Source organism: Bacillus sp. AFS041924 (genome assembly GCF_002577195.1).
Classification (GTDB): Bacteria; Bacillota; Bacilli; order Bacillales; family Bacillaceae_G; genus Gottfriedia.
On the sequence record NZ_NULG01000012.1, the window covers coordinates 1 to 57,671 of the forward strand.

Annotated in this window: 55 protein-coding genes and 1 other annotated feature (1 of these 56 running past the window's edge); of the genes, 12 read left to right on the forward strand and 43 right to left on the reverse strand. The window is 33.0% G+C overall.

What is annotated here, in order from left to right; translation table 11 throughout:
* Positions 1-320 precede the first annotated feature (320 nt).
* On the reverse strand, positions 321-1,412 hold the full coding sequence (locus COC46_RS04235; protein WP_369700014.1) for a M42 family metallopeptidase: 1,092 nt from the start codon (positions 1,410-1,412) through the stop codon (positions 321-323).
* A gap of 209 nt (positions 1,413-1,621) precedes the next feature.
* Here COC46_RS04235 and COC46_RS04240 point away from each other — a divergent pair, with 209 nt between their 5' ends.
* A complete protein-coding gene (locus COC46_RS04240) occupies positions 1,622-2,692 on the forward strand; it encodes a nitric oxide synthase oxygenase (protein ID WP_098808512.1) in 1,071 nt (356 codons plus the stop codon).
* A 124-nt stretch (positions 2,693-2,816) separates the two neighbouring features.
* The gene (locus tag COC46_RS04245; RefSeq protein WP_098808513.1) at positions 2,817-3,641 is read left to right on the forward strand and encodes an MBL fold metallo-hydrolase; all 825 of its coding nucleotides are present in this window, start codon (positions 2,817-2,819) and stop codon (positions 3,639-3,641) included.
* 48 nt (positions 3,642-3,689) lie between these two features.
* On the opposite strand, the gene rplT is transcribed toward COC46_RS04245, so the two are convergent.
* From rplT to COC46_RS04330, 17 genes are all read right to left on the reverse strand, one after another.
* Complete coding sequence (gene rplT / locus COC46_RS04250) at positions 3,690-4,046, reverse strand: 50S ribosomal protein L20 (RefSeq protein ID WP_025568430.1); 357 nt, start codon at positions 4,044-4,046, stop codon at positions 3,690-3,692.
* A 42-nt stretch (positions 4,047-4,088) separates the two neighbouring features.
* Positions 4,089-4,289 (reverse strand): 50S ribosomal protein L35, encoded by a 201-nt coding sequence (gene rpmI / locus COC46_RS04255; RefSeq protein ID WP_025568429.1) that lies wholly within the window; start codon positions 4,287-4,289, stop codon positions 4,089-4,091.
* Positions 4,290-4,312: 23 nt separating this feature from the next.
* Positions 4,313-4,816: a translation initiation factor IF-3 gene (infC, locus tag COC46_RS04260; RefSeq protein WP_069034593.1), complete on the reverse strand. Its 504-nt coding sequence runs from the start codon at positions 4,814-4,816 to the stop codon at positions 4,313-4,315.
* A 74-nt stretch (positions 4,817-4,890) separates the two neighbouring features.
* Positions 4,891-5,017, reverse strand: a sequence feature (ribosomal protein L20 leader region).
* A gap of 132 nt (positions 5,018-5,149) precedes the next feature.
* Positions 5,150-5,983: a sporulation protein YtxC gene (gene ytxC / locus COC46_RS04265; RefSeq protein ID WP_098808515.1), complete on the reverse strand. Its 834-nt coding sequence runs from the start codon at positions 5,981-5,983 to the stop codon at positions 5,150-5,152.
* A 111-nt stretch (positions 5,984-6,094) separates the two neighbouring features.
* Positions 6,095-7,030 (reverse strand): primosomal protein DnaI, encoded by a 936-nt coding sequence (gene dnaI, locus COC46_RS04270; protein ID WP_098808516.1) that lies wholly within the window; start codon positions 7,028-7,030, stop codon positions 6,095-6,097.
* 14 nt (positions 7,031-7,044) lie between these two features.
* Positions 7,045-8,487, reverse strand: a complete 1,443-nt coding sequence (locus tag COC46_RS04275; protein ID WP_098808517.1) for a replication initiation and membrane attachment family protein — start codon at positions 8,485-8,487, stop codon at positions 7,045-7,047.
* Between the two features lie 37 nt (positions 8,488-8,524).
* On the reverse strand, positions 8,525-8,995 hold the full coding sequence (nrdR, locus tag COC46_RS04280; protein WP_098808518.1) for a transcriptional regulator NrdR: 471 nt from the start codon (positions 8,993-8,995) through the stop codon (positions 8,525-8,527).
* 385 nt (positions 8,996-9,380) lie between these two features.
* Positions 9,381-9,767: an adenosylmethionine decarboxylase gene (gene speD / locus COC46_RS04285; protein ID WP_088068549.1), complete on the reverse strand. Its 387-nt coding sequence runs from the start codon at positions 9,765-9,767 to the stop codon at positions 9,381-9,383.
* 681 nt (positions 9,768-10,448) lie between these two features.
* Positions 10,449-11,468 carry a glyceraldehyde-3-phosphate dehydrogenase gene (locus tag COC46_RS04290; RefSeq protein ID WP_098808519.1) on the reverse strand — a complete coding sequence of 340 codons (1,020 nt, stop codon included), beginning with the start codon at positions 11,466-11,468 and terminating at the stop codon, positions 10,449-10,451.
* Positions 11,469-11,564: 96 nt separating this feature from the next.
* Positions 11,565-12,158, reverse strand: coding sequence for a dephospho-CoA kinase (gene coaE, locus COC46_RS04295; protein ID WP_098808520.1), 594 nt, complete (start codon positions 12,156-12,158; stop codon positions 11,565-11,567).
* A gap of 76 nt (positions 12,159-12,234) precedes the next feature.
* Positions 12,235-12,885, reverse strand: a complete 651-nt coding sequence (gene ytaF / locus COC46_RS04300; RefSeq protein ID WP_098808521.1) for a sporulation membrane protein YtaF — start codon at positions 12,883-12,885, stop codon at positions 12,235-12,237.
* Between the two features lie 58 nt (positions 12,886-12,943).
* Entirely contained in the window at positions 12,944-13,777 is an 834-nt protein-coding gene (gene mutM, locus COC46_RS04305; protein WP_098808522.1) for a DNA-formamidopyrimidine glycosylase, read from the reverse strand.
* A 19-nt stretch (positions 13,778-13,796) separates the two neighbouring features.
* Positions 13,797-16,421 (reverse strand): DNA polymerase I, encoded by a 2,625-nt coding sequence (gene polA / locus COC46_RS04310; RefSeq protein ID WP_098808523.1) that lies wholly within the window; start codon positions 16,419-16,421, stop codon positions 13,797-13,799.
* A gap of 232 nt (positions 16,422-16,653) precedes the next feature.
* On the reverse strand, positions 16,654-16,833 hold the full coding sequence (locus COC46_RS04315) for a DUF4177 domain-containing protein (RefSeq protein ID WP_098808524.1): 180 nt from the start codon (positions 16,831-16,833) through the stop codon (positions 16,654-16,656).
* Between the two features lie 380 nt (positions 16,834-17,213).
* Complete coding sequence (gene pnpS, locus COC46_RS04320) at positions 17,214-18,968, reverse strand: two-component system histidine kinase PnpS (protein ID WP_098808525.1); 1,755 nt, start codon at positions 18,966-18,968, stop codon at positions 17,214-17,216.
* Positions 18,961-19,677, reverse strand: coding sequence for a response regulator transcription factor (locus COC46_RS04325; protein WP_098808526.1), 717 nt, complete (start codon positions 19,675-19,677; stop codon positions 18,961-18,963). The genes pnpS and COC46_RS04325 overlap by 8 nt, the downstream gene beginning before the upstream one ends.
* A gap of 222 nt (positions 19,678-19,899) precedes the next feature.
* Positions 19,900-20,370 carry a MaoC/PaaZ C-terminal domain-containing protein gene (locus COC46_RS04330; RefSeq protein WP_098808527.1) on the reverse strand — a complete coding sequence of 157 codons (471 nt, stop codon included), beginning with the start codon at positions 20,368-20,370 and terminating at the stop codon, positions 19,900-19,902.
* A 311-nt stretch (positions 20,371-20,681) separates the two neighbouring features.
* On the opposite strand from COC46_RS04330, the gene COC46_RS04335 reads away from it, so the two are divergent.
* Positions 20,682-21,146 carry a phage tail protein gene (locus tag COC46_RS04335; protein ID WP_098808528.1) on the forward strand — a complete coding sequence of 155 codons (465 nt, stop codon included), beginning with the start codon at positions 20,682-20,684 and terminating at the stop codon, positions 21,144-21,146.
* Between the two features lie 113 nt (positions 21,147-21,259).
* On the opposite strand, the gene mdh is transcribed toward COC46_RS04335, so the two are convergent.
* From mdh to COC46_RS04355, 4 genes are all read right to left on the reverse strand, one after another.
* The gene (gene mdh / locus COC46_RS04340; protein ID WP_098808529.1) at positions 21,260-22,198 is read right to left on the reverse strand and encodes a malate dehydrogenase; all 939 of its coding nucleotides are present in this window, start codon (positions 22,196-22,198) and stop codon (positions 21,260-21,262) included.
* A 36-nt stretch (positions 22,199-22,234) separates the two neighbouring features.
* Positions 22,235-23,515, reverse strand: coding sequence for an NADP-dependent isocitrate dehydrogenase (icd, locus tag COC46_RS04345; RefSeq protein WP_098808530.1), 1,281 nt, complete (start codon positions 23,513-23,515; stop codon positions 22,235-22,237).
* Between the two features lie 136 nt (positions 23,516-23,651).
* Complete coding sequence (gene citZ, locus COC46_RS04350) at positions 23,652-24,770, reverse strand: citrate synthase (RefSeq protein WP_098808531.1); 1,119 nt, start codon at positions 24,768-24,770, stop codon at positions 23,652-23,654.
* Between the two features lie 177 nt (positions 24,771-24,947).
* Complete coding sequence (locus tag COC46_RS04355; protein ID WP_098808532.1) at positions 24,948-25,406, reverse strand: DUF441 domain-containing protein; 459 nt, start codon at positions 25,404-25,406, stop codon at positions 24,948-24,950.
* Positions 25,407-25,530: 124 nt separating this feature from the next.
* On the opposite strand from COC46_RS04355, the gene ytvI reads away from it, so the two are divergent.
* Positions 25,531-26,643, forward strand: a complete 1,113-nt coding sequence (ytvI, locus tag COC46_RS04360; protein ID WP_098808533.1) for a sporulation integral membrane protein YtvI — start codon at positions 25,531-25,533, stop codon at positions 26,641-26,643.
* Positions 26,644-26,905: 262 nt separating this feature from the next.
* Here the strand turns inward: ytvI and COC46_RS04365 are convergent, their stop codons facing one another.
* From COC46_RS04365 to dnaE, 7 genes are all read right to left on the reverse strand, one after another.
* Complete coding sequence (locus tag COC46_RS04365; protein WP_098808534.1) at positions 26,906-27,301, reverse strand: FxsA family protein; 396 nt, start codon at positions 27,299-27,301, stop codon at positions 26,906-26,908.
* Positions 27,302-27,400: 99 nt separating this feature from the next.
* Positions 27,401-29,155 carry a pyruvate kinase gene (gene pyk, locus COC46_RS04370; protein ID WP_098808535.1) on the reverse strand — a complete coding sequence of 585 codons (1,755 nt, stop codon included), beginning with the start codon at positions 29,153-29,155 and terminating at the stop codon, positions 27,401-27,403.
* A gap of 74 nt (positions 29,156-29,229) precedes the next feature.
* Positions 29,230-30,189, reverse strand: a complete 960-nt coding sequence (gene pfkA, locus COC46_RS04375) for a 6-phosphofructokinase (protein WP_098808536.1) — start codon at positions 30,187-30,189, stop codon at positions 29,230-29,232.
* A gap of 246 nt (positions 30,190-30,435) precedes the next feature.
* Entirely contained in the window at positions 30,436-31,386 is a 951-nt protein-coding gene (accA, locus tag COC46_RS04380) for an acetyl-CoA carboxylase carboxyl transferase subunit alpha (RefSeq protein ID WP_369700015.1), read from the reverse strand.
* Positions 31,387-31,391: 5 nt separating this feature from the next.
* Positions 31,392-32,192 (reverse strand): acetyl-CoA carboxylase, carboxyltransferase subunit beta, encoded by an 801-nt coding sequence (gene accD / locus COC46_RS04385; protein WP_098808574.1) that lies wholly within the window; start codon positions 32,190-32,192, stop codon positions 31,392-31,394.
* A 370-nt stretch (positions 32,193-32,562) separates the two neighbouring features.
* Entirely contained in the window at positions 32,563-33,765 is a 1,203-nt protein-coding gene (gene ystJ, locus COC46_RS04390) for an NADP-dependent malic enzyme (RefSeq protein ID WP_176545058.1), read from the reverse strand.
* A 166-nt stretch (positions 33,766-33,931) separates the two neighbouring features.
* Positions 33,932-37,276, reverse strand: coding sequence for a DNA polymerase III subunit alpha (gene dnaE / locus COC46_RS04395; RefSeq protein WP_098808539.1), 3,345 nt, complete (start codon positions 37,274-37,276; stop codon positions 33,932-33,934).
* Between the two features lie 279 nt (positions 37,277-37,555).
* Between dnaE and ytrH the strand changes: the two genes are divergently transcribed.
* Positions 37,556-37,891, forward strand: coding sequence for a sporulation membrane protein YtrH (gene ytrH / locus COC46_RS04400; protein WP_304362825.1), 336 nt, complete (start codon positions 37,556-37,558; stop codon positions 37,889-37,891).
* Positions 37,891-38,394 carry a sporulation membrane protein YtrI gene (gene ytrI / locus COC46_RS04405; RefSeq protein ID WP_098808540.1) on the forward strand — a complete coding sequence of 168 codons (504 nt, stop codon included), beginning with the start codon at positions 37,891-37,893 and terminating at the stop codon, positions 38,392-38,394. Before ytrH ends, ytrI begins: the two co-directional genes overlap by 1 nt.
* A 45-nt stretch (positions 38,395-38,439) precedes the next feature.
* On the opposite strand, the gene COC46_RS04410 is transcribed toward ytrI, so the two are convergent.
* Positions 38,440-39,378: a DHH family phosphoesterase gene (locus COC46_RS04410; RefSeq protein WP_098808541.1), complete on the reverse strand. Its 939-nt coding sequence runs from the start codon at positions 39,376-39,378 to the stop codon at positions 38,440-38,442.
* Positions 39,379-39,472: 94 nt separating this feature from the next.
* Here COC46_RS04410 and COC46_RS04415 point away from each other — a divergent pair, with 94 nt between their 5' ends.
* Positions 39,473-39,763, forward strand: a complete 291-nt coding sequence (locus tag COC46_RS04415; RefSeq protein WP_098808542.1) for a YtpI family protein — start codon at positions 39,473-39,475, stop codon at positions 39,761-39,763.
* A gap of 32 nt (positions 39,764-39,795) precedes the next feature.
* Positions 39,796-40,812: a hypothetical protein gene (locus COC46_RS04420; protein WP_098808543.1), complete on the forward strand. Its 1,017-nt coding sequence runs from the start codon at positions 39,796-39,798 to the stop codon at positions 40,810-40,812.
* 289 nt (positions 40,813-41,101) lie between these two features.
* Here the strand turns inward: COC46_RS04420 and COC46_RS04425 are convergent, their stop codons facing one another.
* Together COC46_RS04425 and COC46_RS04430 are read right to left on the reverse strand one after the other, a co-directional pair.
* On the reverse strand, positions 41,102-42,418 hold the full coding sequence (locus COC46_RS04425) for a DRTGG domain-containing protein (protein WP_098808544.1): 1,317 nt from the start codon (positions 42,416-42,418) through the stop codon (positions 41,102-41,104).
* 130 nt (positions 42,419-42,548) lie between these two features.
* Positions 42,549-43,235 carry a metal-dependent hydrolase gene (locus COC46_RS04430; RefSeq protein WP_098808545.1) on the reverse strand — a complete coding sequence of 229 codons (687 nt, stop codon included), beginning with the start codon at positions 43,233-43,235 and terminating at the stop codon, positions 42,549-42,551.
* Between the two features lie 189 nt (positions 43,236-43,424).
* On the opposite strand from COC46_RS04430, the gene COC46_RS04435 reads away from it, so the two are divergent.
* Both COC46_RS04435 and COC46_RS04440 read left to right on the forward strand, forming a co-directional pair.
* Entirely contained in the window at positions 43,425-44,519 is a 1,095-nt protein-coding gene (locus COC46_RS04435; RefSeq protein WP_098808546.1) for a M24 family metallopeptidase, read from the forward strand.
* On the forward strand, positions 44,519-45,043 hold the full coding sequence (locus tag COC46_RS04440; protein WP_098808547.1) for a GNAT family N-acetyltransferase: 525 nt from the start codon (positions 44,519-44,521) through the stop codon (positions 45,041-45,043). The genes COC46_RS04435 and COC46_RS04440 overlap by 1 nt, the downstream gene beginning before the upstream one ends.
* A 117-nt stretch (positions 45,044-45,160) precedes the next feature.
* On the opposite strand, the gene COC46_RS04445 is transcribed toward COC46_RS04440, so the two are convergent.
* The 3 genes from COC46_RS04445 to COC46_RS04455 all read right to left on the reverse strand — a co-directional run bounded on the left by COC46_RS04445 (position 45,161) and on the right by COC46_RS04455 (position 47,644).
* Positions 45,161-45,388: a hypothetical protein gene (locus COC46_RS04445; protein WP_255294808.1), complete on the reverse strand. Its 228-nt coding sequence runs from the start codon at positions 45,386-45,388 to the stop codon at positions 45,161-45,163.
* A 155-nt stretch (positions 45,389-45,543) separates the two neighbouring features.
* Positions 45,544-46,677 (reverse strand): alanine dehydrogenase, encoded by a 1,134-nt coding sequence (gene ald, locus COC46_RS04450; protein ID WP_098808548.1) that lies wholly within the window; start codon positions 46,675-46,677, stop codon positions 45,544-45,546.
* Between the two features lie 193 nt (positions 46,678-46,870).
* Positions 46,871-47,644 carry an SDR family oxidoreductase gene (locus COC46_RS04455; RefSeq protein ID WP_098808549.1) on the reverse strand — a complete coding sequence of 258 codons (774 nt, stop codon included), beginning with the start codon at positions 47,642-47,644 and terminating at the stop codon, positions 46,871-46,873.
* 368 nt (positions 47,645-48,012) lie between these two features.
* Between COC46_RS04455 and COC46_RS04460 the strand changes: the two genes are divergently transcribed.
* Positions 48,013-48,339: a hypothetical protein gene (locus tag COC46_RS04460; RefSeq protein ID WP_098808550.1), complete on the forward strand. Its 327-nt coding sequence runs from the start codon at positions 48,013-48,015 to the stop codon at positions 48,337-48,339.
* Between the two features lie 35 nt (positions 48,340-48,374).
* Here COC46_RS04460 and COC46_RS04465 read toward each other — a convergent pair whose 3' ends face one another.
* The 4 genes from COC46_RS04465 to COC46_RS04485 form a co-directional block, all read right to left on the reverse strand.
* Positions 48,375-49,229, reverse strand: coding sequence for an EcsC family protein (locus COC46_RS04465; protein ID WP_098808551.1), 855 nt, complete (start codon positions 49,227-49,229; stop codon positions 48,375-48,377).
* 105 nt (positions 49,230-49,334) lie between these two features.
* Positions 49,335-50,525 (reverse strand): acetate kinase, encoded by a 1,191-nt coding sequence (locus COC46_RS04470; RefSeq protein WP_098808552.1) that lies wholly within the window; start codon positions 50,523-50,525, stop codon positions 49,335-49,337.
* Between the two features lie 91 nt (positions 50,526-50,616).
* On the reverse strand, positions 50,617-51,609 hold the full coding sequence (locus tag COC46_RS04475; protein ID WP_098808553.1) for a class I SAM-dependent methyltransferase: 993 nt from the start codon (positions 51,607-51,609) through the stop codon (positions 50,617-50,619).
* A gap of 535 nt (positions 51,610-52,144) precedes the next feature.
* Positions 52,145-53,185 carry a phosphatidylglycerol lysyltransferase domain-containing protein gene (locus COC46_RS04485; protein ID WP_098808555.1) on the reverse strand — a complete coding sequence of 347 codons (1,041 nt, stop codon included), beginning with the start codon at positions 53,183-53,185 and terminating at the stop codon, positions 52,145-52,147.
* 166 nt (positions 53,186-53,351) lie between these two features.
* On the opposite strand from COC46_RS04485, the gene proC reads away from it, so the two are divergent.
* Complete coding sequence (proC, locus tag COC46_RS04490) at positions 53,352-54,158, forward strand: pyrroline-5-carboxylate reductase (RefSeq protein WP_098808556.1); 807 nt, start codon at positions 53,352-53,354, stop codon at positions 54,156-54,158.
* Positions 54,159-54,274: 116 nt separating this feature from the next.
* On the opposite strand, the gene tpx is transcribed toward proC, so the two are convergent.
* From tpx to COC46_RS04510, 4 genes are all read right to left on the reverse strand, one after another.
* On the reverse strand, positions 54,275-54,775 hold the full coding sequence (gene tpx, locus COC46_RS04495) for a thiol peroxidase (protein WP_098119251.1): 501 nt from the start codon (positions 54,773-54,775) through the stop codon (positions 54,275-54,277).
* Between the two features lie 91 nt (positions 54,776-54,866).
* Positions 54,867-55,310: a GerW family sporulation protein gene (gene ytfJ, locus COC46_RS04500; RefSeq protein ID WP_098808557.1), complete on the reverse strand. Its 444-nt coding sequence runs from the start codon at positions 55,308-55,310 to the stop codon at positions 54,867-54,869.
* 12 nt (positions 55,311-55,322) lie between these two features.
* Positions 55,323-55,952 (reverse strand): DUF2953 domain-containing protein, encoded by a 630-nt coding sequence (locus COC46_RS04505; RefSeq protein ID WP_176545055.1) that lies wholly within the window; start codon positions 55,950-55,952, stop codon positions 55,323-55,325.
* 227 nt (positions 55,953-56,179) lie between these two features.
* Positions 56,180-57,671: the 3' portion of an amidohydrolase gene (locus COC46_RS04510; RefSeq protein WP_176545056.1), read on the reverse strand. 86 nt of this gene lie beyond the right edge of the window; only the last 1,492 of its 1,578 coding nucleotides appear in the window; its start codon lies off the right edge, out of view — the gene reads right to left on this strand; it ends in the stop codon at positions 56,180-56,182.

The window sequence follows — 57,671 nt, forward strand, 5'->3', positions numbered from 1 at the left end:
AATTAATATTAGAGAATCGCTAATAAAAATAGAAAACAGCAATTAAAATCCCAAGAATCGCAAATAAGTTAAATAAATACCCATACCGGTTAAGGCATTAATACTTAAAAATTGATACTTTCAAATGGGAATGTAGCAAAATTGCTTTAATTTTATTTAAGCGGTTTAGATAATGGGGGAAAAGTCGCTATTTTTTACAGATATGATGTTAAAACCAGATTGTTAAGGAGCAACTTGATACTCCCTTTAGCCAATGCTCCACAAAGTGACAAAAAAAGGCGCCCACAAATCAGTTAACCTGACTTATGGGCAACCTATTCTTAGTTATATGTTAATCGCTCAACTGTATCCCGATCTAATCGTTTGATAACTTCTACGATTAATTTAACCGTATTTTCGTAGTCATCTCGATGCAGAATTCCAGCATGAGAATGAATATATCTTGTTGGAATTGTAATTGCTAATGCTGGTACACCTTTCATAGTAAGATGCATCGCACCAGCATCAGTTCCACCACCAGGCATTGCTTCATATTGATACTGAATTCCCATTTCATCTGCTACACCTGTAACAAATTCTCTTAAATCTTTATGAGATACCATTGATGCATCATATAAAACGATTTGTGGACCTTTACCTAATTTACCTTGAGCTTCTCTTTCAGATACTCCAGGCATATCTCCTGCAACACCAACATCTAATGCAAAACCAATATCTGGCTCAATTTTATATGTAGATGTTTTTGCACCACGAAGTCCTACTTCTTCTTGAACAGTTCCAACTCCAAATACAATATTAGGATGTGCTTGACCTTGTAATTGTTCTAAAACATCTATTGCAATGGCACAACCGATTCGATTATCCCATGCTTTTGCTAATAATAATTTTTCATTTTTCATCTTTTGAAATTCAAAATACGGAACTACTTGGTCACCAGGACGAACTCCAAATTCTAATGCTTCTTCTCTACTTGAAGCACCGATATCAATGAACATATCCTTAATATCTACAACTTTTCTTCTTGCTTCTGCACTCATAATATGTGGCGGCTTAGAACCAATAATTCCTGTAATATTACCTTCTTTTGTTGTAATGGTAACGCGTTGTGCAAGCATTACTTGTGACCACCAACCACCAATTGTTTGAAAACGTAAAAATCCTTTATCATCAATTTGTGTAACCATAAATCCAACTTCATCAAGATGTCCAGCAACTTCAATTCTTGGACCATTCGGATCACCGGTCTTAACTGCAATTAAGCTACCTAAATTATCTGTTACGACCTCATCAGCAAGTGGCGTAATATATTTTCTCATTACTTCACGTGGTTCATGTTCAAATCCAGCTACGCCGTTTGCATCCGTTAATTCTTTTAACATTTGTAACTTGGCATCTAAAGTAGACAAACTCATCCATCCTTTTTTAATTAAGATTATGTACATAGAATATTATACATTTTGGTATTCCATTTGACAAAATCTTTAGACTTTTCTTCAATTCACTCTTATCTTAATGAATAAAACATATAAATTTTATACTAATTTTCTCCCAATTATTTGTGGGGTATAATAATGAAGCTTACAAAGTGCTAATAAGAAAAATTTACCATTTGGAGATTAATATGATAACAACTTCTGCTTTATATAAAGAAGCAATTCAATTTATATCACAATGCTATAAAGAACTCGATCAATCCGATCAGTTAGAAAACCGTTTAAAAAGTATTGAACACGAGATTCAAGAAACTGGTTCTTACACTCATACATATGAAGAATTAGAGCATGGTGCAAAAATGGCGTGGCGTAACAGTAACCGCTGTATCGGTAGACTATTTTGGGATAAACTTCATGTTTTAGATGCTCGCCATATTAACGATGATAAAAGTATAGAGCATGCAATCTTGCATCATATAAAATATGCAACAAATTCGGGTAAAATTTTACCTACAATTACAATTTTTAAAGCGAATCTAGGAACAAACAATTCTCTAAATATCCATAATCACCAGCTATTACGTTATGCTGGCTATGAAACCGAAAATGGAATAATTGGCGACCCAAAATCGATCAAGTTTACAAAGGAATGTGAAAGGCTTGGTTGGAAGGGGGAGGGTACGAACTTCGATATTTTACCCATTGTTTATTCCTTAAATAATAACGAACCAAGATATTTCACGATTCCAAATGAAATCATTCTTGAAGTACCAATTGAACATCCTGAATTTGATTTTTCTTCTCTAAATGCAAAATGGTATGCCGTTCCAATGATTTCAGATATGATTCTAGAAATTGGTGGAATATCTTATAGTGCCGCACCGTTTAATGGATGGTATATGGGCACTGAAATTGGAGCTCGAAATTTTGCTGATGAATTTCGATATGATCTGCTTCCGAAAGTAGCAAATATTATCGGCCTAGATACAAAAAGAAATAGTACACTTTGGAAAGATCGTGCACTAGTTGAATTAAATATTGCTGTTTTGTATTCTTATAAAAAAAATGGTGTTAGTATTGTTGATCATCATTCTGCTTCACAACAATTTCTCCAATTTGAAAAACAAGAAGAAGCATGCGGCCGAGATCTAACCGGAAATTGGAAGTGGTTAATTCCTCCGATGTCACCTGCTACAACCCATATATTTCATAAGCGATATGATGATAATACGATTAAGCCAAATTTCTTTCCAAAATAATCATTGAATAACAAACCTTTTTGAACTGTCTCAATTGTAGCTATTCATTAAGGTTTTTTGTTTTATTTGATACAATATTATGTATCAGCAAAATTTTCCAATAATTAGTTAAAGGAGTAATTCAATGATTCTATATCAAAATGACAATATTACTGTATTTCAAAGTGCTTTGTATCAAACAAACTCAACTGTTGTAGCAACTGACGATTGTATCATCGTAGTTGACCCGACTTGGTTACCTCACGAAATAAATGAGATAAAAGAGTTTGTTGAATCCATTAAAAATGACCGTCCAATTTATTTATATTTTACTCATGGAGATTTTGATCACATTATTGGCTATAACGCATTTCCAAATGCTAAAACTATTGGAAGTGAAAATTTACATAACCATCCCGAAAAAGAAATTAAAATATCAAAAATTCGACAATTTTATAATGATAATTATATTCATCATGTTGAACCTATTGAGTTTCCAAGTGTTGATTTGATTATCAGTGAAGATGGTCAGGAAATTAAAATCGGGCAGACAACATTAACATTTTACCATTCTCCAGGCCATACGAAAGACGGCTTATTTCTCTATATTGAAAATTTAGGAGTTTGGATTACAGGGGATTATCTATCTGACTTTGAGCTTCCAATCGTATTTGATAGTGTAAAAAGTTATTATAATACATTAGATAAGGCAGAAGAACTGATTAGCAAGTTTAACCTTTCATTGTTAATTCCAGGTCACGGCCAAGTTTCATCAAATAAAGAAGAGATCGCTCATCGAATTGAATTAGGCAGAAATTACTTAAGAAGACTTCAAAAAGCAATACAGAATAATAATGAGGTAGAAATCAATTCATTAGAAAATGAATTTTTATTTCCATCTGCCTTCACAAAATTTTGTCATGAATCAAATGTAAAAAGCATGAAAAACGAATATAGTTTAGTTAAATAAGTCCATAAAAAAAATCCTTAACATATGTTAAGGATTTTTTTTATGAAATTATTTTAAGTTAGCTTTAGCAGCGTTTGCTAATTCAGCAAATGCTTTTTCGTCAGCTACAGCTAGATCAGCTAACATTTTACGGTTAACTTCGATACCAGCTAATTTTAAACCGTGCATTAAACGGCTGTAAGAAAGTCCGTTCATACGAGCAGCCGCGTTGATACGAGTGATCCATAATTTACGGAAATCACGTTTCTTTTGACGACGGTCACGGTAAGCATACATTAATGATTTCATAACTTGTTGGTTTGCAACTTTGAATAATGTATGTTTAGAACCGTAATAACCTTTTGCTAATTTAATAACCTTTTTACGACGAGCGCGTGTAACTGTACCGCCTTTAACTCTTGGCATATTGTTTCCCTCCTAGATATCTATCTAATACGTTTATCGTTCTTATTTCATGTTTGTAAGCATAAAGCGGATACGTTTGAAATCGCCTTTACTTACTAATGAAGCTTTACGTAATTTACGTTTTGCTTTTGTAGATTTGTTAGCGAATAAGTGGCTAGTGTATGCACGACCACGTTTTAATTTACCAGATCCAGTCTTTTTAAAACGTTTTGCTGAACCACGGTGAGTTTTCATTTTAGGCATATCGTGTTTCCTCCTCAAATAAATTACTTTTCGTTTTTAGGTGCTAAGACTAAGAACATACTACGACCATCCATTTTTGGATGTGACTCAACAGTTGCAACTTCTGCACAAGCAGTTGAGAAACGATCAAGTACTCGTTGTCCAATTTCCTTATGCGTAATAGCGCGTCCTTTGAAACGGATAGACGCTTTAACTTTATCGCCTTTTTCTAAGAACTTAATTGCATTACGAAGTTTTGTGTTAAAGTCATGTTCATCAATTGTAGGACTTAAACGAACTTCTTTCATGCTAATAATTTTTTGGTTTTTACGGCTCTCTTTGTCTTTCTTTTGTTGCTCAAAACGGAATTTTCCGTAGTCCATAATACGACATACAGGTGGTTTAGCCGTTGGTGCTACCATCACTAGATCAAGATTAACATTCGAAGCTAACTCAAGAGCCTCTTGTTTTGTCTTGATTCCAAGTTGATCTCCGTTAGGACCAATTAATCGAACTTCACGAGCACGAATTCCATCGTTTACCATCATGTCTTTGCTAATAGTAAAACACCTCCAAGGTATTGTAAGAATAATCTTAATTTGTATCGTTGAAGCAATCCAGACCCAACAAAAAAGTGTGGGCATATAAATACACCCACACTGACAGTATCAAAGTAATTAATGATTCTGTTACCTGATAACAGCATGTAGCGTCATCCAGGTGAGAAGCGGGTGCTTCTTCTTCAACAAATAAGTATTCTTTTCTTTCGTTACTATAACATAGCGACATGAGGTTGTCAATATTCGTATGCTTTGTTCGCAACGAAATTTATTATATCAAAGAAACTTATTTATGACAATGCTTTTTTTTATTATAAATTTTCATTTCAATTTTTCCTGCGAAAACTCTTGTAATGTATGTATTAGGACTCGTTCTTGAAAGATATTTTGAAGTGTAATAATTAAAGAAATATCGACTGATGAAGTGTATAAATGAATTCTTTTAGGAGCAATTGCCGTTAAAGGCACGATTAATTCGTTATCCATATATTCCCTATTTTCCACTCGGTTTCCATACTCTTTTAATACATCTTTCGAAAGAGGTAAGAATAGGTGATCATAAACGCTAAACTTCCCATCATAGACAATATGAACATGGGGTATAAGTGCATCTGTCTTAATAACTTGCTGTCTCAAATTCTCAATAAGATTTTGATATTCATTTTCTAATTTGTACTCATCTATTGCAATTTCACAAACATAGGCTAGCTGTTTATAATATTCCTTCAAGCGAAATGTTATAAAAGAATCAAAGCTAAAATTCACTCCATCTTTTATATACTCTGAAAGTGCATATGATACTAAATACTTACTTCTACGAATTTTTTTCTGATTTGGTATGCTTCTTCTAGTTCCTCTTAATAAGGATTGTGCAATAGGTATGATTTGACTTTGTTCGTCTTCCTCATAGAAAAAAGATGTATGTAGAATGGATTGGATCCATTTATCTTCTTTTTGAAGTAAAATAAATTGTACTAGTGTCGGAACTAAAATACTTTTTATTAAATCTTCAGTGTTTTGAGGAAATGTGATTAAAATTGAATTGATTTTGTGTCTTCTTAAAAAGTATGGTCTCGATTGCTTTTTTAAGCGTTTTTGTAATCGTTCGTAGACATAAGCTGCATCAATGGGTTCATTGAAAAAAATTTCAATCACCCTGTTCCCCCCTTTCTAGCACCACCTAGTCCTATATATATTAAAGAAATAATTAAAAAATGACGCAAAATCACATAGTTATTTGTGATTTTACGCCATTTTTTGTTTTTTTTAAGAATGTCTTAAATTTGAACCAGTAATCTTTACTGGTTTTGCTAAAAATTTAACTCGATCTACAATTCGTGCTGCTTTAACTCTTTCTTCTTCGCCACGCTGAGAATATGTTAAGTGATGCTCTAATTGACTTAAATCGGCATTAGAAGTAAAGAAGGTAGGCAGTTTTTCAAGCATACGATATTGAAGAATTGTGCCTAATATTTCATCCCTTGCCCAACTAGACATTTGTTCTGCGCCAATATCATCTAACATAAGAATCTCCACTTTTTTTACAGCTTCAATTTTCTCCTCTAACGTTCCATCACTAATCGAGCTTTTTAGTTCACGTAAAAATTCTGGTAGATACACGAGCATTGAAGTTATTTCAACTTCAGCTAATTCATTTGCTATAGCCCCAAGTATATAAGTTTTTCCAACCCCAAACGGACCATGTAAATAAAGTCCTTGAGCCATTTTTCCTTTTTCATAACCCATAATAAACTGTCTTGCAGCAGAAATTGCTTCAAAACGACCTGGATCTTCTAATGACAAGTTTGACATGGTAGCTTGAAGTACGTCTTTTGGTAAATACATGCATTTAATCAATGACTCATGTTTTTTGCGTTTATCATTTTTAACTCCATTTGGACAACGATCATATTGAACATCGATTCGCTTCCCTTGAATAATCAGATGAGGGTGATAACCATGCACCATATTTTTGCATTCGTTAAAAGATGGACATTCTTCACAATTTACACTTTGACCAATATACTCATAAAGCTTAACTAAGCTACTGTCAATCATTTGATCCGTAATTTCATTTTTATGCTCATTTAAAAATGAAACAATTTTTGGGTGACTTCGGACTTCTTGTCGCATTTTTTGGAATGTGTCCTGGAATTGTTTATTCTTCATTAATGCGCTAAATGCGTTTTGAATTGGTTCCACTAGCGTCCTCCCATCTAACGTTTCTTTTTATTTTTAAACATTTCTAGTTCTTTTTCTAATCGCTTTCGTTCTTCATCAATTGAAGAATCATTTTTGGTTTTACTTGGTGCTGGAGCATTCTGTGAATCATTCGAATCATTTGTTGTATTCGGTGATTGAAGCCAATCAGGTACAATCTCTGTTCGAATTGATTTATTTCGTCTATTACTTGAACGAGCTTTTGCAGCAGTTGCACTTTGTTTAGTTTCTTCAAACTCTTTGCGGGCAAGTTCCATCGCTTGCTTAACTGTTGTTACACCTTTACGAGCCCAATGGCTAGCGATCTTTATTACGTAATTTCTAGAAAGCTTTTTATCTAAACGAATCATCACGTAGTCAATTAACACATTAGCTACACCGGGAAGAAGTTTTTGATCAACCATGATTTCTTCAATAATCTTCAAATCAGCTTCACTCGGTTCAGCACCGCCTGAAATCTCCTTTAAGTATTGACGAGGAGATATTGTTTCAAAGCAATGAATTAATTTCTCTTCTTGGGTCGATGGCTGTTCCTTGACCATTTGTCTATGCTGAATTGGTTGAACTTTTTCAACGATCGTTGGCAATGCTTCATGATGTTGGAATTGATACCAATCTCTAGCTTCAAGTCGAAGAGTCTCAATATTAATTTTATTCTCTTCATTTAGTGAACGCATTACAATTGTTTTCATTTGAATTGGATTAATTCCATATAAAAATGCAAGCTTTAAAATGGTTTCTTTCACTTCTAACGTAAATGATCTTTTTGGAACAAACGAATCAGAAAGTCCGTCTAAAAATAAATCATAGTCAAACTCTTCCATTTTGACAGATATTTTAAGTGGCTGATTTTCTTGTAAAATTCTACTTTCATTTGGTGTAGTAAGATCGGTACTTTGTTGTATTTCATTTAATTGCTCAATCGTAATTGTTTGAAATACGGAATCAAATGAACGCGATATCTCACGAAACCCTTCTTTCGAAAATGCTTGTCTACTAAAAAAGTTTTTTGTTCGTTGATATTGTGTTTTTCCAATTGTTTTAAACAGAAAGATATTTAGAATAGGATCTTCGAAAAAAGAATGAGGATCTAGCGGAGATTGAAGCTCATATAGAAGCTTTTTTGTACTATTTTCAAATCCTTCATAAACTTTAAGTAAGCCGATTCCTTCAAGGATTAATCTTTGTTCATAGATTGATTTTAAATTACTTTTCATACCAAGCATTAAAGAATGATGTGTTAACGTATTAGGATTGAGATCCGTTTGCTCACATTCACTCCATAGCGTCATATATAAACTTAAAGCTTGACTACCAATTATTGGTTGATATAACATGGTCAATACTTGTCTATGAAAATTATGTAAATACCCCGCTGCCATAACAGTATAAGGATCCGCAGGAAGAACATCCATCCAATGTTGCTTATCAATAGACATTCAAACCATTCCTTTCTTGTATCAAAAGAGCGAAGTATTATTCGTCTTTACCTCGCTCTTTGTTAATTAAATCTTTTAATTCATCAATGAATACATTAATATCTTTAAATTGACGATAAACGGACGCAAAACGTACGTATGCAACTTCATCAACCTTAGATAAATGCTCCATGACCATTTCACCTAAAACTTCACTCGGAACTTCTGATGTTCCACTATTTTTCAGTTCTTTTTCAATGCTATTAATAATGTCCTCTAGCTGAGATAAAGAAACCGGACGTTTTTCACACGCTTTAATTAGTCCCCTTAACATCTTATCTTTACTAAATTCTTCGCGAGCTCCCTCTTTTTTCACAACTAAAATAGGATTATCTTCAACTCGCTCAAAAGTTGTAAAACGATGTTGACATTCTTCACATTCACGTCTTCTTCTAATTGAACGGCCTTCATCAACTGGCCTACTATCAAGTACTCTTGTCCCATTAAAGTTACATGTTGGACATCTCATCGTTATAGTTCAACTCCAAACACTTAATTGTTTAAACGTATTATTATAACTCTATACTATAACAAATTCAAAATAAACTAAAGTTTATTTCAAAAAAGTCACATAACCTATTTTTCTTCTTTTATAATATTTAGTTAACGTAAATATCTTTCACTATGTAAAGCATGTTCATTCTCCGACAGACTATGTAAAAATCGCATTATTCGATTAAGACTACTCGCTGATTGGCGAGCCTTTAAGCGAAGACAGAAGCGTAGTTCCACTTATCCTTTATTCCTAAAATTGGCCACCACGACCACGGAGAATGAACTTCTTCGTTGCCATTTTATACTTTCTTAAAGTGAAACAAAAAAGAGAGATGAAAAATCACCTCTCTCAATTCTTTTTAGTTACCGTTTACAACTTTTACATTATTAACTTGAATGGGACCCATTCCTCTTGGTAGCTCAACGTTTTCACGAGTATCAGCTTCTAAAGCCTCTGCGATAAAGTTTGCAGCTACATTCGGATCAATTCTATCACCGCAAGTGTAAACATCAATACTTGCATAACCATGCTCAGGAAAACTGTGAATAGTTAAGTGTGATTCTGAAATGATTACGACACCACTAACGCCATGAGGAGCGAACTTGTGAAAAGCAACTTCACGAACTTCTGCACCAGAGCGTAACGCAGCATCTACAAAAGTCTCCTCAATAAATTTCATATCATTTAATTTTTCTGTATTGCATCCCCATAATTCTGAAATGACGTGACGACCCATAGTATCCATATTCATTTCCCCCTTAAATAATTTGTCATGACTTCTATTGCGAAAGTATGATCAACTACCACGGGGGAAAGTTAGTCCAAAGAGGTCCTAACCCTTTAAGTAGTTAGTTATACTTTTAGAAGTTCACGAAAGTTAGTATACTTTTTTTAAATTTGAATTGCAAGATAAATTTTATTTTTTTGTTATTTACTGGATTAATTGTGAAGAAAATGGGTCAGGAAAATATTAAAGGTCCTTGGATGCAACGATTATTTAAAGGTTAAAAAAGAATCAAAAAAGAGGTTAATAAGAGCAGAAAAGATAGAGAAGTTTCGGGATATTTTTTACAAACAGAAATCTTTAAAGATTCCCCAAAAACCAACATACTTATCTTGATTTCAAGTCAAAATATACTTTAAACACAGACTCTATAAAATAAGTAATAAACTTGATTATGATCAGACTAGTTGATTGGAACGAAAGGCGCCGAGGATGCTCAAAAATCTCGCCCCATGGAAAGCGAGCTCCTGTAGTGGAGTTCTTCATTCATAGATAGTAAGACATCTATTTTTTTTTGCACCATCAATCATTAGTATGACACTTTTATTTATCATACAACTTCAAAAAGACTAACTAGATAAACTAGTTAGCCTATTGTATTCGTTTACATAATTTTATAAGTAGCGTACTATTTTTTAATTTTTAAACTGTTTCAAGCTTTTTTATTTTTGATGCAACGATTGACACTAAGTCAACTACGCGTCTTGAGTAGCCCCACTCATTATCATACCAAGCTAATACTTTAACTTTAGTACCATCGATTACCATTGTAGAAAGAGCATCAATAATTGCAGAGTGCGTATTTGTATTAAAATCAATTGATACTAATGGTTCATTGCAATATTCGATAATTCCGTTCATTGAACCTTTAGTTGCTGTTTCAAATACTTCATTAATCTCTTCAACAGTAACTTCTCTCTTTAAATCAACAACTAAGTCTACAAGAGACACGTTTGGAGTTGGAACACGTAATGCCATACCATGTAACTTTCCGTTTAAATGTGGAAGTACTTTAGATAATGCTTTTGCTGCACCAGTAGTTGTTGGAATAATTGACTGACTGCAAGCACGTGCACGACGTAAATCTTTGTGTGGATTATCGATATTTTTTTGATCATTTGTAAATGAATGAACTGTTGTCATTAAACCATTAACAATACCAAATTGTTCATCTAATACTTTCACAACTGGCGCTAAACAGTTAGTTGTACAAGATGCATTTGAAATAATATGATGTTTTTCTAGGTCTAATTTATCATCATTTACTCCAATTACTACTGTAATATCTTCATTTTTACCAGGCGCTGTTAAAATTACTTTTTGAGCACCAGCAGTAATGTGCATTTTTGCTTTCTCAGCATCATTAAATTTACCTGTTGCTTCAATAACTATATCAACATTTAGCTCGTTCCATGGAAGTAACTCTGGATTTCTTTCACTAATTAATTCCACACGCTTACCATCAACGATTAAATGATCTGCATTTGCAATTACTTCTCCATCAAATTTGCCATGTACTGTGTCATATTTAATTAAGTGCGCTAAAGTTTCAGAAGGATAGCTTGCATTAATTGCTACGATATTATAATCTCCATTTTTGATTGCTTGACGGAAAACCATGCGTCCAATTCGACCAAATCCATTTATTGCTACATTTACCATAAGTAAACCCCCAATTAAGTTATACTGTTTATTTATATCCCTGCAATTAGTATAACACATAACTCGGATTTTGGTTAAACTATTTACATTATTTTATTAAATAATTTTATTTAATAGGTCTATTACTTGTCTTTTTGTATCCTTAAAGTCACCATTGTTATCAATTACATAGTCAGCTCTTGCTGCTTTTTCCTTTACAGGTATTTGAGATGCTATACGCAAAAGTGCATCCTCTTTCGATAATTCATTTCGAGCCATCAAACGTTTTAGTTGATTTTCTTCTGATACTGTCACTACGATAACTTTCTCCACCAACTCAATCGAATTACCTTCATATAAAAGTGGTATATCTAAAATAACAAGCTGTTCACCTTGATTTATGTATCGATCTGCTTGTTCCTTCATTTCTCGTCTTACTTCCGGATGTACGATGTCATTTAATTGTAAGCGCTTTTCTTTATTATTAAAAATAATACTCCCGAGAAGCGGTCTATTAATTTCACCAGACTCTAAAAGAATCTCACTTCCGAAAGCTTCAACAATGTTTTTATAAGCAGGTTGTCCAATTTCAACAACCTCTTTTGCAATTAAGTCTGCATCAATAATTGGTATATTTAGTTCCTTTAAGAAACTAGAAACTGTACTTTTTCCACTTGCAATGCTACCAGTTAGTCCAAAAATTTTACCCATGTTTTTACTCCTCACATTCGATGAAGAGGTCCAAATGGAATAACTTCCATTCGGATACACTCTTTCACTTTATATATTACATCTTCATTAATCCAATTAAAATTAAAAAAACACCTGGTAAAAAGGTTAACTTTTGAAGCCATAATGTTTTCGATAACACATTTCCTAATTTCATACCAAATAATAAGAATAAAGCACTTGCAGTTGATGTTACTAACGCTGTCAATAATGGAGAAAATCCAAGTAATGATGCACCTATACCAGCCCCAAAGGCATCAAGTGAAAGTGCAAAGCCAAGTAACATTGCTTCTAATCCATTAATACTCCCTGAACGATCTATGTCTGCAGTTGTAGGCTTCTTTAGTATTTTTATAACTACACCAAGAATTTCAAATTCCCAGTCAATCCCTTTATCTTCTAACTCATTTTTCTCTTCTATTGTTGAATTTGCACTTTTATTCGATCGGTAAAATTGAAAAAGTACCCATAAACCTATACATACAAGTACAAATCCTCCGATTTTTTTCGCTATGCCTGGTGAGAAAAAGTCTGTAATTGCATGCCCAATGCCCATTGATGTCATTAGTATGATCCCTGAACAAGATGCAATTGTAATAATTGATTTTAAAGGAATTCTTACTTTTCGAAGTCCATAAGTAAATCCAACACTGCAGCTATCTAAGCTTAGCGCGCATGCTAGTAGTATTAATGATAGCATATTTACCATAAAAATAGGCTCCTCTCTTTCGTACTCTCGTTATAGTATGAAAGAAAGGAACCTTATGTTAATTTTTTTTAGGCTGACAGACCGGGCAATAAGAAGTTCCCCTGCCACCTACTTTTATTTTTTCGATTGGTTGGCCGCAATTATGACATTCTAAATCCTTTCGACCATACACTTTAATGATATCTTGAAAAGTTCCAACTTTCCCTTGAGAATTTACATAAGAACGAATTGTGCTTCCGCCTAAATCTACAGCTTCTTGTAAAGTTTCTGTGATTGTTTTGGCTAACAATTTTATTTGTTCTGGCTTTAATGACGATGCAGGTGTTTCTGGATGAATCTTAGACCTAAACAAAACCTCATCAACATAAATATTGCCTAAACCAACTACTAAATTCTGATCTAGTAACACGACTTTAATTTTTCGATTTGTATTTTTAAGCTTTTCCCCCAAATAATTGGCAGTAAACTCATCAGAAAATGGTTCTGGGCCTAGTTTAGCAAGCGGTGGTCCTTCATTCTCTTCACCTTTAATAAATAAATGCATTGTGCCGAATTTACGAACATCTTGATAACGTAATTCTGTGCCATCATCAAATAAAAATCGTACATGGGTATGAGGTGCAACAGGTTCTTCGGTTGGGAAAACGCGAAATTTCCCTTCCATTCTTAAATGTGAAACAAGTGTAAAATCATTTAGTTGGAATAGTAGAAACTTACCCCGGCGATTTATATTTTCGATTTTCTGACCTTTAAGTAAAATCTGAAACTCATCTACTTCATTAGGTTTTTTAATTATTTTTCCCCACGAAACGATTACTGTTGAGATTGTTTTCCCTACTACTAAACCAAGTAAAGTACGTCTAACCGTTTCAACTTCTGGTAATTCAGGCATACGAAGTCATCCTATCTTTTTATTTTGCTTCAAACCAAGACTCCCCAAAATTATAATCAACCTTTAATGGCACTAGTAATTCAACTGCATGTTCCATTACTTCAGGTACGATTTTTTCTAAAGTAGCTAATTCTTCTTTTGGAGCTTCTAAAATCAATTCATCGTGTACTTGTAAAATTAATTTTGCCTGAAGCTTTTCAGCTTTAAGACGTTCATCCAGTAAAATCATTGCCTTTTTAATAATATCCGCTGCACTACCTTGAATTGGAGTATTCATTGCTGTTCTTTCGGCAAATCCGCGGACATTGAAATTAGAGCTTGAAATCTCCGGTATGTAACGACGTCTATTTAAGATTGTACTTACAAATCCATCTAACTTAGCTTTTTGAATAATGTCTGACATATAATCTTTTACTTTTGGAAAACTAGCAAAGTATTTTTCAATAAATTTAGCTGCTTCTTTTCTTGTAATGCCTAATCCTTGTGATAATCCGTAATCACTAATACCGTACACGATTCCAAAGTTAACAGCTTTCGCTTGTCTTCTCATATTACTTGTTACTTCATCCGCACTAACATGGAACACATCCATTGCAGTCTTAGTATGAACATCAAAATCATTTTTAAATGCTTCCATTAAATTATCATCTTGTGCTATATGGGCTAATACCCGTAATTCAATTTGAGAATAATCCGCTGCAAAAATGACCCAATCTTTTTTAGAAGCAACAAAAGCTTTTCTAATTTTTCTACCTTCTTCTAAACGAATGGGAATATTTTGGAGATTAGGATCAATTGAGCTAAGACGACCTGTTTGTGCCAATACTTGATTAAAACGAGTATGAACTTTTGAATCTGATTCATTTATAACTTTTAATAACCCTTCTACATAGGTAGAGTTTAATTTACCAACTTGACGGTAGTGAAGAATTAATCGAATTATTTCATGCTCTGACTCTAACTTTTCAAGAACATCAGCAGAAGTTGAATAACCTGTTTTTGTTTTCTTACCAGAAGGTAAATTTAATTTTTCAAATAATATTACACCTAATTGCTTAGGCGAATTAATATTGAATTTTTCTCCAGCCAATTCATATATATTTTCTTCAAGTTGTTTTAAAGTATTTGCTAACTCGGAACCCATTGTACGAAGTGTGTCTTCTCTAACAGTTACGCCTTCAAATTCCATATCACCTAAAATAAAAGTTAATGGTAATTCTAATTCTGTTAATAGTTCATACTGACTATTTTTTCGTAAGGTTTCTTCTAATGTTTCTTTTAATTTGCTTATAGCAATTGTTTTACGAACAATATACTCTGCTAAAATTTCATGTGATGGTTTAGCTTGTTTTGCGCCCTTACCATAAACTGATTCAGCAGTTTGAATTGAAAAATCTATTTTACCATTTACTATATCCGCAAATTCTTTATTAGACTGGGCAGGGTCATATATATATGAAGCAAGTAACGGATCGAAATTGACTCCATTTAAATTAATTCCTCTCCACTTGAGTGAGACATAAGCACCTTTTGCATCATATACATTCTTGTTAACATTCTCATCTTCAAGCCATTTTTTAAATAAGTCTGATTCTAAGCCTACATTTGCTGGAATAAAGAAATGACCTTTTTCGTTCAAAAGTCCAAATCCTTGGATTTCCTCTGTATGATAATTTTCTCCGATCATTTCTACGATTAAGCTTGAATAGTCGGCTAAATGTTTTTCCTCTATCGAATCTAGTACCTCATATTCAATCTCTTCTAGTTCTTCAACTGATTCTGTGACATCTAATTTAGCTAATAATGAGGTAAACCCAAGAGATTTAAAAAATTCCGCAACTTTATTTAAATCAGCTTCCGGAAGTATTGTATCGTTTACCGTGAGTTCAATTGGTGAATTTGTATTAATCGTAGCTAATTCCTTACTCATTAACGCTTGCTCTTTATTTTCACTTAAATTTTGAAGAAGCTTTGCCCCACTAACTTCATCTATCTGTTCATAAAGACCTTCAACAGTTTGAAATTGTTTTAAAAGCTTAATTGCAGTCTTTTCTCCAATACCAGGAACACCAGGAATATTATCAGACTTATCACCCATTAGTCCTTTCATATCAATAATTTGCTCAGGTGTAATCTCATACTTTTCAAGAATCGCTTCAGGTGTATATTCTTCAACTTCAGTAATACCCTTTTTCGTCATACTTACAGTAATTCGATCATCAACTAATTGTAATAAATCTCGATCTCCAGAAATGACCTTTACTTCGTAATCATCTTTAGAAGCTTGACCTGCAACTGTACCAATAATATCATCCGCTTCATAATTTTCTAATTCATAGCGCGCAATACCATATGTATCTAATAGCTGACGAACAAGTGGAAACTGTTCACTTAACTCTGGTGGAGTCTTTTGTCTTCCACCTTTATACTCTTTAAATGTACTATGTCTAAATGTAGTTTTTCCTGCATCGAATGCAACAAGCATATGACTCGGCTTTTCGTCTTCAAGAATCTTCATCAACATCATCGTAAATCCATAAATTGCATTTGTATGGACACCCTTATCATTACTCAAAAGAGGCAATGCAAAAAATGCCCTGTAGGCAATACTATTCCCATCAATCAAAACTAATTTCTTCTTCAAATTAAATCCCCTTCCTATAACAAATCTCACTCTACTTTTTATGTATAAAGTCTTAATTTTTAATAAAATTAATTTTTTTCCTTCATTTCCCTGCTTCTAATATTTTAACATGAACGATTGATAAAAGAAAAAGAGGTCGTCTTTGATTCGGCATTTAAAAGTATTTATTCACTCAAATTGAAAGTTGAATAATTTATGACTTTTAAGAATGAATCTAAGACAACCTCTATAATTAATCTAAATCGAATATTTCTCGTTCAAAAATAAGTTCAACACTTGCACCTTCAATTGCTTGCTGATTGTTTACAACCTGATGAAGACGCCAGCCACTTTTAGCATAGTTCCCTACAACATCATAATAATGTCGATTTGATGATTTAGTATTAACTTTTACAGATTCGTATTCGTACATCTATAACCACCCTCCGATGTATGACTCTACACTCATAATTTCCCCAAAAATTATAAAAGTAATATGATCAAATAAAGAAAACTCATCGACTGACAAATTATTTAGGCAGAGGCGTAGTTGCACTTTTCTTTTTATTTCTAAAATTGCCTGCCACGTCTTGTATGATTCCTCGCTGCCAATTTAATAAAAAATGTATCCTCTAGTATGGACACCTTTGAGAAAAATTAAAACTTTAAAAGACATAAAAAAATCCCGGAAGTATAACTACTCCCGGTTTAAGACAACTCCTTGGATGAAGGGGTTTTCAACATAACTATAACAATTTTTTATTAATGATAAATAAACATAATGTAAAATCAATGTAAATGTTACATTGAAATCTATTTATTTAACGTTACGATAAATGTTGTCCCATGGCCTAATTTGCTCTCTACTTCGATTTTGCCTTTATGAGCTTCGACAAGATGCTTTACGATTGCTAGTCCTAAGCCAGTTCCTCCGGAGTTCCTACTTCTTGCTTTATCTACTCGGTAAAAACGTTCGAAAATACGAGAAATATCTTCTTTTCCGATTCCAACCCCAGTGTCATTTACCTTAACAACAATATGATCTGCTGACTCAGAGGCAGTAATAAAAACTTTGCCACCAGCTGGAGTGTAATGAATTGCGTTATCCACTAAATTAATAAACACTTGTTTAAGCCTTAAAGAATCGGCGGTTACAACTAATGGACTATTCAAATAAAATTTGAAATCTATATTCTTCTCTTCTGCTTTCTGATTAAGCATTTGCTGCAAATCTTCAATCAGTTGTTTTACTGAGACTTCTGCAAGATCTAATTTAAAATTCTGTTGCTCAATTTTTGAAAGGTCTAACAAATCTTGGATTAGAGTTTGCATTCGATCACTTTCCGATAAAATGATCGATAAGAAGTTTTTACACAGTTCTTCATTTTCCATCGCTCCATCTAGAAGTGTTTCAGTAAAACCTTTAATAGATGTAATCGGTGTCTTAAGTTCATGAGACACATTTGCAAAAAAATCTTTTCGAACCTGCTCTAACTTCTTTAATTCACTAATGTCATGGAAAACTAGAACGATTCCTTTCCACTCGTGATTGATTCCAATAATTGGTGCACCATATATTTCAAAATGTTTTCTTTCTATTGTTAATGGTAGAATAATTTGCTTTCTAACTTTTATTTCCTTTAAAAAGATTTCTTCTACAATTTCAATTACTTCTTTATGTTTAAAGGCATCATAATAAAGTTCACCTAAAATACTTCTCGAATCAACTTTGAACGTTTCTCGATATGTTTTATTAATTAAATTTACATGTCCTCTACTGTTTATTAAAACAACACCACTACCAATGTTATGGATTAATGTGTTTAATCGATCTTGCTGCATTTCTTGCTGAGACGTCATTTCCTGAAGATTTTTTGCAAGTACGTTCATTGCTTGACTTAACATTGTCGTCGATTCATTACTTTCAGTAAGTGTTCTAGCTTTATAATTCCCTTTTGATAACTCAATAGCAACTTGTGTAATATCCTCAATAGGTTTCGAAAATTGATGCGAGTATCGTATCAGCAAAATAATAATTGCAATTAAAACAAAACCTAATAATGAAAATAATAACATCCAAATACTACGGTACACTTCTTTTATCGATTTAGTTGAATAATCAATGACTAAAAATTGCTTATTTCCTTGTCGATCTGTTATTTTCTTCCCGTAATATTTAGCTGAAGAATCTTTTTCTTTAAATTTAGCAGCATTCTCTAATTTATCGAGTCGATCTAAATAAGATTTTAAATTTTTTGATGTGATATTTAATTCTACATTTTCATTGCTAGATTTAGCGATAAGATTATAACGATCATCAAATAATATAATATCTATATTTAAGTCCTTTGATATTTTCTTTAACGTTTGATTAGATATATTCTTTGTTAATGGTGTATTCGTCTCCATTATAGAGGCAATTAAATTAGTCTCTCGCTCAATCCTTTGATCATAATTTGTCAGATAAAACGATTTAAAAATTTGTCCTAGTACAATTCCTAAAATCACAAGAATAATGATAATAATTGTAGAAAATCCAAAAAGCAATTTTCGATTTAGGTTACTCATTTAATCTTGGTTCCTCTAATTTATACCCTAATCCACGAATTGTTTTTATATAAACTGGTTTTTTCGAGTCTAGTTCTATTTTTTCTCTTAAATGACTAATATGAACGTCAACTATTCTAGTATCTCCAGCAAAATCATAATTCCAAACAGCGCTTAATAATTGATCTCGAGTTAATACTCTACCTTTATTTTTAGTTAAATATAATAATAACTCAAATTCCTTAGGTGTTAATTCTAGTTTTTCACCTTGGAAATATGCTTCATAGTATTCAGGCAAAATTTTTAAATCTGCTATGATTAGTGTGTCAGTATCGTCATTTGATTGTACCGGTGTTTCAGTAATCTTAGCTCTTCTTAATATCGCCTTAACTCTCGCAACAACTTCTCTTGGGCTAAATGGCTTTGTCATATAATCATCTGCACCAAGTTCAAGTCCTAAAACTTTATCAAATTCATCGTCTTTTGCTGTAACCATTAAAATCGGCGTAGTATTTCTTTGTAATCTTAATTCTTTACATACTTCCATACCATCCTTTTTAGGTAACATTAAGTCTAAAACAATTAATTCCGGCTTTTCTTCTATAGCCTTTTGTAAACCTTCTTCTCCATCCGAAGCTGCAACAACTTGAAAGCCTGCTTGTTCTAAATTAAATTTGATTAAGGTTAAGATATGCTCTTCATCGTCTACTACAAGAATTTTATTGCTCATTTCATATTCCTCCAGGTCATAATTAAACCCTCATCCATTTGAATCACATATTTATTTATCTATATCTACTTTTTAATCATACTAGAAATTCTATCAGACGTAAAACTTAAATAGTAATCAGAAAAACAGGAAGGTCAATTAATATATTCTTCACTTGATGTACGTTTACATTATTAACATGTTTTTTGTGAACAAAAAAAAGAATGCCATCGCGACATTCTTTTAAAAGTTTTCATATAGTAAAGCATTTGATTGATTTACTGTTGGTGGAATAACAACTAGTTTCCCATTTGCGATTTCAGTTTGCGTCTTATTTAAAACGCTTACATTAATCGTTACTTCATTTAGCTCTGAATGAATATCAACAATTTCAAAATGAATTGAAATTGTTTCATTGTGGTATATATGCTGATCAAATTGAAGTTCTTTTTTGATTACGTGACTTCCTGGTCCAGGTAAGTGTTTTGTAACTGCTGCAGAAATTAATCCACTAATAATAAAACTTGGAACAATCGGTTTGTTATATTTTGTTTGTGACGCATAATTGTATTGTGTATATAAAGGATTTGTATCGCCTGTTAAAGCCAGGTATAAGTAAATATGTTTTTCATCAATATGTTCTGTTACAATTAACTTTTCTCCAATGGAAATATCTTCAAGTTTTCGTCCGATTTTTGCTTTTTTAGTTAACATATTAAACCCCCTGTTTATCTTAATATTTTAAAAATTCGATAAACAACAGCGAATTTCCTTCTATATCGGCAAAATTTTTCAAAAAAATTTTTAAAAAATCGCAATACATGTCTAATCATATATTTTCCCTTTATAGTAGATATAATTCCATACTTCTTCCTTAATTACTATCTCAACAAACATTGCATGAGTTTGTTGCATAAAAAACTTGTATATACTTATATCGTAAATCGTCATTCAAATGGATATTTTTGGTATAATTTAGAAGATTAGAAAGTTTAAGTTAGCAAAGGTGAAAAGGAGAGAAGCAAATGTCATATATCGTTGATTTTAAAGATGTATCTACGGTTGGTTTAGAATCTTCCCCTGTAGTAGATGCGCTTGCTGGTTTACGTGCTAATGAAGCTCGTTATTTTATGAACAAGTACAAGCATGAATTTACTGTTGTACCTGCTGGCGAGAGTCAAGAGACGCTTGATTATGTGCACCGAATTTTGAAGGAAGAACGCGATATCGAGTTCGCAGCTAAACCTTTAGAAACTTCACGTTTTCAAGTGGAAAATATAAAATTTACTTATGTCTTTTATGAAGACGGACTATCGGTTAATGTAATGTATACAGTTGATGACCCTAAAAAACGTGCAGTTGGATTTAAACTTTCTGATGGGATGGATATACCAAAGGAGTTAGTAGAGAAGTTTAAATTTGCTAGACAGAAGTCCAAACTAGCTGGAACAATTCGTGGCTCGTATTTTGTCATTAAAGGTGCATATTAATTAACCTGGAGTTCAAAGCCATTGTGGCGATCGAATGAACAGATCTAAAAAGATAGAATTAAATGAAAAGAAAAGACCCACAAAGTGAAATTACTTACTTGTGGGTCTTTATTTTAAGCTAAAACGTTCATTACGCTTTTAACAGCTGCTACTGAACGATCTAATGCTGCTTTTTCATCAGCAGTTAAATCTAATTCGATAATTTGTTCAATACCGTTTCCACCGATAATTGTAGGAACTCCTAAGTATATACCGCTGTAACCATATTCGCCTTCTAAATAAGCGATAGTAGGTAACACGCGACGTTGGTCTTTAAGTATAGATTCCACCATTTCTACTAAAGAAGCTGCAGGTGCGTAATATGCACTGCCGTTCCCCAGTAAATTAACGATTTCTCCGCCACCCTTACGAGTACGCTCAACAATAGCATCTAAACGATCTTGTGGAATTAGTTTTTCTAATGGAATACCACCAGCATATGAATAACGGACTAATGGTACCATATCGTCTCCGTGACCACCTAAAACAAATCCTGAAATATCTTTAACAGATAAGTTTAATTCTTGGGCTACGAACGTTCTGAAACGTGCTGTGTCAAGAACTCCAGATTGTCCGATTACACGGTGTTTTGGAAATCCTGCTTCTTTGTATACGGTATATGTCATTGCATCAACCGGGTTTGTTAACACCACGATTGTACAGCTAGGAGAGTATTTTACGATTTCACGAGTAACTGCCTTCATGATGTTCGAGTTAGTTGATACTAGATCGTCACGACTCATACCCGGTTTGCGGGCGATTCCTGCTGTGATTACGACTACATCTGAATCAGCAGTATCAGCGTAATCACTAGTACCAATAATGTTCGCATCAAATCCTTGAACTGGACTTGCTTCAAGCATATCTAAGGCTTTGCCTTTTGTAGGGTTTTCTAGTTGTGGAATATCAACTATTACTACATCCCCTAATTCTTTTTGTGCAAGCAAGAAAGCCGTTGTAGCACCAGTAAATCCAGCACCTACTACAGAAATTTTACGTCTACGAATTGACATACAAATACCTCCCTTTTGTTTACAAACACAACTTAATTATACAAGAACTGCTTCCATATTTGAAATTAATTCGTTTGCAAATTCAGAACATTTCACTTCAGTTGCGCCATCCATTAAACGAGCGAAGTCATAAGTTACAACTTTTGAAGCAATCGTTTTTTCCATTGATTTAAGAATCATAGAAGCTGCTTCGTTCCAACCCATATGCTCAAGCATTAATACTCCAGAAAGAATAACTGAAGATGGGTTAACTTTATCTAATCCAGCATATTTAGGTGCTGTTCCATGTGTAGCTTCAAAAATTGCATGTCCAGTTTCGTAGTTGATATTTGCTCCAGGAGCGATACCAATTCCACCAACTTGAGCAGCAAGTGCATCTGAAATATAGTCACCATTTAAGTTCATTGTAGCTACTACATCAAACTCACGTGGTCTAGTTAAGATTTGTTGTAAGAAGATATCAGCAATGCTATCTTTTACTAGGATTTTTCCTGCTTTTTCTGCATCGTCCATTGCTTTGTTTGCAGCATCTTTACCACTTGTTTCTACAATACGATCATATTCCGCCCAAGTAAACACTTTATCACCGAACTCTTGCTCAGCAACTTCATAACCCCAGTTCTTAAACGCGCCTTCAGTAAATTTCATGATATTACCTTTATGAACTAAAGTTAATGATTTGCGGTTTTCTTGAATTGCGTAATTGATTGCAGCGCGTACAAGACGTTTTGTACCTTCTTCAGAAACTGGTTTAATACCGATACCAGATGTTTCTGGGAAGCGGATTTTATTAACACCCATTTCTTTTTGTAAGAACTCGATTACTTTTTGTACTGCTTCAGAACCTTTTTCATATTCGATACCAGCATAGATATCTTCAGTGTTTTCACGGAAGATTACCATGTCTGTATCTTCAGGACGTTTAACTGGTGAAGGTACACCTTCAAAGTAACGTACTGGACGTAGGCATACAAATAAATCTAATTCTTGACGTAGAGCAACGTTTAAAGAACGAATTCCACCACCAACTGGAGTTGTTAAAGGTCCTTTAATTGCGATCATATATTCTTCAATAACATTTAAAGTTTCTTGTGGTAACCATTCGCCAGTAACATTGAATGCTTTTTCTCCAGCAAGAACTTCTTTCCATTCAATTTTGCGTGATCCATTATAAGCTTTTTCAACAGCTGCATCTAATACACGTGAAGATGCTGCCCAAATATCTGGGCCTGTCCCATCGCCTTCAATAAAAGGAATAATTGGATTGTTTGGCACGTTTAATTTGCCGTCTACTAATGTAATTTTTTCAGCTTGCATATTACATGCTCCCCCTTGGATAAATAGTTAAAATTCATTTAAACACATGCTTTTGAGAGGAAGATTCCTCTCCCTCTCTTTACTATACCACTATTATTCGGATATTAAATACTATTTTAAGTATTCAATCTCTTTCTTATGCACGCTCTTCAATTGGAATGTAAGAGTTTTTCTCTGGTCCTGTATAATCTGCACGCGGACGAATAATACGGTTGTTATCGTATTGTTCTAAAATGTGAGCAGTCCAACCAGACATACGGCTAATAGCAAAGATTGGTGTAAATAAATCATGTTCAATTCCTAAGCTGTGATATACAGATGCAGAGTAGAAATCAACATTTGGCGGAATATTCTTTTGAGTTGTAACAAGTTCTTCAATTTTCTCAGACATTGTGTACCATTTTAGTTCTCCAGTAATAGCACCTAACTGACGAGACATTTCTTTTAAATGTTTTGCACGTGGGTCTCCACCACGGTAAACGCGATGTCCGAATCCCATGATTTTAGCTTTAGCATCCATTTTCTCTTGGATGTAAGTTTCCACATTTTCAATCTCACCGATTTCAGCTAACATTTTCATAACGCTTTCATTTGCGCCGCCGTGTAAAGGACCTTTTAAAGCACCAATTGCAGCTGTAATACCTGAATAAATATCTGATAAAGTAGCTACGCAAACGCGTGCAGTAAAAGTTGAAGCATTTAATTCATGATCAGCATGTAGTACTAAAGCTTTATTAATTGCTTCTTCTGCAATTGCATTCGGTTTATCACCCGTCATCATGTATAAGAAGTTAGCTGAGAATGATAAATCTTTATTAGGGGCAACTGGTTCAAGCCCTTTACGAATACGAGAAAACGCTGCCACAAAAGTCGAAATTTTAGCTTGAAGTTGGATTGCTTTAAGATAATTTGAATTTGAGTCCATTGCTTCAGCATTTTTATCATATAATGCAAGCATTGAAATTACTGTACGTAGTACTGTCATAGGATGTACATTTTTTAAGTTAGTTGATTTTAAGTAAGTAATAACTTCTTCTGGTAACTCAGCATTATCTGCTAATTGAGACGAAAGTTCTTTTAGTTGATCCTTATTTGGTAACTTGCGATGCCATAATAAATATACTACTTCTTCAAAACTTGCATATTCTGCTAATTCATCAATACCAATACCTACATAAGTTAATGTATCATCAATAATAGAACTTATAGAAGTCGTAGCTGCAACAACACCCTCTAAACCACTTTTAACTGTCATATTCCCCTCTCTCCTTTACGAAAAAAATTTCCCCTAGTATTTATTACATACATATACTGGTATAACTCTTTTAAAATACCGAGTATACATAGAAAGGAACCCTACTATCATTTATTATAAACAATAATCTGACTTTTGTGAATGAAAACAATTTACTAAAATATAATTATTATGCAATTACTTAATTAATTCTATAATCCAAATGAATAGATATGCGATTCCAGCACCTATTAATGGACCTACCGCAACCCCTTTAAATACTGCTACAGACAATACAGTACCTAGTACTAATGCTGCTGTTATTTGTGGGCTTGTTGCAAGTAATTGCACTCCACCTTTTGCAAGCAGAGCTACTGCTATACCTGATAATAACGCGATCCATGCAACAGGAGATTTTAATGCATCGATCAAATTTTTAAAACCAATTTCACCAGTAGCTATTGGTACTAAAACAGCAATCGTAATAACGGTTACTCCTAAATTAATTCCTTTAGACTGCATGTATGGAAATACTCGTTCTCCTAGAGGAGTATATTTTAGTACTAACAATACTATAATTGAAATTATTAAAGAGTTATTTTTTGCAATTGCACCGATTAATAATAATACTAAGAGAAATATTGTCGATTCACTCATTTGTTAGTTTCCCCTTAATGAATAATTTATTAATAAATACTACCAAACTTTACTATTATAAAAAAATAATTCTTGATAAAATAAAGACAAGAGGACTCATTTCATATTGGAAGGAGGTAAAAGTTTGAGTAGAACTTTAGTTTTTCAGATTATTCGGTTTTTATTTGTTATCGTTTGTATTATTTTAGGTCTGTACGTTGCTTTATTCATAACAAAATTTACATACCCTTTCATCATCGCATTAATCATTGCATATCTTTTAAATCCACTAGTTAATTTATTAAATGAAAAAGCCAGAATTCCAAGAGGTATAGCAGCATTTTTATCGATTATTTTACTATTAGCCGTTCTAGCAGGATTGTTTACATTACTAATAACAGAAATCATTTCCGGGTCAACCTATTTAGTTCAAGTTGTTCCAGAGAGCTTTGAACGATTAATTTATTTCGTTGAAAATATGGTTACTGACAAAGTAATTCCTTTATACGATTTAATTATGAGTAAATACAGTCAACTAGGTGCTGGGCAACAACAAACCATTCGCACAAATATACAATCGATTGGCGATTCGGCAATAAATCTAGGCAAAGAAGCATTAAATGGAATTATTGTAGGAATTAAATTAGTAATCGCTTTACTACCAAATACTGCTACTTTAATTTTCGTATCTTTATTAGCAACATTCTTTATTAGTAAAGATTGGTACAAAATAAAAAATTTATTCGCTAAATATACTCCAAATCGACTCCAACATTACAGTAAAACAATTTTTATCGATTTAAAAAAAGCATTATTTGGTTTTATTAAAGCACATATTACTCTTATTTCTATGACAACAGTGCTAGTCTTAATCGGTTTATTAATCCTTAGAATTCCTTTCGCAATCACAATAGCTATTCTTATTGGCTTCATAGACTTACTCCCTTACTTAGGAACAGGCTTAATTTTCGTACCATGGATCCTATATTCATTCCTATCAAGCGATTATAAATTAACGATTGGTCTCGCAATTTTATATGGTGTTGTAATTGTCCAGCGTCAGCTTGCAGAACCAAAAGTTCTATCTTCAAATATTGGGTTACATCCACTTCCTACTTTAATCTCGTTATTTGTTGGTTTTAAATTTTTTGGTTTATTAGGATTAATTGCTGGTCCAGTAACTTTAGTGATTTTATCAACTTTATATCGAGCAAGAGTCTTCCATGAACTTTGGTATTATATAAAAGGTCCAAATTAACAATGTTATCTATCATGAAGTTTTAAACAAAAATCAAATTTTTGGACTTTGTCTACACACTTAGCCCTTGTGAACGAATAGTTCCATGGGCTTATTTTAGTTAAATCTATCATCATGATTTATTTACAATAATTGACTTTAGTGCTCTAATTTTACCTTTCGTATCCTTTGCTATGACAGTCAGCTTCGTTTTAAAAATTTTTAAACACAAAAAAAGATAGGTAATCATTTTTATCCCTATCTTTCGATTTCATTTAATTTCCTACTTTTTTATAAATCCAGTCCAAACAACATTCCCTTTAAACTTTTTCATTACAAAATAAAGAAGTCGTTGAACGAGCTTAATTCTAATTGGTTTAATCAACAGTACTATTGCCAATAAATCTGTAATTGGTCCTGGAATAAAAAATAATAGACCGATTAGAAAAAATGATAATCCTTCTATCATGATTAAATCTGGCATTTTGCCTGCTAAAAGCTGTTCCCCTGCTTGTTGTTTCACTGTGACCCAAACGGTTCTCATGATATATATGCCAATTAAAACCGTTCCGATTAGCCAAAGGAATATTGATAAGGAACCGATTACTCTACCAAGTAGTGTCAAACAAAACAAATCAATTAACGGAATTAACACTAGCCAACCAACAAGTTTTTTCATGATAGTTTCACCTCTTACTTAGATTTAAAATAGCTAACTTAGTTTTTATAAAGTAAAAAAATAAAGAGAAGGTAGCTTTGTCCTTCTCTCTATTATATCTTAAAATATGCTTTTATGTCCTGTACTAACAATTCCTCTAGAAGCATCTACTGTAACTGCTTGACCGTTTACTAAGATGTTTGTTGCATTATCAACTCCAACAATTACAGGAATTCCTAAGCTAACACCTACTACTGCGGCATGGCTAGTTAATCCACCTTCTTCAGTAATAATTGCTGCTGCTCTTTCGATCGCTGGCATCATGTCTTTATCAGTGCTATTTGTTACAAGTATACTTCCTGGAGTTACTTTAGAAACAGCTTCTTCACCAGTTTTTGCAATGACAACTTTTCCTGCAGCAGTTTTACGCCCAATACCTTGACCTTGAGCAATTACATCTCCAACTACATGGATTTTCATCATATTAGTCATTCCTGTTTCACCAACTGGTATTCCAGCAGTAATGATAACAGTATCACCATTTGAAACGAATTTAGCGTCTTGAGCCGCTTCCATTGCATGTTGTAACATTTCGTCCGTTGAGTTTGCTCTTACTCTATATTCAGTTTGAACACCCCACACTAACGTTAAACGACGGCAAATACGAATATCAGAAGTGATTGCTAAAATTGGAGCTTTTGGACGATATTTCGAAATCATTTTCGCAGTATGTCCACTCTCTGTTGGAGCAATAATTGCAGCTACTTTTAAGTTTAAAGCTGTTGCTGCAACAGATTGACCAATAGCATCTGTAATCGTTCCTTTATTTTCTCTTTGACGCTTCTTAAATAATTCTTCGTACTGTAAACTTTTTTCAATTCGAAGTGCAATCGAGTTCATCATTGAAACCGATTCAACAGGGTATGAACCTGCAGCAGTTTCACCTGATAACATAATTGCGTCAGTTCCATCAAGAATTGCGTTTGCAACATCACTTGCTTCTGCTCGTGTAGGACGTGGATTACGTTGCATTGAATCTAACATTTGAGTAGCTGTAATAACTGGTTTGCCTAAGTTATTACATTTTTTAATTAACAGTTTTTGAACAATTGGTACCTCTTCAGGTGGAATTTCTACACCCATATCACCACGTGCAACCATTAAACCATCAGATACTTCAAGAATTTCATCGATATTATCGATCCCTTCTTGGTTCTCGATTTTCGGGATAATTTGAATATAATCAGCGCCATGTTTACCTAAAAGTTCACGAATTTCTAGTACATCTGATGCTTTACGAACGAAAGATGCAGCAATAAAATCAACATTTTGCTCAATACCAAATTCAATATCACTGATATCTTTTTCTGTAATACCAGGTAAATTTACACGTACATTTGGTACGTTTACACCTTTTTTGTTTTTTACTAAACCGCTGTTTAACACTTTAGTACGAATTTCATTTCCTTCAATACCAATTACTTCTAATCCTATTAATCCATCATCGATCAGGATTCTTGATCCAATATGTACATCATCAATTAATCCTTCGTATGATACTGCAAATTTTTCTGCTGTACCAACTACTGGCTCAGTTGTAATAATAACTTCATTACCAGTTTTTAATTCCGCTTGGCCACCTTCAAAATCTAAAGTACGAATTTCAGGACCTTTTGTATCTAATAGAATCGCTACAGTTCTACCAGTCTTCTCTGAAGCTTCGCGAATGCTTCTAATTCTTGCTGCATGCTCTTCATGAGAACCATGCGAGAAATTTAAACGTGCTACGTTCATTCCTGCATTAATTAACTCTACTAATTTTTCGACCGATTCACTAGCAGGACCAATCGTACAAACTATTTTTGTTTTACGCATTTTTTACCCTCCAAATTTATATAAAACTCAAAACTCTTCTTGTGAAATCGATTGCTCAATCAAATCGATTTAAATTAAATTGAAAGCTCTTGAGATAATTGATACATATCTCGATCAAGTTCATGCTTTTTAGATAACGCTTCGATAATATCATGATCAACTAACTTATTATTTTGGATTCCGACACAACGTCCACCTTTGCCTTCCATAAGAAGTTCTACGGCTCTTGCTCCTAATCGACTTGCTAGAACTCGATCTGCAGCACTTGGTGAACCACCACGTTGAACATGTCCTAATACTGTTACACGAGTGTCAAAGTTAGTTCGCTCTTGAATTACTTTACCAATCTCAATTGCACTTCCAACGCCTTCTGCAACTACAATGATACTATGTTTTTTACCACGCTCACTACCGCGGTTTAATTTACTGATAATATCATCCATATCATAATCACATTCAGGTATTAAAATCGTTTCTGCTCCATCAGCTAAACCTGCCCATAAGGCAATATCACCTGCATTACGTCCCATTACTTCAATAACATATGTACGCTCATGTGATGTTGCTGTATCACGAATTTTATCAATCGCATCAATTACAGTGTTTAATGCTGTATCAAAACCAATTGTAAAATCAGTACCAGGAATATCATTATCAATCGTGCCTGGGACGCCAACGCATGGGTAGCCATGTTCTGTCAGTTTTTTTGCACCTTGATAAGAACCATCTCCACCAATAACAACTAATCCTTCAATTCCAAACTTTTTAAGCTGTTCAATTCCTTTCATTTGTCCTTCTAAAGTTTTAAATTCTGGACAACGTGCACTAAGTAATTTTGTACCACCACGGTGAATAATATCACCAACAGAACCTAATTCAAGCTTTTCAATATTTCCATTAATAAGACCAGAATAACCTTGGTATACTCCATATACTTCTAGTCCATGGAAAATCGCTTTCCTTACAACTGCACGTACTGCAGCGTTCATTCCTGGAGAGTCTCCTCCACTAGTTAATACGCCTATTCTCTTCATTATGTATTCACCTCAATGATTTTTACCTTATGCATTTATTCATTTAAATAAAGTACCATGTAATACATTTTTAAACAATAGAAATAATGTGAACTTTTTCATAAACTTTTTTTAATAAATGAAACACGGGTAAAAAGTCTGACGATAGTCTCTATGCATAATGCTATTTTTTACTAATTTCTAAAAAAAATACAAAAAGAGCATGCTAACATATTGTTTCACACACTCTAGAAGTTAAACTAAATATTATTGGTAAAAAGAAATTTTTCCTAACTTTGCGTGTTTTTCATATCTTTGTTGAACTAGCTCTTCTTTATCCATATATAGAAGTGACTTCAATGTCTCGTATAAATATTTATCGATATACTTAGCCTGTTGTTCAACATCATTTTGTGCTCCACCTTTTACTTCAGGTATAATTTGGTCTACAACACCTAATTCTAATAAGTCTGGAGCTGTAATTTTCATTGTTTCAGCAGCTCTACGTGCTTGTGAAGAATCTTTCCATAGTAATGCTGCTGCGCCTTCAGGTGAAATAACCGAGTAAGTTGAGTTTTCTAACATTAATAACTTATTACCGATTCCTAATGCTAGTGCACCACCACTACCGCCTTCACCTATTACAATACAAATAGTAGGGACTTTTAAGCCTGCCATCTCAAAAATATTCCGAGCAATTGCTTCACTTTGTCCACGTTCTTCAGCTGCTTTACCTGGATATGCACCTTTTGTATCGATAAATGCGATAATCGGTCTGTTAAATTTCTCTGCTTGCTTCATTAGACGAAGAGCTTTACGGTATCCTTCAGGGTGTGGCATTCCGAAGTTACGTCTAATATTTTCTTTTGTATCTTTACCACGTTGATGTCCAACAATCGTAACTGGTAATCCACGGTAAGATGCGATTCCTGAAACGATTGCAGCATCATCACCAAATAATCGATCACCATGACATTCAATGAAATCAGTAAATAATCTATTAATATAATCTAATGTAGTTGGTCTTTCTGGATGTCTGGCAACTTGTACGCGATCCCAAACTCCCATGTTACCATATATTTCATTTTCTAAAGTTTTTAAACGTTCTTCTAATCGTCTAATTTCCTCAGAAAAATCTACATCATGTTGACTTGTATAAACTTTTAATTCGTCTATTTTCGTCTTTAGCTCATGAATCGGTTTTTCGAATTCTAACATAACCACTATTGCAAGACACCCCCTCGATGTAAGTTAAGTACCGTAAATAATTTTGATCGTAATTCTAGACGTGAAATCACTGCATCAAGCTGACCATGATTTAAAAGGAATTCAGCCGTTTGGAAGTCCTCAGGTAATTCTTCACGGATTGTTTGTTCAATAATACGTCTACCTGCAAAACCAATTAATGCACCAGGCTCTGCAAAATTAAAATCACCTAAAGATGCAAAGCTAGCCGATACGCCACCTGTCGTTGGATTTGTCATAATTGAAATTGCTAAATAGCCTAGCTCACTATGTTTCTTAAGCGCAGCACTAGTTTTTGCCATTTGCATTAAGCTTAAAATACCTTCCTGCATTCGAGCCCCTCCAGATGCAGTAAAAATAATAAATGGTAAACCGTCAGATGAAGCGCGCTCAACTGCACGAGTTATTTTTTCTCCTACAACAGATCCCATACTTCCCATTCGGAATCTTGCATCCATAACTGCTATAACAACAGGAATTCCGTCGATATTTCCTTTTCCTGTAACAATAGCCTCGTTAAGCTCAGTTTTTTTACGATCACCTTCAAGCTTCTCGATATAATCCGGGAAGTTTAAAGGATTCGCTGAAATCATATTTTGATCAAACTCTTCAAATGTATCTTCATCAATTAAGCTTTCGATTCTTTCAAATGCTGTCATTTGATGGTGATATCCACAATTATTACAAACTTTTAGGTTTTTTATTAATTCTTTTGTAATACTTATTTTTTTACATTTAGGACATTTTGTCATAACACCGTCAGGTAAATCTTGTCTCATTACTTCTGAAGGTATAGATGCATATTTTTTCTTTTTGGAAAATAAGTCTTTGATTTGCAACCTAATTCCTCCCAACTTATTTAGTACTAATTACTAATAGGATACTATAAATGTTATACACTTTTTGTTAACATTTGTCGATAAAATTCAGCTAAAATTCGTCATTCCAGTCATCTTAACGACTTGAAATTTGTAAAATATCATCAAGAAAAATATTATACAATTTTTTTGAAATTCCTTTATTTTCAACAATTTTAATGATTTTTTTATCACATCTCATTATTATATCAGATAAAAAAGGATAGTACTACATTACTTAAATTTAGTACTGTAATACTATCCCCATTAATATTATTATCTGGTAATAAAACTATTTAATTAACGCTAGTTTTTTTGTTTTTTCTTCAATATCTTTTGGATCAATATTCAGCCTAGCAACTCCTGTTTCCATAGCAGCTTTTGCCACACCAGCAGCTACTTTTGGAGCAACGCGTGGATCAAATGGGGCTGGAATAATAAAATCAGGTGATAGATCCTTTTCACTTACTAAGCTTGCAATTGCATGAACCGCAGCAATTTTCATCTCTTCATTAATATGTGTAGCACGAACATCTAACGCTCCACGGAAAATTCCTGGGAATGCAAGAACGTTATTTACTTGGTTAGGGTAATCACTTCGTCCAGTACCAATTACTAAAGCACCTGCTTCTTTTGCATCTTCAGGCATAATTTCTGGATCGGGATTAGCCATTGCAAAGATAATTGCATTTTCATTCATTGAACGAACCATTTCTTGTGTTACAGCTCCTTTTACAGAAACCCCGATAAACACATCAGCACCTTCAATTACTTCTCTAAGGCTACCTTGTATCTTATCTTTATTTGTATATTTAGCAACTTCATTTTTTACGCTATTCATACCTGCTGGGCGACCTTCGTAAATCGCACCTTTCGTATCACACATAATAATTTGTCGTACACCAAATCGATATAATAATTTTAGTATAGCAATACCGGCTGCACCCGCTCCATTTAGAACAACTTTAATATCAGCCATATTTTTATTTACAATTTTTAAAGCGTTAACTAAACCGGCAAGAGTAACAATTGCTGTTCCATGTTGATCGTCATGGAATATAGGTATATTTGTTTCACGCTTTAAGCGCTCTTCTATAATAAAGCAGTTTGGCGCTGCAATATCCTCTAAATTTATTCCACCAAATGTAGGCTCTAATAATTTTACTGTTTGAATGATTTGCTCTACATCTTGCGTATTTAAGCAGATTGGGAATGCATCAACACCAGCAAAGCTTTTAAATAACGCAGCTTTACCTTCCATAACAGGTAATGCAGCCTCTGGACCAATATTACCTAATCCTAAAACGGCAGAGCCATCCGAAACTACACCAACCATATTACCTTTCATTGTGTATTCATACACTCTGCTTTTTTCTTCGTAAATTTCTTTACAAGGCTCGGCAACACCTGGTGAGTACGCTAAACTTAGCTCTTTAGCATTTGTAACTGGTACCTTAGAAACCGTTTCTAATTTACCTTGGTGTACTCTATGCATATGTAATGCTTCTTCACTTAATAATGACAAACTATTCACTCTCCCTAATGTCGACGAGTTGACTTTTCAACTGTATATTTCTTAGTGACTTTCTCTTTAAAAGGTAATATAAATTTTCTTTTGAATATCATCACATGTTAATAATAAATAGTTTGAACTTGAATGTCTATTTCTTTAATACAACATTTGCATCTCCTACAATATTTCTTATCGTAGAAAGACAAGCCACGGAAGGATTTACATAATACTGTTCTGATAATTGAACTGCTTTTTTATCTTCCTCATAATAAAGTACTACTTTTGTACGCCCTTTAAACTTTGAGATTGCTTGTTGTATTGTGTAAGAAATATTTTTATTAGTATGTCCCGTTATTTTAATAAATAAAGTATACTTCTTTTGCTCGTTTATTTCTTCCATTTCTTCAATAGTAAGCACTTCATTTATGATTAATTGTTTTCTTTCTTCCCGTTCATCAATCTTCGCTTTAACTACAACTACTTCTTTTTCCTTTAATTTATGGCGGTATTTTTCAAATGTAGTCGGAAATACGACTGCATCAATTGAAGTACTTAAATCTTCAACTTGTAAAAAAGCCATGTGTTGTTGTTTTTTTGTTTTTGTTACTCTTAAATCCTTAATGTAGACAAATAGTAGGTGCTCTGTATCTTTCTTCATCATAATTGATGAGATCGTTGAAGCACCACTCTCATTAAGTAGCTTCTCATATTGACTAATCGGGTGTCCTGTTAAATAAGTTCCTAATGCCTGTTTTTCAAGTTCAAGCTTTATCGAAATTTTCATTGGATCTACTATAATTAGTTCAGGTTTAGGAACAAATTCTTCATCAAGAAATAAATCAAATTGATCTTCATTTTCAGGTCTTACAATATCCACATAATCAAAAATAATATCTATATTAGCTAATAAAATTGCACGATCGAGCTTGAATTCATCGAAGCATCCTGCAAAAATTAAATTTTCTATGCTTTTACGGTTTAAAGCTTTTGGAGATATTTTAATGCATACATCAAAAAAATCTTTATAAGGACGTTTTTGTAGAATTTCTCTAACAGTTGCCATTCCAATATTTTTAATTGCCAACAAACTAAATCGAATTCCATTTCCTTCTACAACAAATGCATATTGACTTTTATTGATTGAAGGTGAGTAGATTGGGATTCCTTTCAACTTGGCTTCACCAATATAATTCGATACTTTCTCTTCACTTCCTATAAAGCTAGATAATAATGCAGCATAAAATTGAAGTGGAAAATTTGCCTTTAAATATGCAAGCTGATACGCAATCATACTATATGCAACAGCATGACTCCTATTAAATCCATAATTAGCAAACTGGACAATTAAATCGTATACTTCATTTGCAACTTGTTCATCATAACCTTTAGATATTGCTCCTTCTACAAAATGAATTCTTTCTTCGTCTAGAACTTCCTTCTTCTTTTTACTAACAGCTCTACGAAGTAAGTCCGCTTCACTCAAAGTAAATCCTGATAGAGTTGAAGCAATTTGCATGATCTGCTCTTGATAAACGATTACTCCATAAGTTGGTTCCAATATTTTTTCTAAAACAGGATGTGGATACGTAACCTTCTCCAGCCCATGTTTATATTGAATAAATTTCGGAATTTGCTCCATTGGTCCTGGACGATATAATGCGTTTACAGCTACAATATCTTCAAACTGATTTGGCTGTAATTGCTGTAATACTCTTCTCATCCCTGATGATTCTAACTGAAAAACACCCGAAGTATCTCCTTTACTAAGGATTTCAAATGTTTTTTGATCCTCTAACGGAATCTCTTCCAATTTAATTAGTTCGCCTTTTGTTTCATGAATTAATCGACAGACCTCTTCCAATAAACTTAAGTTACGAAGACCAAGGAAGTCCATCTTTACTAATCCAAGCTCTTCAAGAATTTCAGCCGGATATTGTGTTAAAAATACACCATGATTCCCCTCTTGCAATGGAACAACATTCGTTAACGGAAGTTCTGAAATGATAACACCAGCTGCATGAATACTTGTATGGCGAGGCAATCCTTCAACTCGGCACGCTACCTCATATATGCGCTTATGGATTCCAGAGTGCTCAACATGGCTACTAAAAGGTTTCGATTGTTCATAAACATCTTTTAAAGTAATTCCAAGAGTTGAAGGAATTAACTTTGAATACCTATCTATTTCTGTTGGCGTAAGCCCCATTACCCTGGCAATATCTCGAATTGCCGCTTTTGCTCCTAAAGTTCCAAATGTAATAATTTGCGCAACATGTACATCACCATATTTAGCAGCAACATAATCGATCATTTCATCTCTTCGATGATCTGGGAAATCAATATCAATATCAGGCATTGTGATTCTCTCTTCATTTAAAAATCGTTCAAATAATAAGTGATAATGAATTGGATCGACATTTGTGATTTTTAAAACGTAAGCTACTAATGATCCCGCAGCCGAACCACGTCCTGGACCAACAAATATACCTTGCTCATGTGCATATTTAATAAAATCCCAAACTATGAGGAAGTAATCATTGAATCCCATTTTATTGATTGTATTTAACTCAAATTCTAATCTTTGTTTTATTTCGTCAGTCACTTCACCGTATCGTTCAATAAGGCCTTTTTCACAAACCATCTTTAAATATTCAACTGTTGAATATTCTTCAGGCACTGGATATTTAGGTAATAACGGCTGATGAAAAGGAATTGTTACATCACATAAATCAGCAATATGTATCGTATTTTGAAATGACTCTTCTTCATCTGCAAACAAATTCAGCAATTCTTCTTTTGATTTATAGTAATACTCGTTCGAATGTAGTCTTGGCCTTGATTCATCCGATAATTTAGTACCATTTTTAACTGAAAATAACGCGTCTTGAATAAGCGCATCATCTTTTTCAATATATCGAACGTCGTTAGTGACTACTAGGTTTATGTTAGTTTCTTTTTGTATTTGCTTAATCAATGGATAAAGCGAACGATTTTCAGGTAAACCGTGATCTTGAATACTAATATAAAAGTAATCGAAAATTGATTGATATTCCTTTAATTGGACAACCGCTCTTTCAATTTCTCCATTCATTAGTAAGCTTTCAATTTCCCCATCGATTCCTGGAGTAATAGCAATCACGCCGCTACTATATGCTGATAACCACTTTTTAGGAATTCCTTGTGGTGATTTTGTTCCTATAATACTTGTCAGTTTTAAAAGATTTTGATAACCTGTTAAATCTTTAGCTAGTAACACCAGCGGAAAAGACTGCTGTTCATCTTTTAAAATCAAAAGCTTCACTCCGATAATTGGCTTAATCCCTGCTTTTTTACACGCATGATAAAAAGGAATTACCCCGTACATGACGTTTTCATCTGCAATTGCAAGCGCAGGATGTCCTTGCTTAACAGCAGCGTTTATTAATTCGTCTATTTTACATGCGCTTTGCAATAAACTATAAGAACTTTGAACTTGCAAATGAACAAAACTCATCTACATCCTCCTTACCAACTATTTATTTTAATGCGGATCTGGGCTCGCCCCTCGTTAAGCGAGTTTTCCTTTAGTGAAAAACAACTTACTTAATCCTTATATAAAAACCATATATTCGAAAACATCTTTATAATATAATCTATTCTATCACAAAATACGAACTTACATTCTATTTTTGTTCGCGAAAATATAAACTAATGATTAATTTTGAAACTAATTCAATACTCATCATACACTTCACACTTTGTCCATATATATTAATTGAAGGAGTGAGGACAATTGGAGCTAAAGTTGCCATTTATACCTGCATTAATTTCAATGTATTTTATTTCTCTAGGAATCATAATAGGTGGCTCAATTATCGGTGCAATTGGTCACTATGTTATTGGTGAGCCACCATTAAGTAGCATGTATGATTTATCGATGAAGCTCCGAATTTGGGCAATTGTAGGAGCAATTGGTGGTACTTTTGATACTTTTTATAGTTTTGAAAAAGGTTTATTTGAAGGTGAAATCATTGAATTCATAAAACAAATTTTTATGATTATCGCTGCAATGGGAGGAACTCACACCGGAACTGTCATTATCCAATGGTTTACAGGGGAGCATGTTTAATGAAGGCTCCTCCAGAACGACTACCTCAAGGATGGGCTAAATTTTTTGTAGGTGTTTTTTTCGGTTTTATAATTAGTTGGCTCGTCTTTATCTATATGTACGGTGTTTCAGAAGAAAAGCAAGTAAAACAAATTTCTGAATTAAAAATGCTTAATAACGAATATTTAAGAACTAAAAATATATTAATTGAAAATATGGCTCGATTAAACAAGGAAAACAAACGAAATTTAACAGTACAAGAAATCAAAGTTACAATCTTAAATTCCAAACAATACAATTTAAACTTATACACCGAAAATCGGATTATTAATGATGTGAAAAATGACCTGAGCCATTTACTCACCCAAGATATAAAAAGCGTTTCTCAAAATCGAGAATTATTAAGAAGAGCAGTTGAAAATAAAGTTTATATTAAAGATGATCGGCGTTTTAAACTTGAAATAGATACAATCTACTTTGATACAGTATTAGAAATTACATTAAAAATAAAAAGTACAAAATAAATGAGAGGCTAAAGTTACGATAAGCCTCCCATTTATGATTTAAACTCAGTTTCCTTCTCTACAAACCTTTTTTAATTCTTCCACTACTTTTTCGGCATCTTCCCATGAGAAGATTTTCGCTCCAGATGCAAGTGGATGCCCACCACCATTAAACATTGCAGCTACTCCATTAATTACTGGTCCTTTTGAACGAAGACGGACACGAATTAAATCATCTTCCTCTAAAAATATTACCCAAGCTTTTACTCCTTTTATATGTCCAAGTGAACTTACTGCCAAAGAAGCTTGCTCAGAGTTTACATTATATTCATCCATTAGAGCCTTAGTCATGTTTATATGACCGACTCCCTCTTCTGTCAGTTTAAAGTTTTGAAGAACATATCCATTTAAATGAGCCATCTCGATTGAAGTTTCATACATATTGTTATAAATTTCATTGATCGAAAAATCTTTTTTAATCAATTTGCTCGCTGCATGAAAAGTTCTTTCTGTTGTACTTGGAAATAGGAATCTTCCCGTATCTCCAATAATACCAGAATAAATTAGTCTAGCTGCAGCGTCAGTTACAACTAATTGTTCATTACTGCTTTCAGCAAGTTCAAAGATCAACTCGCTTGTTGAGCTTGCAGTAGTATCAACATGCATAATATCCCCGTATGGATCAACGTTTGGATGATGATCAATTTTAATCAGTTTCTTTCCAGTTGAATACCTTGCATCATCTACTCGTTCAGTATTTGCAGTGTCACAAACAATAACTAGTGCATCAGTATATACTTCATCTTCAATTTCATCCATTTTATATAAATACGCTAGTGATTGTGGTAAATGTCCTACAACATATACTTTTTTTGCAGGATAACTAGCTTTAATCATCTCTGCTAAACCGCACTGCGAACCGATTGCATCAGGATCTGGACGAACATGACGGTGGATAATTATCGTATCAAATGAATGGATATCTTTTAAAATTTGTTCCTTCAACGTTAAACTCTCCTTTATTATGAAAACTTTTGAAATATAGTTTCTATGACTGTAAAATAGAATTATGTATTAGTTACTGAAAGGTGGAAGCTAAGTGAATAGCATCGCAACAATCTTAATTATATCTTTTCTATTCTTCTTATTTTACGTTACCAAATTTTTGTTTACAAGCGAACTACTAACAAAAAAAATTGCAGGATCACGGGCAAGATTAACTTTTGGTTTATTCTTATTGCTTTATGGTGTAAATCAAATGGTTTATAAATTTGATTTCATAACAATTTGTGTTGGGGTTGTTTTCATTTTATTTGGTGCGGCAAATCTATATCGTGGTTACTTACAAAATAAGCATTATAAAGCAATTGAAAATAAACAAACTGTTTAATCTAATAGGAATCTAGAAGGTGAGAAAACAGCATGATGACGGAAGAACGATTTTCATCAAAATTTGATGAACTTGTAGAATTATCACATTCTAGCAGTAAACTTCAAAAACTCCTTTCTTTTGCAGAAGAATTGGAGAACCAGGAAGAATGGGGATATCTATATTATGTCAATATGGAATTAGCAGAAACTGCTTTTTCTATAGGTGAAGTAGACTTATTTATTGATACCTTTTTATGGTGCGTAGATTTATACGATCAAAACGAAGAACGTATCGAACAAGAGCATATCTTATGGCTTTACAAATGGTTATTAGAAATAATACCACAGTCAATCAGATTTTCTTTAGAAGAAATTCACCATTATTTCGAGGATTTTAAGAATCGTTTAGTGATTGCTAACTATTCTTTAAGACCATATTTTCAAGCGTTATTCTTAATGAACTTATATTTAAATAAAATTGATCATGCTAAACAAAACTATCAACTATTTAAGAAATCTCCAAGAGATGACTTAAGTAATTGTGAAAAGTGTGAAATGTATGGTGAAATGCTTTATTTACTAAAAACTGATCATCTTCAAGAAGCGTTAAGTTTACAAAATAAGATAATGAATAGCCCAGTTGATTGTGACGAAGCAATTCACAAATCCTATTCAAAATTACTTCATCCTTTATTAAGAGAAAACAAAATAGATGAAGCGCTACTCATTCAACAAAAGGCTTATTTTGTAACCTATAATCGCACAAAGTACATCCCTGAATTATGCGAGCAAATGATTTTTTTAACGTATTGTGATCCGGAAAAAGCGATCGAATTGTTCTACAAACATGTTGATTTATGCGACGACCTCTCAAATCTAGCATATAAATTTGAGTTTTGGCTTGCAGGATTGTTTATGGCAAAAAAATTAAAATTAAATGAATATGATTTTATTTATGACTTAGAGAAATTAGAGAAAATCGTTTATGACCTAGCAAAAGATTTTGATACAAGAAATGAGAACAATGAATTTGTGAATAGAGTTAATAAACTACTTTCAAACTTATAATAAGAGATTATTTAGACAGGGGCTGTTCCCTGTCTTTTTATTTAGAAATACGACAAAAATGTGTATTATGCTCATAAAGTTGTGAACTTTGTTCATAAATCTCCGACTTTTGTGCATATTGTACTTGTTTTTGTTCTTAAAGGGATGATAATTGTGCGTGAACTTTAGATAGCGATTTATGGTGAATTCTGTTTACAAGAATTAGCAGACTCACTTTTTGAGTAGAACGAACTTCCACAAAAAAACACCAGGAAAGAAACTTCCTAGCGTTTTTCAAACAGCCTCTTTATTATCGATCTAATAGTTGCATCATCATTAATGCTTTGCCTACTAATATTCCTTGTTGAAATACTTCAACGTCAACCTTTCCAAATTTACGACCTAATTCTAAAACTTTTGGTTTTATTTCAATTACATCATCAATTTGTACTGGCTGTACGAAATAAATCGTAATATTTTCAACGATTAAGTCACCTTTTTTCATATCTCGAACTGCTCGTTTACCAGCCTCGGTTACAATCGTCGTAAATACTCCATGTGACAACGTACCAATTACATTCGTCATTTGCGGAGTTACATTACATCTAATAGTAAAGTCTTCATTTTTTTGGTCCTTATTATTGTGGAATTGACTAGTAACGATATCATCAATTGTTTCACCAACCTGAGGTTGACGTTGTAATTGCTGAAGCGCTTCAAGTACATCTTGACGGCTTATTATACCGATTAAATTATTCGAAGTATTTACAACCGGCAAAAGTTCAATCCCTTCCCAAACCATCATTCTAGCAGCTGCTGCAACCGACATTTTCTCATTTACACTAATTGGTTGTCTAGTCATTACTTTATCAATTCTTTGAGTACGTTGTTCATGAATGATATCTTTTGAGGTTACAATTCCAATTAGTTTACCTCGATCATCAATTACAGGATATCTTCCATGTCCAGTTTCTCTGTTATGTTCATACCACTTTTCAACATCGTCTGAAGGAGATAATGTAGCTGTTTTTTCAGTAGGAATTAGTATATCTTCAACTAGTACTATATCTTTTTTAATCAATTGATCATAAATTGCCCTATTAATCAAAGTCGCAACTGTAAAAGTGTCATAACTAGAAGAAATAATTGGCATTTTCATTTCATCTGCAAGACGTTTTACGCTTTCATCTGTATCAAATCCACCTGTTACTAAAACCGCTGAACCTTCTTTTAATGCTAATTCATGAGCTTTTACTCGGTTACCGACGATTAATAAATTATTTGCACTAATATATCTCATCATCGCATCAAGTTGCATTGCGCCTATAACAAATTTATTTAGTGTTTTATGTAATCCTTCTTTACCACCTAAAACTTGTCCATCAACAATATTAACAACTTCGGCAAAAGTTAACTTTTCAATATTTTCTTTTCGTTTCGTTTCAATTCGAATCGTACCTACTCGTTCGATCGTACTAACAAATCCTTTGTTTTCTGCATCTTTAATTGCTCTATATGCAGTACCTTCACTTACACTTAAATCTTTTGCAATTTGTCTTACTGATATTTTATGACCGACTGGTAGTTGTTCAATATGTTCTAGTATTTGATCGTGCTTTGTAGTCAATTACTTCACCAAGCTTTCAATGGTTGTATTAATATTTTTATTAACTATTATATAACAATTCATACCATGAAAAAAAGCACGTTTCAACGCGCTTCTAAATCTGTACTAACATTTTCATTATTAGCCTATATTACAATAATGAAATAGTTGTATTTGCTTCGTGGATGAAACCATTTTTCTTTGGTAATTTTTCAAGGAATTCATTTGGATCGACTTGGATTGGTGGAAATGTATTGTAATGCATTGGAACGACTTGCTCTGCATTAATCCATTCTGAGGCAATTACCGCATCATCGATTCCCATCGTAAAATGATTTCCAATTGGTAAATAAGCTATGTCAATATTTTCATACTCACCTAATGTTTTCATCCCTCTATACAATGCAGTATCTCCAGCATGATAAATTGTTTTACCAGCTATTTTTAATAAAACGCCTGATGGGGGGCCAACGTTAATGATTTGTTTCTTTTCTTCGTCAACAATACTTGAACCATGGATTGCTTCTACTAATTTTAATTTGCCGAATGAAAATTCTTTTTCTCCTCCGATATGCATAGGAACAACTTTAACACCTTGCCAAGAGATCCAAGTTGCTAATTCAACAGGAGCAATAACAGTTGCATCATTTTGTTTTGCCAGTTCAACTGTATCACCTAAATGATCACCATGGCCATGTGTTACATAAATATAATTCACTTTAATATTTTCTACTTTGACATTCGTATGTGGATTGCCGTTAATGAATGGGTCAATAATAATTGAATCTTGACCATGTTCTACTAAAATAACACTGTGCCCAAAATATGTAATTTTCAAATGAAGTCGCTCCTTTATTTTAAAATTAGTCTCTACCACATTTTAACAGAATATTTTCCAATACAAAAATTATTAATAAGTTAACTATTTTACGAAATTCGATAAAAAATGCTAAAATAAGAGTGTTATGAACTGTAAAGACTTATTTTGTTTATTGCAGTAATTTGTTTTAAAGAAAGGATGTTACAAATGGAACACCGTATACAAAATTTATCAACTTGGTTAAAAGAACAAGATATTCAACTAGGATTTATTACATCTACTGAGAACGTATTTTATTTAACTAATTTCCATTGTAATCCACATGAGCGTCTTTTAGCTTGTCTTGTATTTCCAAATGAAGAACCTATTCTTGTTTGTCCACAAATGGAAGTTGGACACGTACAAAATGCTGGCTGGAAATATGGCGTAATCGGCTTTAATGATAGCCAAGATCCTTGGGCAATGATTCAAGAAACATTAGCAAAGCGTAATATTACTGTAAATCGTATGGCAATCGAAAAAGAACATCTTCTTGTTGGCCGCTACGAAAGATTAGTACAACTTTTCCCTGGCGTGCAATTCCTTGCAGCTGAAGATAAATTACATGAACTACGTTTAATTAAAGATAGTGAAGAAATTCGCCGTATGCAAGTTGCTGCAGAAGCGGCTGACATGGCTTGCCAAATTATCGTTGACCGTATTGCTGAAGGCAAAACAGAAATGGATTTAATTGCTGAAATGGAATACGAAATGAAGAAGAAAGGTATTTCTAAAACTTCTTTTAGCACGTTAATTTTAACTGGTGCAAACTCAGCGTTACCTCACGGAAATCCTGGTACAAACCCAATTAAAAAAGGTGATTTCGTACTTATGGACTTAGGCTTTATCGTTGATGGATATTGCTCTGATATAACTCGTACAGTAATGTTTGGTCAACCAAATGATCAACAACGAGAAATTTATGAAACCGTTTTAAAAGGTCAGCTTGCTGCAATCGAAGTAAGTAAACCAGGCGAAGTATTAGGAAACGTTGATCGCGCTGCTCGTCAAATCATCGCAGACGCAGGATATGGAGAATACTTCGTTCACCGTATTGGACATGGTTTAGGTATTGGAATCCACGATTACCCATCAGTAAATGATTCTAATACTGGCATTATTAAAACTGGTATGTCATATACAATTGAACCTGGAATCTATGTTCCAAATGTAGGTGGAGTTCGTATTGAAGATGATATCGTCATTACAGAAACAGGTGCATTAACACTAACAAAATTCCCTAAAGAATTAATTATTCTGTAATGAATCAAGACAAATTAATAAACATTCGACAAATCCTTTCTTCTGATCTACCTATTATGCATAAATGGGAATGTGATGAAGAGATTGGTAAACTCGTCGGAATAGAGAATCCACGTTCCTTAGATGAAATGGTACTTGGTTATGAAAAATACTTTGACGGACAAAAACCTAATCTTCATTTGTTCACAATCGAATACAATGGTAATTGCGTTGGTAGAATTGAATTAGGAAATCTCGATCAAGAAAATAATCATGCCGCTTTTGGAATCGTGATTGGTGAAAAAACAATGCAAAATAATGGACTTGGTTCATTCGCATTAAATTATCTACTAAATTATGCTTTCAATGAATTAAAACTTGTTAAGGTATATGGTGAAGTATATGAATTTAATATTGCTTCTCAAAAATTCCTTACTAAGTTCGGCTTTCATCTAGATGGTATATTGCGTAAACATGAGTTTTTTAAAGGCGCGCATCGTGATATGTATCAATTTAGCATATTGAAGGAAGAGTTTAATTTTTAAAAGGTTTAAATGCAAAATAGTAATCCCCTCTTCATTTAGATGAAGAAGGGATTTTTTTATTAAACCTTTTGAAGAATCGTATGTTGCACCAAAACATCACCCTTTGATACATTTCGTTCAATTAAGTGATAATTGTTTACCATCAATCATAAAAATTCTATTTCCTTTATATTCAACTGTTTTACCTTGGCTCTCTAACTCTGCTTTCACAGCTTTCGAATATTTATTTAAATCCATATATCGTTCATCTAAATCTAACGTAATATTTTGATTACGATACCCCATTAACCAATTAAATCCAAAAACACCTGAGACCAGAATAATAAGTATAAAAATAAATTCCAATACTTCACTCTTTTTTACATAGAATGGAAATATCAACTTTATTTTACTATGGAGCTGCTATTTAAGGAAGATATTCATGTAGAACGAATAGTCTCTCTCTCAAATCTTTATAAAAAAATCCCTTTATCATCGCGATAAAGGGATTTTCTTATTTATTAGTTTGTAGAAACAGAAGTACCTTGTAATAAAGTAGTTGCTTCTTTGTATTCTAAACCGTGTGCTTCAGCTACTGCTTCGTAAGTTACATATCCATCAAGAGTATTAATACCTTTGAATAGTGCAGTGTTTTCTAAGCAAGCTTTTTGATATCCTTTGTTAGCAATTTGTACTGCATAAGGTACAGTTACATTTGTTAATGCCATAGTAGAAGTACGTGGAACTGCACCAGGCATATTTGCTACAGCATAGTGTACTACTCCGTGTTTCTCATATGTTGGGAAATCATGAGTTGTAATACGATCTGTAGTTTCAAAAATACCACCTTGGTCAATTGCAATATCAACTACAACTGAACCTGGTTCCATTGATTCGATCATTTCTTTTGTTACAAGTTTTGGTGCTTTTGCACCTGGAATTAATACTGCACCGATTACAAGATCAGATTCTTTAACCGCTTCAGCAATATTGTAAGGGTTTGACATTAATGTCGTAATTTGATGACCAAAAATATCGTCTAATTGACGTAAACGATCTGGGTTTAAGTCAATCATCGTTACGTGAGCACCAAGACCAACAGCTACTTTAGCAGCATTTGTTCCAGCTACACCTCCACCAATGATTGTAACTTTTCCACGACGAACACCTGGTACTCCACCTAATAAAATACCTTTTCCGCCTTTATTTTTCTCAAGGAATTGAGCACCGATTTGCGCTGACATACGTCCTGCTACTTCACTCATTGGAGTTAATAACGGTAATGTATTGCCAACTTGTACAGTTTCGTAAGCAATTCCTACTACTTTATTATCAATTAAAGCCTTCGTTAATTCAGGCTCTGGAGCTAAGTGTAAATATGTGAATAAAATTAATCCTTCACGGAAATATCCATATTCACTTGGAATTGGTTCTTTTACTTTCATAACCATTTCATTATTCCAAGCCTCTTCAGCTGTTTCAACAATTGTTGCGCCAGCTTTTACGTATTCTTCATCAGTAAATCCTGAACCAAGTCCAGCACTTGTTTCAATGTAAACTGAGTGGCCATGTCCAACTAAGTTCATTACTCCAGCTGGTGTCATTGCTACACGATTTTCGTTATTTTTTATTTCTTTTGGTACCCCAATACGCATGTTTTTTCCCCCTGAAATATAATTAATTCGTGCCTCTTTGATGAGCTCTATTTATTAAATAAGTAATACATTTTTATATTAACACAAATAGATAGTACAGAAAATGAAAACGCTTAATTTCGTTGATAAATATTAATTCAGAATCTTTTTTACTATAAATTATGCTTCAATAATGAAATTGTCCCACGTATTCCTATGATAATGAATTATGTCTGTATTTATTTATGACATCTAAACCACCAGTTATTTCAAATATATCTCCTGTAATAAAATCAGACTCTTCTTTACATAGAAACTGGACCATTCTTGCTATATCTTCTCCAGTTCCAGACCTTCCAACTGGTGCAAGTCCTTTCCCTTCTTTACTTGCTTCATTTCGATTCGCTTCTTTCATTTCGCCAAAAATATCTCCTGGACAAATCATATTAGATGTTATCCCGTTTTCAGCCTCTTCATAGGCAATCGTTTTTGTTAAGGATACTAGACCTACTTTTGCTGCACTGAATGCAGACCGATAAATCCATCCTGATGCTGAATTAGCGCCTTGAAATCCGTAATTAATAATTCGTCCATATTTCTGCTTTCTCATAATTGGAATAATTTGCCTTAATAGATAAAACACGCTGTGCAAATTTCCATACAACAAGTATTCCCACTCTTCATCAGTGTAGTCAGCCAGTTTTTTACGGTTAAATAAATATGGGCCAGCATTATTAATCAGGCAATCAACCCTTCCGAATTTCTCCATCGTTTTTGAGACAATCTTATTGATAAATAATTTATCAGAAATATCACCTTTAATAAAAAGAACTCGGTCTAAATAATCCTTCCATTCTTCTTTTCGTTGTATGACAGCTTGTTCATCAGAAAAGTACGTAACAGTAACTGAATAACCTCCCTTTAAAAATGATTCAGTTACTTTCTTCCCTAACCCCTTCGTTCCTGCCGTAATGACAGCATGTCTCATAAAACTCTTCCTTTCAAATCTAAATAATTTTATATCTCTGTGAAAATCATCTAGATAATTCAATCAATTGCATGTATATGTAAGATTTATTCTTAAACTTTTTAGTAAAGACTTTTATCCTAAAATCAAATCCTTTAAAAATTATGTCATTATCTTATACAATATATCTGTAATTTAGTAAGATTATTTTATTAAAAGATAACTATGTTTTCTATTATTTTGAATCATTTTCCTTTTATTTTAATTATTTTTATTTTTAGTTTTTTCGCTATAAAACCAACTATATTTATTAAATGATCTTAGAAATTTAAAAATCAATGTGTTTCACGTATGTTTAAATGTATAATATAGTCAAGAGGTGGAGTAAAATGTTACAAGATTATTTTTCATACGATGAACGATTAGGTATTTTTCTGCCCAGCCTAAAGTTGGATTGGGAAGATTACTCTTTCGAGCAGCAACTAATGATTATTACTGAATGGGAATATATCCGTGGTGAAATACCTGATCAAATTAAGCGTTTAGAGTTTACGATTAATCATAAACAAGAACAATTAAATCATGAATCTGATTTTACTTTAAGCTGTAAATTAAATTCTGAAATTGCAGAATTAGCTTCAGTTATTAACGATCTTTGGATCTGGTTTAGAAGTAACCAACAAATGTCGAATGAAACTACAAAAATACATGGTTAAAAAGCTAACATTAAGTTTGTTAGCTTTTTTATACTTTATAAAGTTCTTGGTTCATCATTTATTCGCTCCGATAATATACGATATTGATAAAACTTTTTTGCATATTCCAAAACGTTTTTCGTAAATGATTTATTCCATTTTGACCCTATCGTTACTCCGAACAAAGGAATACCACCTATAACCTTATTCCGCATCGAATGAATAATTAGTAACTTACACATTTGTAATATAATTGTATAATAAATTCCTTCACCTTTAAATTCATTTTCCCAAGTCGCAAATACATCCGCATCTTCATGCTTTAAAATATCGTTCATTAAATTACTCCATACTACATATTTTTCGGTTGATGGGAGGATTGCGCCCTGTAATACTTTTAGGCTACATTCCATCTCTTTCGGAATACTTACATCATATCCATAACAAAGCGCTATTTCTTGAACCGTTTTAAGATTAATAAATAACAAAGCCGGTAAATCCCCAAATAAAGCAAGTTTTGAACTAGTTCCACTTATACCGCCTTGAACACTCGATACAATTAATCCTTTCGATATTTCTTGATCTGCTAAGAAATTTAATTGTCTTAATGGTAATTTTCTTAAATCATTGATTGATATAACATTGCTTCTCAATATTTGAGCTCGATTAAGAATATCTAATTTCTTTTCTTGAAACTGTTTTGATGTTTGTATTAATGATTGAGTGTGGAAAAATGCAGTTGAAAAGAATTCATAAAAGACATTCGAAAAGCCTTGAGGTATTTTTTGAAGGAGATAATTTGAAGCATTTTGATATAGCTGCTCAAATTTATTAACATTTTGTTGTTGTTGATTCTTTTCAATTAAATCATTCAGTTCAAGCCATAGATTATACTCTTTCAATTGATCCATACTATCACCTCGATATAAAAAAACGTAGAGCCAAAAAGTGATCTCATTTTAAGAATATGAGTTCAACTATTTTTGTATGCTCTACGTTTATGTTTGCTTATTGAATTATTTCATTCCAACTCGTACTACATCTCTAGCGATCACAACTTCTTCATTTGTTGGAATAACAATAACTTTAACTGGTGAGTGATCAAAGCTAATGAAAGCTTCTTTTCCTCTAAAGTTATTTTTACTTGGGTCAAAATAAACACCCATAAATTCAAGACCTTCTAAAACAGCCTGACGAATTTCTGGTCCATTTTCACCAATACCAGCAGTGAAAATAATCGCATCTACGCCTTTCATACGAGCAGCGTATGATCCTAAATATTTGTGGATTCGGTTAACGAATACACTTTGAGCGATTTTAGCACGTTTGTTACCTTCTTCAGCAGCACTCTCGATATCACGAAGGTCACTTGAGAATCCAGAGATTCCAAGCATACCGCTTTCTTTATTTAATACATCAAGTACTTCCTCAGCTGTTTTGCCTGTTTTCTCCATAATAAATGGAATTAAAGCTGGGTCTAAGTTACCTGAACGAGTTCCCATTGTTACACCTGCAAGTGGAGTGAATCCCATTGATGTATCAATTGATTTTCCACCATCAACTGCAGCGATACTTGCACCATTTCCTAAGTGACATGAAATAAGTCTTAATTCTTGAAGAGGTTTACCAATTAATTCAGCAGCTCTTTCCGTTACATACTTATGCGATGTACCGTGGAAACCGTATTTACGAATACCAAATTGTTTGTAGTACTCATAAGGTAAGCTATATAAGTAAGACTCTTCAGGCATTGTTTGATGGAATGCAGTATCAAATACAGCCACAGCAGGAATATTTGGTAAAAGTTCTTTAAACGCACGAATACCAACTAGGTTTGCTGGATTATGAAGTGGTGCTAAATCTGAAAGTTGAGCAATTTGCTGTTCAACTTCTTCAGTAATTAAAGCAGAATCTGTAAATAATTCCCCACCGTGAACTACACGATGTCCAACTCCATGAATTTCATCGAATGAAGAAATAATCCCTAAACCTGTTAGCTTTTCAAGAAGCATTTTTACTGCTACAGAATGATCAGCAATATCTGTTACTTCTTTAATTTTTTCACCGTTTACAGAAATTACAAAAACGCTATCCTTTAAACCGATACGTTCTACTAAACCAATTGTAAGTACTTTTTCACTAGGCATTTCAATTAATTGAAACTTTAATGATGATGAGCCTGCATTAATAGCAAGAATATTTGCCATGTTTTTTACCTCTCCTTTAAACATGAAACTGTTATATTTTTTTATCCGAAATCATTATAACACAAATTAGTTTACGTGTTTAAAAGTTCAATTATTGTAAATTTTCTTTAAACCATTCATTCATTTGAACCATTATATCTTCAACTGCCTTCATATTCGTTAACTTAGGAAAATCCACTAATAAAGCCTGTTTTGGCTTCTTCATATTTTCTGCATTTTTACGGATTATTAATATACTTTTTTGATGTCTTTCATCCTTAAAGGCAGATACTGGCAACTGTATCAATCCTTGTATAACACCTGTTTCATTAATAAAGCTCTGTAATTGCACAGATTGCTCTGAAGTAAATAAATGATTTGGAACTAGAGATATGAAAAATCCTCCAGATTTTAAGTAGTTCATACTTTGCTCAATAAATAAATGATGTGCATAAGACATACCTTCTTTTGCTTTTAAAGTATAGTCTTTTGCACGTTCAGCATTTGGATAAAAACCTACTGGTAAGTCACAAACAACTAGATCAACCGGATCAACAAATAATGGTGCTAAACTGTCTTGATTAAATAGCTCTACTTCATGTCCTAATAAGTTGCCAATAACAAATGCAATTCTAACAAGAACGTCATCTACGTCAATTCCTACAGAAGCGGTAAATTTATCCTTTAATGAATTTAAAATTGTTAATAAAAGATTTCCTGTACCAATTGCCGGATCTAGAATAGTTAAATTTTGTTTTCCTTCAGTAACCTTCCCAACAAAATAAGAAATAATAAAAGCAATTCCATCTGGAGTCATTTCATGATTTGTTTGGATTCCTTGCTTCATCCCTTTTAGTATTGCTAATTGAAATGCTCTACGAATGCTCTCATTATCTTTTGAAGCTGATGTAAATTCATTAATTGTACTCATTAGCTTTTCTTTTTGTGAGCCAGTCATTTCTTCTTGTAAAACTTCACCTTCAAAGAAATTTTCACCTGTTTCAATTAACGCCTCTAAATAGGATATTTCTAAATTATCTTTTAAACATTCTGTCGATTCATCTATGTAATTAAATAAAAACTCTACCGAATTCTCTTTTACCATTTTTTTATTCCTCACTTTCATAATAGAACAGTCATTGTTTCTCATTATACGTATGGCTTTGAAACGTGTCCACTTTTAAAAATGGTCACAATTCATTTCTTCTATTAGAAAGTATTCGGTTTTTCTAATCGTTTTTAATCCAGTACTGTTAATTTAATTTTAATTGATGACTGTTTATTTTTATTTAATACAATTTGAACTTTTTATGTAGTTTTTAAAATATATTAAATAAGCGTGTTGTTGATTTCTCCCATAGGAGTCGCGTACCCTTTGGTTCCAATCTTTATCAAAGCCTAAAAAACTTATTAAAAGATCAAAAAACAAAGACCTCTGAATAGAGATCTTTGCGGGAAGATAAATTTTAATAATTGGCTCTGTTAAAAAAGAAGATTGATTTTCCATTCCAGGTACTTCGCTTTCCATGGGGCGTGACTTGAGCCTCCTCGACAAGCCTTTNNTTCCATTTCAATTAGTCTCGAATTTAACTAGAATCAACAATTAATATTAACAGAGCCTAATAATTAAATATTCAAACTTAACTAATTTTAACTTTCTTTTCTAAAGGTTTCATAAATCGAGTAATATAATTTAATGATTTTGTTCCATGAACTAAGCGATATATACTTGTGATCACAGATAGTAATGTATATGGTTTGTATGCTAAGTATTTTGATTCCCATTTGTTTGCAAATTTACTTTTAAAGGTTAATAATCCTTTAAAGTTATAAATTGAATTTCCGTATTTAAAAATCATTTTTGCGGATTTTTCAATAATTGATGAATTTGAATCAAGTCCCACATTTGCTAAAGGGGCCATACCAAGGCTACAACTTTTAAATCCATTTTCTTTTGCCCAAAACATAATTGAGACAAAAAGCATATCCATCGTACCGTATGGTAATTCCTTTAAATATCTCATTAAATCAATTGTGATATTTTTTTCTTGGATCGGTAATGTTGCAAATGCAATTACTTGACCATTTTTATCCCGTAAGATTCCTACAGGGAAATTTGAAACATAATCATAATGGAATGAACCAACTGAAAAAGACAATTCTTCTCTTCCATTTAACCACTCATCCGAAACTTCTTTTAGTTCTTGAAGGAGATTTATAGAATGTCCAGGCATAGCCACTTCAAATTGATAGCCTTGACGAATAAATTTGTTTCTTTTTGTTCTTAGCTTAGCTCCTTTTTTACCTGCAATTTCGAAAGCATCTAGTTCTACAACTGCTTCTTCTCCTAACTTTAATACTCGATAACCGGCTTTTTCATACAATATTATTGATTTTTCATCTATTTGATAAAAGCATGGAGTACATTTTATACTCTTGCAATAATCTTCAAATTCCTTTAATTTTTCAAAAGAAATCTCCCCGATTGGATCACATAAAACAACTAATTTATTACTCTGTTTACGATAAATAAATGCGGACTTTTGGTCTTTTGAAAGAAATACTTTTTTATCACCGAGTAAACCTAAATGGGTTAATGAAGTTCCACCAGTCGTTTGTATAAGTTGTTGAATAATCTCAATTGTAGTTTTATGATTTGATTCTTTTAAAATTTGTTTCATAATACCCCCAAAATAAAGAGTCAATTTCCATCGCAATTTCTATTTTACAAAAAATAATTCTTCATGGGTATCCATTCATTAATTTTTTTTAATAATGTATTATTTGGTAATATGTACCCCCTCCTGTATAATTCAATTTATTAAATAAATTGGATGTGAGAACTAAATGAATAAGAAAATCGGTTTTATTGGTTGCGGAAAAATGGCACAAGCTATGATAGGCGGATTAATCGAATCGAATGTAATTGAAAAAAATCAAATCTATGTAAGTGCAAGGTCAAATGAGACACTTGTAAAAATTAAAGATTTATACAATGTTCATACTTTAAATAATAATGTCGATTTAGCACAACAGGTTGATTATTTGTTTTTAGCAGTCAAACCTGATTTATATCCAACAATTATTGAAGAAATTAAAGAGGTTGTTTCAAGTAGTACAGTAATCATCACAATCGCTGCTGGAATTACTTTAGAAGGTGTTGAAAAATCATTTGGTAAAGAAGTTAAAATTGTTAGAACAATGCCAAATACCCCTTCGTTAGTTAGAGAAGGTATGAGTGCACTTTGCCATAATCAAATTGTTACTGAAAACGAGCTAAATGAAGTAATGGAAATTTTCAATAGCTTTGGAAAATGTGAATTAGTAAATGAAAAATTAATGGATGCAATCCCTGCAGTTAGTGGTTCTTCCCCTGCGTATGTTTACTTAATGATTGAGTCTTTAGCAGATGGTGCAGTATTACAAGGGATTCAACGTAACCAAGCATATAAACTAGCTGCCCAAGCCGTACTTGGTGCAGCAAAGATGGTACTTGAAACTGAATTACATCCTGGAGAATTAAAGGATCAAGTATGTACCCCAGGTGGCGCAACGATTGAAGCAATTGCAGAATTAGAAAAACAAGGCTTCCGCTCATCTATTATTTCAGCTATGGAACGTTGCACTGAGAAATCAATATCACTAGGGAAGTAGGACGTTCACAACTATGTGAATGTCTTTTTTATGTCCAAAAGCCGCTAACTTACTAATAATAAAAAAAGCTGCCGAGATTTACTCGGCAGCCTTTACTCCAAATAGAGTGATTATGATTATTTTGCAGCTTTTACAGCTTCGATTGCCGCTTCATAGTTTGGATGAGTTGTACCTTCAGCTACGTATTCAACGTAAGTAACAACGTCATTTGAATCTACTACGAATACTGCACGAGCTAATAAACGTAATTCTTGCATTAATACACCAAATGCTTCACCAAAAGATGCATCACGGTGATCAGATAAAGTATGTACATTTTCTAAACCACTAGCAGCACACCATCTTTTTTGTGCGAATGGTAAGTCCATAGAAATGGTTAAAACTTCTACGTTTTCTACGTTTGATAATTCTTCGTTAAAACGACGAGTTTGTGCATCACAAATACCAGTGTCTACAGAAGGTACTGCGCTAATTAAACGAACTTTACCTGCTGAAGCTTCTAAAGTTACTGGGCTTAAATCATTTGCTAAAACAGTAAAGCTTGGAGCTTTTTCTCCTACTTTTACTTCTTGTCCAACAAGAGTTACTGGATTGTTTTTAAATGTTACAGATGCCATGATATTTCCTCCCAAAATTACAAAATGTTCACAACATTTATCTTACTGGAAGGACACCTTGAATGCAATTAACTTTACTTAAATTTTAAATTTAATCTATTTCTGTTTCAATATCTTCATCAAGAATATCAGAATCATCTTTTTTCTTCATATATTTTTTTACTTTTTCTAATGCTTGTGGCGTTAAGTCCATTAGCTTTTCAATTAAATGCGTATTTTGATCTAAATGAAGAAGTTTAACTCCATCTTTACTTACAATTAAAAATGCAATTGGAGTAATTGATGCACCACCACCTGTACCTCCTCCAAATGGATGTGGACTTCTTACTTCAGCTTGTTTAACACCATCTACTAGATGATAATTTCGAAATTCACTTCCACCAGCTGCGAATCCAACTCCCACTTTTGATACAGTTAAGATTAAACTTCCATCAGGCGTTGAAATTGGATCACCAATAATTGTATTTACATTAATCATTGCTGATAAGTTTTCCATTGCAGCGTGCATTAAGTCTCCAATAGGATGTTGACTCATTGTTAATCACCTCTAATTAGTTTCGATTGGATGTGTTGCTCTAAAGTCTTTTCTAGTTTTTAAATAAGCTTTCAGTAATAATAATCCCGCAATTACTGCCTTTCGTACCGAAAATGAAAAACGGATTTTACCAGTCGTTTCCATTACGGATGTATAATAGTTCGGCGTGATATCGATCGTTGGCGGATGATGCAAAACCGTGAATTTCTTTAATAAGTTTTCAAAAATTCCAATTGCACTATAAGCTGTTCCAATAGATATCCCTGTTAAAGCAGAATTTCCGACTCCGAAATGAATATGATAAGTTAAATTGTAAATTTGTACAGAATTTAAAAATTTTGTAATGATAGTATGTCCGTTGGAGTATAAATTTATGAAAAAATCAATTTGTTGCAGAACAGATAAATCTCTTTTTTTCTCTAAATCCGACAAGTCTTCCTTTACTTCTTTCGGTCTTTTTAAAGGAATGGTGAACGTAAAGTGCAATAAGTTTTTCAATATAGAGAGTTTAACATTCATAAATCGTTCTTCATTTGTATAAACAGTATTAATAGTGACCCTCATTTTTATAAAAAGTACGAAAAAAATTAACAGTAAAATAACGATCGCAATAAAAATTAGAATAGAGTATATATAAAGCAAAAAACCACCCTTTTTTGTAACAGTATGGGCAATCCAACATCTGAATAAACAAAAAGAATGGTAAAAATACATACCATTCTTTCAAAGTAGAGAAATATAAATTTGTTATATTGATGAATGCGAACACTTTGTGGATTTTAATGGTAATTTACTGAAACCATTGATCGATCAGTATATTTTGTTGATCTAAAAAGGGAAGTTATTAATAGTAATTGGGACATTGCCTCTTACTTCTCTTGTCTTTTATACACACTATTTCCTCGGCAAATCGTTTCATTACATTTTACATTTAGAAGTTTATCTTTATCTAACTCAAAAGGATTTTCATCAAATAAAACAAAGTCAGCCGTGTAACCTTCTTTAATTAAACCTCTTTTGTCTTCATGACCGAAGGAAGCTGCACTGTCAATCGTATACAGTTTAATTGCTTCATATAAACTAATTGCTTCGTCGATATTATATGCTACCCCGTTTTTTGCTTTTCGAGTAACTGCAGTATATATACCTTGCCATGGATTGATTGTATCAATAGGAGTATCAGATCCATTCGCTATTGCAATTGATTCAGTTAGTAAGGTTTTCATTAAAAATGCATATTTGTTTCGATTTTGACCAATGCGATCAATCAACCACGGATAATCTGCATATAGGAATGATGTTTGTACATCTACAACGATATTTAATTCTTTCATTTCTTTAACTAATTCCGGTGATAAAAGTGAGCAATGAATCAATCGATCTGGTAGCTTACCTTTATTAGGATATTTCTTAATGACATCTATTCCTTGCTTTACAGCTAGATCTCCAATCATATGAAATGCAATTGGAAGTTCATTTTCACGTGCTTTTTTTGTAATGACTTCTAATTTTGCAGGAGAAGTCACTTGCAAACCTGATTGGCTATGATCGTCTTCATAAGGTTTTTCTAAAAGTGCAGTCCGCCCACCGAATGAACCATCAATAAATGCTTTTACGCCTCCAAATGACACATTCTTATTACCACTATGTAATCTTCCCTTAACTTCATCTAATGTCGTATGATGAATTAAAACATGTGTATGGAATGGAACTTCATTTAACAATTGTTCATATAAATCAATGACTAAATTTGCATTACCATAATAGGATAAGTCCTCTGTTACCGCTCCAACAATACCGTATTGATAGCAATCTTTAATTGCCGATGTAATTGCCTTTGACAAATACAGATCATCAGGTGCTGGCATCGCTTTAAGGATTAAATTAACAGCTTCATCATACAATACCCCATTTAAACGACCATCCTCAAAATACCCAATTTGTCCTCCTTGAACTTGTACTTCTTCATTTATTTTTGCATTACTTAGCGCTACAGAGTTTACAAAATAGACATGTCTACAAGTTCTTTTTAACACAATTGGATTGGTGCTCGATAAATTATTTAAATCATCAATACAAAAAGTTGCTTTTGATTCCCATTCGTTTTCGTTCCACCCTTCACCAACGATCCATTCATTCGGATGCGAATCCCTAACAGCTTTTTTCATACAATTAAGCATCTCGCCATATGTTTGACACTTTGATAAATCTACACGATTCATCGCTTCACCATGGCCTATTAAATGTAAATGACTATCAATAAATCCTGGAAAGCCAATTTTGCCATTACAATCAATCGCTTCAAATTGTTGACCATCTAAATAAGAAAGGAGAGCTTCATATGTACCAGTTTTTAAAATC

What these genes read in the sequence shown, in the direction of transcription:
- mdh (WP_098808529.1), bottom strand. Translation starts at nt 22,198, where the DNA reads ATGTCAATTCGTAGACGTAAAATTTCTGTAGTAGGTGCTGGATTTACT.
- COC46_RS04470 (WP_098808552.1), bottom strand. Translation starts at nt 50,525, where the DNA reads ATGGCAAATATTCTTGCTATTAATGCAGGCTCATCATCATTAAAGTTT.
- accD (WP_098808574.1), bottom strand. Translation starts at nt 32,192, where the DNA reads ATGAGACAAGATTTACCTGACGGTGTTATGACAAAATGTCCTAAATGT.
- pfkA (WP_098808536.1), bottom strand. Translation starts at nt 30,189, where the DNA reads ATGAAGAGAATAGGCGTATTAACTAGTGGAGGAGACTCTCCAGGAATG.
- COC46_RS04330 (WP_098808527.1), bottom strand. Translation starts at nt 20,370, where the DNA reads ATGTTAACTAAAAAAGCAAAAATCGGACGAAAACTTGAAGATATTTCC.
- COC46_RS04465 (WP_098808551.1), bottom strand. Translation starts at nt 49,229, where the DNA reads ATGGATCAATTGAAAGAGTATAATCTATGGCTTGAACTGAATGATTTA.
- COC46_RS04240 (WP_098808512.1), top strand. Translation starts at nt 1,622, where the DNA reads ATGATAACAACTTCTGCTTTATATAAAGAAGCAATTCAATTTATATCA.
- mutM (WP_098808522.1), bottom strand. Translation starts at nt 13,777, where the DNA reads ATGCCTGAATTACCAGAAGTTGAAACGGTTAGACGTACTTTACTTGGT.
- pnpS (WP_098808525.1), bottom strand. Translation starts at nt 18,968, where the DNA reads ATGAGTAACCTAAATCGAAAATTGCTTTTTGGATTTTCTACAATTATT.
- COC46_RS04435 (WP_098808546.1), top strand. Translation starts at nt 43,425, where the DNA reads ATGGAACACCGTATACAAAATTTATCAACTTGGTTAAAAGAACAAGAT.
- COC46_RS04455 (WP_098808549.1), bottom strand. Translation starts at nt 47,644, where the DNA reads ATGAGACATGCTGTCATTACGGCAGGAACGAAGGGGTTAGGGAAGAAA.
- COC46_RS04275 (WP_098808517.1), bottom strand. Translation starts at nt 8,487, where the DNA reads ATGTCTATTGATAAGCAACATTGGATGGATGTTCTTCCTGCGGATCCT.
- COC46_RS04290 (WP_098808519.1), bottom strand. Translation starts at nt 11,468, where the DNA reads ATGGTAAATGTAGCAATAAATGGATTTGGTCGAATTGGACGCATGGTT.
- rpmI (WP_025568429.1), bottom strand. Translation starts at nt 4,289, where the DNA reads ATGCCTAAAATGAAAACTCACCGTGGTTCAGCAAAACGTTTTAAAAAG.
- COC46_RS04460 (WP_098808550.1), top strand. Translation starts at nt 48,013, where the DNA reads ATGTTACAAGATTATTTTTCATACGATGAACGATTAGGTATTTTTCTG.
- speD (WP_088068549.1), bottom strand. Translation starts at nt 9,767, where the DNA reads ATGGATACTATGGGTCGTCACGTCATTTCAGAATTATGGGGATGCAAT.
- COC46_RS04420 (WP_098808543.1), top strand. Translation starts at nt 39,796, where the DNA reads ATGATGACGGAAGAACGATTTTCATCAAAATTTGATGAACTTGTAGAA.
- COC46_RS04335 (WP_098808528.1), top strand. Translation starts at nt 20,682, where the DNA reads ATGTCATATATCGTTGATTTTAAAGATGTATCTACGGTTGGTTTAGAA.
- COC46_RS04365 (WP_098808534.1), bottom strand. Translation starts at nt 27,301, where the DNA reads ATGAAAAAACTTGTTGGTTGGCTAGTGTTAATTCCGTTAATTGATTTG.
- citZ (WP_098808531.1), bottom strand. Translation starts at nt 24,770, where the DNA reads ATGACAGTTAAAAGTGGTTTAGAGGGTGTTGTTGCAGCTACGACTTCT.
- COC46_RS04440 (WP_098808547.1), top strand. Translation starts at nt 44,519, where the DNA reads ATGAATCAAGACAAATTAATAAACATTCGACAAATCCTTTCTTCTGAT.
- tpx (WP_098119251.1), bottom strand. Translation starts at nt 54,775, where the DNA reads ATGGCATCTGTAACATTTAAAAACAATCCAGTAACTCTTGTTGGACAA.
- ystJ (WP_176545058.1), bottom strand. Translation starts at nt 33,765, where the DNA reads ATGCATAGAGTACACCAAGGTAAATTAGAAACGGTTTCTAAGGTACCA.
- COC46_RS04485 (WP_098808555.1), bottom strand. Translation starts at nt 53,185, where the DNA reads ATGAAACAAATTTTAAAAGAATCAAATCATAAAACTACAATTGAGATT.
- coaE (WP_098808520.1), bottom strand. Translation starts at nt 12,158, where the DNA reads ATGGGTAAAATTTTTGGACTAACTGGTAGCATTGCAAGTGGAAAAAGT.
- ytaF (WP_098808521.1), bottom strand. Translation starts at nt 12,885, where the DNA reads ATGGTAAATATGCTATCATTAATACTACTAGCATGCGCGCTAAGCTTA.
- nrdR (WP_098808518.1), bottom strand. Translation starts at nt 8,995, where the DNA reads ATGAGATGTCCAACATGTAACTTTAATGGGACAAGAGTACTTGATAGT.
- COC46_RS04235 (WP_369700014.1), bottom strand. Translation starts at nt 1,412, where the DNA reads ATGAGTTTGTCTACTTTAGATGCCAAGTTACAAATGTTAAAAGAATTA.
- dnaE (WP_098808539.1), bottom strand. Translation starts at nt 37,276, where the DNA reads ATGAGTTTTGTTCATTTGCAAGTTCAAAGTTCTTATAGTTTATTGCAA.
- COC46_RS04315 (WP_098808524.1), bottom strand. Translation starts at nt 16,833, where the DNA reads ATGTACGAATACGAATCTGTAAAAGTTAATACTAAATCATCAAATCGA.
- COC46_RS04355 (WP_098808532.1), bottom strand. Translation starts at nt 25,406, where the DNA reads ATGAGTGAATCGACAATATTTCTCTTAGTATTATTATTAATCGGTGCA.
- ytrI (WP_098808540.1), top strand. Translation starts at nt 37,891, where the DNA reads ATGAAGGCTCCTCCAGAACGACTACCTCAAGGATGGGCTAAATTTTTT.
- accA (WP_369700015.1), bottom strand. Translation starts at nt 31,386, where the DNA reads ATGTTAGAATTCGAAAAACCGATTCATGAGCTAAAGACGAAAATAGAC.
- pyk (WP_098808535.1), bottom strand. Translation starts at nt 29,155, where the DNA reads ATGCGTAAAACAAAAATAGTTTGTACGATTGGTCCTGCTAGTGAATCG.
- rplT (WP_025568430.1), bottom strand. Translation starts at nt 4,046, where the DNA reads ATGCCAAGAGTTAAAGGCGGTACAGTTACACGCGCTCGTCGTAAAAAG.
- proC (WP_098808556.1), top strand. Translation starts at nt 53,352, where the DNA reads ATGAATAAGAAAATCGGTTTTATTGGTTGCGGAAAAATGGCACAAGCT.
- ald (WP_098808548.1), bottom strand. Translation starts at nt 46,677, where the DNA reads ATGCGTATTGGGGTACCAAAAGAAATAAAAAATAACGAAAATCGTGTA.
- ytfJ (WP_098808557.1), bottom strand. Translation starts at nt 55,310, where the DNA reads ATGAGTCAACATCCTATTGGAGACTTAATGCACGCTGCAATGGAAAAC.
- COC46_RS04325 (WP_098808526.1), bottom strand. Translation starts at nt 19,677, where the DNA reads ATGAGCAATAAAATTCTTGTAGTAGACGATGAAGAGCATATCTTAACC.
- COC46_RS04245 (WP_098808513.1), top strand. Translation starts at nt 2,817, where the DNA reads ATGATTCTATATCAAAATGACAATATTACTGTATTTCAAAGTGCTTTG.
- icd (WP_098808530.1), bottom strand. Translation starts at nt 23,515, where the DNA reads ATGCAAGCTGAAAAAATTACATTAGTAGACGGCAAATTAAACGTGCCA.
- COC46_RS04475 (WP_098808553.1), bottom strand. Translation starts at nt 51,609, where the DNA reads ATGGTAAAAGAGAATTCGGTAGAGTTTTTATTTAATTACATAGATGAA.
- infC (WP_069034593.1), bottom strand. Translation starts at nt 4,816, where the DNA reads ATGATGGTAAACGATGGAATTCGTGCTCGTGAAGTTCGATTAATTGGT.